Here is a 47,808-nt window from a genome sequence, read left to right on the forward strand (position 1 = left end):
CGAGGCCGAAGTGAAGAGTGCAATGCAGGATCCGGAAATTCAGCAGCGGCTGCGGTTGCTCGCCACCGACGCCAACAGCAGTTCGCCGACGCAATTTGCCGACCGGATCAGGGCCGATCTAAAGGCTTGGGCAGAGGTAGCCAAGGCAGCAAACGTGACCGTTGAGTAACGGCGGCCACTACGGCCAGGTCCGCTATCGGCACAAAGGAGACATACTGAGCATGTGCGGGGAATGTCTGCTCCTGACGGAACAGCGGAGGTCCTCCGCCCTGCGGCCTCCCGTAAGCAGGTTGAATTCCCTGATACCCCGGTATTTTGCGCCATAATACCGAGAAATTTTGTCGTGGAGGGACGTGGAGGATGCGGCGCACGCGTAGAGCGGCGGAACCGTTTTGATAAAACTCATAACCTCAAGGTCCAAATCCTACCCCTGCAACCAACTGAATTTGCGATAGGGATAGTTCACTTTCCTTCTGGGATTTGAACCTAAGACGTTTTTAGTCCGTACGATCGCAAGTCGCGCCGCGCGCAACTTTTCATACGACATGGCGACCGAAACTACGATCGGAGCATTGCGGACCTAGGCACCGGCGAAGCGCAGTTACTTTGCTTATGACTTTGATCGGCTTTCCAGTCGCTTGTTCGACGCTAACGGGATCGCTGTGGTGAGTCGTAGATGAGCGTCCAGCACCGCAGTGCTGCATGCCCTCAGCCGGTACAGCAATGTAGTACTGGATCGAGAAAACATTGACGAAGGCGAATTACATGAAAGTTGCCAGAACCATTTCAACCCGGTTGAAAAGAAAGGGAAATGCGCTAGTTCTATCGCACGGATCATTTGTCGTCCCAAAAATTGGTTGGACAGACTAAAACTACAAAGAAAAATGAAAACAAGATGTTAGATAGACGTTTTGCTGTGGCACCCATGATGGACTGGACCGACCGGCATTGCCGCGTCTTTCATCGCATGATGACGCGTCGCGCGAAGCTCTACACGGAGATGCTGACCACCGGCGCCATCCTTCACGGCGATCGGCAGCGACTGCTCGGATACGACGCCAGCGAACATCCGGTGGCGCTTCAGCTCGGCGGATCTGTCCCGCGCGATCTCGCGGGAGCAGCGAAAATCGGCGAGGATTTTGGCTACGACGAAATCAATCTCAATGTCGGCTGTCCGTCGGACCGGGTGAAGGATGGCCGGTTCGGCGCCTGCCTGATGGCCGAGCCGGAGCTTGTCGCGGAGGGCGTCCACGCCATGACGCGCGCGGTGCGCATCCCTGTTACGGTGAAATGCCGCATCGGCATCGACGATCAGGACCCCGAGATCGCACTCGACACACTGGCGCGGCGCGTCATCGCCGCAGGCTCAGATGCGCTGATCGTTCATGCCCGCAAGGCCTGGCTCAATGGATTGTCGCCGAGGGAAAATCGCGACATCCCGCCGCTCGATTACGACAGGGTGTACCGACTCAAGGCGGCCTTGCCCGACGTGCCCATCATCATCAACGGCGGCATCGCCGGCATTGCGGAGGCAAAGCGGCATCTTCAGCACGTCGATGGGGTGATGCTGGGGCGCGCGGCCTATCAGGAGCCGTGGCGGTTGCTGTCGGCCGATTTCGAGTTATTCGCCGAAACTGCACCGCACGCGACGATGAAGGACGTATTCGAAGCGATGATGCCTTACATTGAGGATCAACTCGTGCGGGGTGTGCGCTTGCATGCGATGACGCGGCATTTCGTCGGTGCGTTCCACGGCGTCCCCGGCGCGCGGGCGTTCCGCCGTCACCTTGCCGAGAACGCCGTGAAGCCTGGCGCCGGCGTCAACGTCTTGCGCGCTGCGCTTGCGCTGGTCGATGACCGCGCGCAGGCTTCGATGGCCGCGTGATCAGGGATAGCCGCGCAGCATCAAGCGGTCGGCGCGCACTTCCCAGCTTTCCAGCCGATCCAGGAAACTCATGCCCAGCAGATTGGTCTTCATCTGCCCGCGCGGCACCACCAGTGCGGGCACCGATCGCTCGACCAGCTTGCCGATCGCGAGACGATCCAGCGTCAGCCGCGCCGCGCGGGTGTGCCCGCCGGCGGTTTCGACGTCGACGTCGTAGTCGAGCAATTCCAGCGGCAGCCCCGCGGCCTTTGCGGTTTCGTAAGTGAGGACGACCGATGTCGCGCCGGTATCGATCACCATCGGCGCGTTGACGCCGTTGATCTGCGCGCGCAGGGCGAATTCGCCGGTTAGCCCGCGTGAAACCTGCACCGCGCGTGCCGGCTGCGCCGCGCGCTGGCGCAGCATGTCCGTAACGGTGGTGCTGGCCCGCGCGATCTGCTCGGGATCGCCATAGGCGACTACGGCGCCCGCGGTCGCCGCCAGCACGAGAACAACGAGCAGGATGCGGCTCACGGCACACCTCTTGGGAGTTGACCGGTCAGTCGCCTTTGGCCGCGGCCGGAGCCGGCAGTCCGGCGTCGGCCATCCGCGCCGGCAACAGCTCCATGATCGCCAACCGCTCCGCGCTGTCGATGCGATGCCAGCGCGCGATCTCCGGCAGCGTGCGTCCGCAGCCATAACAAAGGCCGGTCCTGGGATCGATCATGCAGACCGCGATGCACGGCGTCTCGATGCTCATCGAGCGATATTGACGGGTATTCGATCACTTGCGCAAGCGTCCCGATCACAGCCCTGTTCCCGCACTCATGATCGGCTTGCTACGGGCCCGGCGCTTCTCATCGGCAGCGACATTGTCGAACGATTGGGGCTGCAAGGGCGGCGCTTCCTCGGTCATCGGCGCCAGCGCCGACATCACGCGCTCCGGAGGGAATGTGATGATGACTTCGGTGCCGATGCGAAGCTTGGATTTCAAGGTGAAAGTGCCGCCGTGCATATCGATCAGGCTTTTCGCAATCGGCAATCCCAGCCCCGCACCCTGTTCGGCTGACTTGATCGAGTTGGAGCCCTGACCGAACGATGCCAGCACGATCGGAATTTCTTCTTCGGCAATGCCGGACCCGGTATCCTTGACGCTGAGATATTGTCCGCCCGAGGCGGTCCATCCGACTTTCAGCCAGATCTCTCCGCCCTGCGGCGTGAACTTGATCGAGTTCGACAGCAGGTTGAGCACGATCTGGCGTGAGGCGCGCTCGTCGGCCCAGATCCGCGGCATGCCCAGTTCGAACATTTCGTGGATGCCGATGCCGCGGCTCGACGCGCGCAGCTTCAGCAGATGATGGCAGTCGGCGACGACATGCACCAGCGAGACCGCCTCTTCATTGAGTTCGTACCGCCCCGCCTCGATCCGCGACAGGTCGAGAATTTCATTGATCAGATTGAGCAGATGCACGCCCGAATTGTGAATGTCGGCGGAATAATCCTTGTAGACCGCCACCGCGTGGCCGCCGAAGATTTCGCTCTTCATCACCTCGGAAAACCCCAGGATCGCATTGAGCGGTGTCCGCAGTTCGTGGCTCATCTGCGCCAGAAATCGCGATTTTGCGACATTCGCCGATTCGGCGCGATGCCGCGCCTCATCGGAGATCGCCTTGGCCTGCTCGAGCTCGCCGATCAGGGCGTCTTTTTCCGCGCGCGCTTCCAGAGTCGCCAGCGTCGTCGAGTGCAGCCGGTGCGCCAGCAGCGCGAAATAGCCTTCCGCCGCGACCGCGAGCAAGCCCAGAACGTAGCTGTCGAAAGTGCCGCCCAGCACGAAATTCAGTGCGATCGCACAAGTTACCGGCGTGGTCGCCGCAAGTGCTGCGACCGGCAGGCTCGCCGCCAGCATGCTTGATACGGCCACCACCAGCAGCATCAGGAACATCAGCAACGTATTGGAGATGATGTCGGCGCCGGTGGGATGGATCAGGATCGCGGTCCAGCACAGGCCATAGAGCAGATCGAGCAAGACAAATCGCGTCCGCCACTTGCGGGTTCCGGTGGGCGAGGGCGCTTCGTTCAGAAACCTGCCGCAGTTGCGGATGATGACGGCGTGAATGCAGAGCATCCCGCAGGTCCAGGCCAGCGCCGAGATCGGCTGCATCCAGAGGCCGAATAGCAAGCCCGTGGCGACCACAAGCAGCATCACGACATACGACGCCGACAGCCGGGTTTGGGCATATTGCCGAAGCAGCTCGCGATCGAACGCGGGGCGGGTTCCACTGGTGGACGTTAACCGGTCGCGCGCTTCGCGCACCCGCTGCGCGGCGGCACGGCGGTTGCGCGCCGGCGCTGCAATCGGCGCTTCGGCCGGAAGCTGGACGACTTCGGGCTTATCGGCGGGTTTACTCATCAAGCAACAAAAATCCTGCGTGCGGCCGCGCGCGCTTTTCACCTTTGCTATCTCTGGCGCGAAATCATTAAGAGCTGCCTTAAAGAGCTAAAGAATCGCGTTAATGAAAAGTTAAATTAACGGATCCTTCGGCAGCGTCGGTGCGCGGCCGATCCACCGATCGACCGCGTATTTGCGCGCGAAAATCAGCGCTCCAGGCGGGCGAGCAGGCTCGACGTATCCCAGCGCTTGCCACCCATTTTCTCCACCTCCGCATAGAATGCATCGCAGAGCGCGGTGACCGGAAGGCTGGCGCCATTGCGCCGCGCCTCGGCGAGGCAAATCGACAGGTCCTTGCGCATCCATTCGACGGCAAAACCGAAGTCGAATTTCCCATCGTTCATGGTCTTGTAGCGGTTTTCCATCTGCCACGACTGGGCGGCGCCCTTGGAGATGGTGTCGATCACGGCATGAACGTCGAGTCCCGCTTTTTTGGCGAAATGGATACCTTCGGAAAGGCCTTCCACGAGTCCGGCGATGCAGATCTGGTTGACCATCTTGGTCAACTGGCCGGAGCCTGTGGCCCCCAGCAGTTTGCACATTCTGGCGTAGGCTGCGATCACCGGCTCGGCTTTCGCATAGGCGTCCGCGCTGCCGCCGCACATCACGGTCAGCGCACCGTTTTCCGCGCCGGCCTGGCCGCCGGATACCGGCGCATCGATGAATTTGAAGCCGCGCTTGGTCGCCTCAGCGTCGAGTTCGCGGGCGACCTCGGCCGATGCGGTGGTATGATCGACGAAAACGGCTCCGGCCTTTACGCCCGCGAACGCGCCATCGGCGCCGATCGTCACCGCACGCAGGTCGTTGTCATTGCCGACGCAGCTCATGACAAAATCCTGGCCTTCGGCCGCGGCCTGCGGCGTCGGCGCGGTTTTGCCCCTGAATTTCTCGGCCCACGCCTGCGCCTTGGCCGGCGAGCGGTTGTAGACCGTCACCTCATGGCCGCCCTTGGCGATGAGATGCCCTGCCATGGGGAAACCCATGACGCCGAGACCGAGAAAAGCGACTTTGGCCATGTCTGAAACCTTGGGGTTTGCGTCGGCATTGCTATGAGGCTGCCGAACGGTGTTTTTGGGAAGGACTAAAGGCGAACCTGCAGCATAAACGGTGCGTTGCGAAGGGCAACGGCCCCGATTGGCGGGAATGCGCGGTTTTGTGCTAGCAAACCCCCGAAACGGTCAAGACTTCAAAACCAAGGGAGCGACATCCATGAGCGTAGGCTTGCTCGATCATTTCAACATCCGGACCCGAAATCTCGCCGATACCGTTCGGTTCTACGAGGAAGTCCTGGAGTTCGAGAGCGGCGATCGGCCGAACTTCACGTTCCCCGGCGCCTGGATGTACAGCGAGGGCAAGCCGGTGGTTCACATCGTCGATATTTCGAAGACGGACGAGCAACAGAAGCCTGATTCCGGCGTCGTTCATCATGTCGCCTTTGCGAGCAGTGGGTTTGCCGGCATGAAAGCGCGGCTCAAGTCCAAGAATTTGCCGTTCGACGTCCGGGAGGTGCCGGGCGTCGCCGTCTGGCAGATTTTCGTTACCGATCCCAACGGCGTGATGCTCGAACTCAACTATGAAATGGCCAACGAACAAGGCTGAGGGTTGAGATAACCCTCGTGCGGGCCCGATTGCAGCCCTGGACCGGTATCCTTATCTGCTAGATTCGTTCTATGTGTCCGGTCTGGAATCGATCGGGTGCGGGAGATATGGTTTGAGCGTTACGCAGCAGCAGGTTCTCGAACGTCTGGCCAAAGTGTCGTCGCCGCGCGGCGTTGCGCTGACCGATGCCAGCGTTCTGTCCGATATCGCCGTCAATGACGGAACAGTGTTTTTCTCGATCAATGTCGATGCCGCCGAGGCCCGCGCATGGGAAAACGTCCGCGCGGAGGCTGAAGCTGCGGTGCGCGCCATTCCCGGCGTCACGGCGGCGATGATCGCGCTGACCGCTGAACGCAAGGCGGGCGCCGCACCGGCTCCGGCGCCGCATCGGCACGCCCAGGGGGTGCCTCACGTCTCGGCGCATCGTCCGCCCGCGCAACCGGGGCCGGCGTCGCCGATGTCGAAGCAGTCGGAAATTCCCGGCATTTCCGCGGTCATAGCGGTGGCCTCCGGCAAGGGCGGTGTCGGAAAATCGACCACCGCGCTCAATCTGGCATTGGGCCTGCGCGACCTCGGATTGCGCGTCGGCCTGCTCGACGCCGATATCTACGGGCCGTCGGTGCCGCGGCTGACCGGCATTCGCGAGAAGCCGCAGCTCAACGACGACAAGAAAATGATTCCGATTGTGCGTTTCGGTCTTGCCATCATGTCGATCGGCTTTCTGGTCGAGGAGGAAACCGCGATGATCTGGCGCGGGCCGATGGTGATGTCGGCGATCACCCAGATGCTTCGGGACGTGGTGTGGGGCAGGCTCGATATTCTCGTGGTCGACATGCCGCCGGGCACCGGCGACGCGCAGCTGACGCTGGCGCAGAATGTGCCGCTCAAGGGTGCGATCATTATCTCGACGCCGCAGGACTTGTCGCTGATCGATGCGCGGCGCGGCCTCGCGATGTTCAAGAAAGTCAATGTTCCCGTGCTCGGCATCGTCGAGAACATGAGCTATTTCCAGTGCCCGCATTGCGGCACGCGTTCGGACATTTTCGGCCATGGCGGCGCGCGGCTTGAGGCGGAGCGGCTTGGGGTGCCGTTTCTGGGTGAAATCCCGTTGCACATGTCGATCCGCGCCACGTCGGATTCGGGAACGCCGGTGGTGGAAAGCGAGCCGGACGGGCCCTATGCGGCGATTTATCGGGCGATCGGCGCCGAGGTCCGCGATCAGCTTCAGGGTGTCATTGCCGCGGCTTAAGCCCCCTGCAAAGGGCTGTGATGCGTCGCATTCAACTTTCGTTTAATCGGCCTTGTCATGCGTTGGTCGCGTTTCCGCTTCCCGATATCCGTGTTAGAGACCCTGCACCGGAGCGCCGTCGGCTGAGGTGATTGACGTCGCCGCTGAGCGCGTTCCAGAAGATTCCAAGAAACGCCCCTTAAGGAGAGCCTGAATGAAGCGTCGTGATTTTTTGAAAGTTTCCGCAACCGGCGCCGCGGTGGCCGCGGTCGCCTCGCCGGCGATCGCGCAATCGTCGCCTGAGATCAAGTGGCGCCTGACCTCGAGCTTCCCGAAGTCGCTCGATACGATCTATGGCGGCGCCGAGCAGTTTTCGAAGTACGTCGCGGAAATGACCGACAACAAGTTTCAGATTCAGGTCTTTGCGGCCGGTGAGGTCGTCCCGGGTCTGCAGGCCCTAGATGCGACCGCCAACGGCACTGTCGAGATGAGCCACACCGTTTCTTATTACTACGTCGGCAAGGATCCGACCTTCGCGATCTATGCGTCGGTGCCGTTCGGTCTGAATGCGCGTCAGCAGAATTCGTGGTGGTACCAGGGCGGCGGCATGGAGCTTGGCAACGAGTTCTACGCCAAACACGGCGTGATCGGTTTCCCCTGCGGCAATACCGGCACCCAGATGGGCGGCTGGTTCCGCAAGGAGATCAAGACCGTTGCCGATCTTTCCGGGCTGAAATTTCGCATCGGCGGCATCGCCGGGCAGGTGTTGCAGAAGGTCGGCGTCGTGCCGCAGCAAATTGCCGGCGGCGACATTTACCCAGCTCTCGAGAAGGGGACGATCGACGCGGCCGAATGGGTCGGGCCGTATGACGACGAGAAGCTCGGCTTCCAGAAGGTTGCCAAATATTACTACTATCCCGGTTTCTGGGAAGGCGGCCCGATGGTCCACGCCTTCTGCAATCTGGAGAAGTGGAATTCGCTGCCGAAGAACTATCAGGCTGTCGTCGCCAACGCGACCGCCCATGCCAATACCTGGATGCAAGCGCGTTACGACATGCAGAACCCGACGGCATTGAAGCGCCTTGTGGCCGGCGGCACGCAGCTCCGGCCGTTTACCAACGAAGTGCTGGATGCCTGCCTGAAGGCGACCAATGAATTGTGGGCGGAAATCTCCGGCAAGAATGCCGACTTCAAGAAATCCATCGATGCGATGCAGGCCTACCGGTCCGACGAATATTTGTGGTGGCAGGTTGCCGAATACACCTTCGACAGCTTCATGATCCGCTCGCGCACCCGCGGCTGATTTAGCTTTTAGCAGCGAAACAAAAGCCCGGCCTTCGCAAGAGGGCCGGGCTTTTTGGTTGCGATACCAAAATTCACATGGAAATTGCCGCCGGGATGTTCCATGCTCGGAGCAGGCCTCAATAAGAAGGTGGATCAATCACAATCATTCCAGGGGAGAATCCTATGAAGCGCCGTGATTTTATCAAAGCGACGGGAATTGGCGTGGCGGGAGCTGCCGTGGCCGCGCCAGCGATTGCGCAGTCGATGCCGGAAATCAAATGGCGGATGACCTGCAGTTGGCCGAAATCGCTCGACACGCTTTACGGCGGCTGCGAGGTCATGGCCAAGGCGGTTGCCGACGCGACCGACAATAAATTCCAGATTCAGGTTTTCGCGGCGGGCGAAATCGTTCCTGGCCTGCAAGTCGTCGATGCCGTGCAGAACGGCACTGTCGAGATGGGCCACACCGCGTCGTATTATTATTTCGGCAAGGATCCGACGTTCGGCTTCGGCACCTCGGTTGCGTTCGGTCCGAACGCGCGGATCAACCAGGGCTGGTACACCCTTGGCGGCGGCAAGGAAGTCCTCAACGAGTTCTACAAGAAATACAACATCGTCTCCATGCTCGCGGGCAACACTACCTGCCAGATGGGCGGCTGGTTCCGCAAGGAGATCAACACCGTTGCCGATCTTTCCGGTCTGAAGTTTCGCATCGGCGGATTTCCGGGACGTGTGCTGCAGAAGCTCGGTGCGGTGCCACAGCAGATCGCCGGCGGCGACATCTATCCGGCCTTGGAGAAGGGCACCATCGATGCCGCCGAATGGGTCGGTCCCTATGACGACGAGAAGCTCGGATTCTATAAGGTGGCGCCCCACTACTACTATCCCGGCTGGTGGGAGGGCGGCTCGATGCTTCTTGCTTTCGTCAACCTCGACAAATGGAGTGCGCTTCCGAAGCCATATCAGGCGATCCTCGAGCAGGCCGGCCATTACGCCAATACGTGGATGATCGCCAAATACGATCAGCTAAATCCGATATCGCTCAAGCGCCTGCTCGCCGGCGGCACCAAGCTGCACGCGTTCTCGCCTGCGATCATGGAGGCTTGTTTCAAATCCGCAAAGGAACTTCACGACGAAATTTCGGCGACAAATCCGAATTTCAAGAAGACCTATGATTCGCTGAATACCTTCACGAATAATGCCTATCAGTGGTTCCAGGTCGCCGAACTCGGCTACGATTCATTCATGGCCCGCCATTTGCGCGGCTGATTGCAGCGCGCGAAAAAGCCCCGGAGCTTCGGCTCCGGGGCTTTTTTTGTTGGGCGCTGCTATTTGAATTTCGACGGCTCGTTGAAGTCGAGCGGTGGCAGCTCGACTTGCGGAATATCGATTCTGACCTTGTTGAGATCGGCATTCAATGGTTTGTCGAGCAGCGCCGTCACCGTGACCGGGAAGGCGATCACCAGCACGACCATGATCATCTGCAGCCCGATCCAGGGTACGGCGCCCCAGTAGATGTCTGAACTCTTGACCGATTTGGGCGCCACACCCCGCAGATAGAACAGAGCGAACCCGAAGGGAGGATGCAGGAACGATGTCTGCATGTTGACGCACAGCATGACGCCGAACCAGATCAGTGCGGCGTCTGCACCGACAACTGGCGTCAGGATCTTCTGCGCGATCGGCGCCACCATCGGCAGGATGATGAAGGCGATCTCGAAGAAATCCAGGAAGAACGCCAGGAAGAAGATGAACAGGTTGATGAAGATCAGGAATCCCCAGACACCGCCGGGCAGGGAGGTCAGCAGATGCTCCAGCCACACGCCCCCGGATACGCCGAGGAATACCACCGAGAAACAGGTCGAGCCGATCAGGATGAACACGACCATGCAAGTGAGGCGCATGGTCGACTCATAACCCTGCTTGATCAGGTCGCGCAGTTCCGGAATTCGGACGGCTTCAAGACAAACCCAGACCACCGCCGCGTAGGTGACGGCAAAGGCAATCTTGAAGATCAGATTCTGTGCCATGAAGATGCCTACCATCGTGCCGATGCCGCAGGCGATGATGCCCGCGTACAGAACGTTGCGGCCTTTGTTACTGAAGTCCTTGCTGTGTATGGCCGCCAGTACGATCGCGCCGACGGCACCCATGGCGCCGGCTTCGGTCGGCGTCGCCAGGCCCAACATCATGGTACCGAGCACGACGAAGATAAGTACCGCGGAGGGAATGATACCCATCAGGCACTTGCGCCAGAGCGGCCAGCCCCTCAGCGTAAGTTCGGTCACCGGTACGGGCGGCACGTGATCCGGCTTGATGAGGCCGAGCACAAACGTGTAGCCGGCGAACAGTATGATCTGGAATATTGAGGGTCCCCACGCCCCGAGATACATGTCTCCGACCGACTTGCCGAGCTGATCAGCCAACACGATCAGCACCAGCGACGGCGGCACCAGCTGGGTGATCGTGCCCGACGCCGCAAGCACGCCGGTGATGTAGCGGATGTTGTAGCCGTAACGGATCATCACCGGCATCGAGATCAGCGCCATCGCGATGACCTGCGCCGCCACCGTGCCGGTGATGGCACCCAGGATGAAACCGACGATGATGACCGAATAGCCGAGCCCGCCGCGGATCGGCCCGAACAGCTGCCCCATCGAATCCAGCATATCTTCGGCAAGGCCGCAGCGTTCGAGAATCGCGCCCATGAAGGTGAAGAAGGGAATCGCAAGCAGCAGCTCGTTCGAAAGCACGCTGCCGAAAATGCGGCCCGGAATCGCTTGCAGAAAATTCATGTCGAAAAAGCCGAGATGAATTGAAAGGAATCCGAACGAAAGCCCCACCGCTGCGAGCGTGAAAGCCACCGGGAAGCCGATTAGCATGGACAGAACCAGACCGCCGAACATCAGCGGTGGCATCATTTCCAGCGTAATCATTGCGTCGGCCTCTCGTATTTCGCATCGATCGTGACGTAGCCCTGAAGTGCCGCGATGCGCTTGATGACTTCCGATACGCCCTGCAGCGCAAGCATGACGAAGCCGGCCGGTACCACGAATTTGATCGGCCAGCGCACCAGGCCGCCGGCATTGCCCGACACTTCGCTGACGACATAGGCCTGATGGAAGAACGGCCACGACAGATAGCTGAGCAGCAGGCATGCCGGGATCAGAAAGAACAGCGTGCCGATCAGGTCGAGCCAGATCTGGCCACGCTCGCGCAGCATCAGATAGAAGATCTCGACCCGGACATGCTCATTGCGCTTGAAGGTATAGGAAGCGCCGAACATCACGAGGATGGCGAACATGTACCACTGCAGTTCAAGCCAGCCGTTCGAGCTATAGCCGAACGCATAACGGATCATGGCGTTGGCGGCGCTTACGATACAGGCGGCCAGCACCAGAAAATTGCAGACGTAACCTATTTTTTCGTTGAGCTGATCGATGGCCGTGCTCAACGCCAGCAGGGGACGCATCATGTTTCTCCCGGCAACCGCCACATACCGATTATTTCAACGGGCATCGCAAATGTTTCGTCGCGTGCAAACGCGTCGATTCTCCGGCTCATTTTCAGGAGCAATTGCAACGATAGCCCTCCCCAATTGCGCGTCTGCCGTCTTGACTGCGCCGATTGGGCGTAGCGGCTTTTCCAGCCGAGCTAGCATGAAGCAGCCGCACCATTTCAGCGCGCCGCGACGGCGTCAATTGGAAAATGGACAAATTGACGCGGGATCAAGCGGTTGCGCGGCCTGGCGACGCGCGGCCGGAAGCTTAGCCGCCGGTGACGCTCATGTGGCGGCTGACGCTCGGGCGGTTGTGTCGGCGGTCAATGATGAAGTCGTGGCCCTTGGGCTTCAGCCGGATGGCGCGGTCAATGGCGGCACCAAGGAGTTCGTTGTCGACCGAGGCGCGCAGCGGTTTGCGCAAATCGGAGGCATCTTCGTGGCCGAGGCAGGTGTGCAGCGTGCCGGTGCAGGTAATCCGCACGCGGTTGCAGGATTCGCAGAAATTATGAGTCATCGGCGTGATGAAGCCGAGCTTGCCCCCGGTCTCGCTGACGCGAACGTAACGCGCGGGTCCTCCGGTGTCGTCGTCGAGGTCGGTGAGCGTATATTGCTTGGCGAGGCGCGCGCGCAGCAGCGACAGCGGCACATATTGATCGATACGGCCCTCGCCGATGTCGCCCATCGGCATCACTTCGATCAGTGTCAGCGCCATGCCCTTGCCGTGCGCCCACTCCATCAGCGATGGAATCTCTTCCTCGTTCATGTTCTTCAAAGCGACGGCATTGATCTTGACCGCGAGACCGGCGGCACGTGCCGCCTCGACGCCGGCCAGAACCTTGTCGAGATCGCCCCAGCGGGTGATGGCGCGGAATTTCGCGGGATCGAGCGTATCCAGCGAGACGTTGATCCGTTTGACGCCGCAGTCGCGTAGCTCGCTCGCAAACCGCGCCAGTTGCGAGCCATTGGTCGTCAGGGTCAGTTCATTCAGCGCGCCGCTATCGAGATGGCGCGACAGCGAGCGGACCAGCGACATCAGGTTGCGGCGGACCAGCGGCTCGCCGCCGGTGAGCCGCAACTTGCGCACGCCCTTGGCGATGAACGCCGAACACAGCCGGTCGAGTTCCTCCAGGGTCAGCAAATCGGCCTTGGGCAGGAAGGTCATGTCTTCGGACATGCAATAGAAGCAGCGCAAATCGCAGCGATCGGTGACCGAGACCCGCAAATAGCTGATCGTCCGGCCAAACGGGTCGGTCATGGCCGCGGTGGGCGAAGCCGGATGGTTCAACGCATGTCCGATCATTTAGACGTGCCTATATCACTGCCGCGGCAGTCGTGACAGCAGGGCGGGTCCCCGCAGCCACAATCTAGGCATGATGCGATCCGCGCACAATCCGCGGCCAGCGCGTGCTGCACTGCGCCAGCACTTATCGAGTCGGCGCGGGAGCGGGTGCCGCTGGCGTCGGGAACGGCGATGCAGCGGGCGCGGCGGCAGCGGGCTTGGGTTTCGGCTTTTTCGGCCGCATCGGCTTGCGGGCTGCCTTCGGCGGCGGGCCGGCCGGCTGGAGTTCGCCCACCACCGGATTGGGATCGATCGATGTCGATGCAGGGGTGGAGAAATCGCCGGGAATATTGATCACCTGGACCGGCACCGTCAGCGGCTGGAATCGGTTCAGCGTGTAGGTCACGGTAAAATTCTCGGCGGGCACGGAAACCGAACAGGGCGTCCGGCAGCCCGGTCCGAGCGAGGTCTTGGCATCAGCCCCCGAAGGGATGGAATCGATCTGCACGGAAACGGTTGGAGGCGTCGGTTTGAACGAGAAAGAAGTTAAAGAATCAGTGGAGAACGACGAACAACCGGCCAAACCGAGCCCTGCAACGGCAATCACAATGACACGACGCATGATCCATCCGTCACTTGTTGCGGCCAACGGCCGCAGTCTCCGCCACGACCATAGGAGCGTCCGGATAGCCGCGCAATCGTACGGACCGGAATCGTTAATTGATGGTTAATGCCGCTGTCGGCGTTCGGATAATTGCCTATTTGAATCAATCGATTGGCTCAACGCGCCGCTCGGCAAGGAGGCTTTCCACGGCTGCCGGCAAATCCCTCATGTGACCGATTAGACGGTCGGGCTCGAAGCTCGCTATTGGAACATCGGTATAACCAAATTCAACGCCAATGACCGGGACGCAGGCGCGGCGGGCAACCCCGATGTCCGGCCCGGCATCGCCGACCATGATGGTCGAGGAGAGATATCCACCGGCCAGCGACACGGTTTGTTGCAGGATGGCCGGATCGGGTTTTGAGACGCCAAAGGTATCGGCTCCGCAAATCGCGGAAAACCGCGAACTCAGCCCTAGCTGGTCAAGCAGAAGTCTCGACAGCCACTCCAGCTTGTTGGTGCAAACGGCGAAGCGACATCCGCGCGCGCAGAGGTCGTCGAGGGCACTCTCCAAACCTTCGAAGGGACGCGACTCGTCGGCGATATGCGCCGCGTAATGGTCGATAAAATCATTGGTCAGCCGGGTGATATCGGCCAGGTCCGCCTGGCGGCCGTCCAGTTCCAGACCGCGCTCGATCAGTTTGCGGGCGCCGGCGCCGATCATATTGCGCGCGGATTTCATCGGCACCGCGGGCAGACCCTCGCGGCCGAGAACAAAATTGAGCGCGTTAATGAGATCGGGCGCGGTATCGACCAGCGTGCCGTCCAAATCGAATACGACCGTAGGATAAGGATTCATGGCGGATCGCTACCGGCCTCGGGGCGATTGCGCAAGTGGGGACACCGCGGTGGCTGGAATGCCTGCGACCGGGTGAAAGCCGGCGTATAAGCCTGTTCCTCGCCATGAAACGACGCTAGATATGCCCCGCGCCTGATATCGGCGGCGACCGGCAAGGGTTTTGGAGCATCGTCACGCGTGACCATGGATGAATTGAAAAGACAGGCGGCGGCACGCGCGATCGAGCATGTCCGCGACGGCATGAAGCTTGGCCTCGGCACGGGTTCGACCGCCAGGCATTTCGTCGAGCTACTGGGCGAGCGGGTCCGCACCGGACTTAACGTGACCGGCGTGCCGACCTCCGAGGCGACGCGTGCCGACGCCCAGCGCTGCGGCATCCCACTGACGACGCTGGATGACATCGACCGGCTCGATCTGACCGTCGATGGCGCGGATGAAATCGATCCCGTTCTGAACGTCATCAAGGGCGGTGGCGGCGCGCTGCTGCGCGAAAAGATCGTGGCGGCGGCGTCGGATCGCATGATCGTGATCGCCGACGATTCCAAGTGGGTTGAGACCCTCGGCCGCTTTCCCTTGCCGGTGGAGGTGATCCCGTTTGGCCTGTCAGCGACACGGCGTGCCATGGAACGGGCTTTTGCGAAAACCGGCGTTTCCGGGCAAATGGTGGTCCGGAAAGGCGGGGACGGCCATGCTTTTGTCACCGATGGCGGCCACTGGATCGTCGATGCCCATCTCAGGCAAATACCGGATGCTCCACGCCTGGCGGGTTTTTTGAACTCGATCCCGGGCGTCGTCGAGCACGGGCTATTCATTGGTCTGGCCAGCATAGCGATGCTGGCGGGCTCTCAGGGAATTCGCGTTGTTGAACGGTCTTAAGCGCCGCAATCAAGGAGAATTGGAATGACGTATCTTTTGAACATCGTGGCCGCGGCAGGGCTCGTGATGGGACTGGCTTTGGCTGGCGCTCCTGCTCACGCGCAACAACCTGCTGCCAAGCAGGCTGCACCTGCACCGGCGCCTGCCCTCAAGCCGGCCTCGCCGGCGGCCTTGGCAGCCGCGAAAGAAATTCTGACGATGAAGAATGCCAACGCGATGTACGCCAGCGCCGTCCCTAACGTCGTCGAGCAGACCAAAAATGCGCTGCTGCAGAGCAACCTCAACTATCAGAAGGACCTCAACGAAGTCGCGGTGATCGTTGCAAAAAATCTCGCCGGCAAAGAGCAGGAGATCGGCGACGGCATGGCGAAGATCTATGCCAACGAGTTTACCGAGCAGGAGTTGAAAGACCTGCTCGCCTTCTACAAGTCTCCGCTGGGTCAGAAGCTGCTGGCAACGGAGCCCCGGGCAATCCAGTTCAGCATGTCCTACATGAATCAGTGGGCGCAGGTTTTTGCCCAAACGGTCAACGAACAGTTCCGGGCCGAGATGAAAAAACGCGGCAAGGAAATCTGATCGAACCTGACCGCGCCCGGGAGAGCAGATGGCTGATTTCGACGTCGACCTGTTTGTCATCGGCGGCGGTTCGGGCGGCGTTCGCGCCGCGCGCATCGCCGCCGGCTACGGCGCGCGCGTCATGGTCGCCGAGGAATACCGGATGGGCGGCACCTGCGTGATCCGGGGCTGCGTGCCGAAAAAACTTCTCGTTCTTGCTTCGCACATCCATTTCGAGATCGAGGACGCCGCGGGCTTCGGATGGACAATTCCCCCGGTCACGTTCGACTGGCCGACCCTGATCGCCAACAAAGATAAGGAGATCGCGCGGCTCGAAAGCATCTACACCGCGAATGTCGAGAAATCCGGCGCGCGCATCGTCAAAACCCGCGCGGTGTTCGAAGATGCCCACACGCTTCGCCTCGGAACGGGCGAAGCCGTGACCGCAAAATACGTGCTGATTGCGACCGGTGGCGCGCCCAACCATGGCCAGACGATTCCCGGCATCGACCACGTGATTTCATCGAACGAGGTGTTTCATCTAGCCGCGTTGCCGAAGCGCATCTTGATTCAAGGCGGTGGTTATATCGCCCTGGAATTCGCCTGCATTTTCGCGGGCTTCGGCTCCGACGTGACGGTGGTTTATCGCGGCGACAACATCCTTCGTGGTTTCGATGAGGACGTCCGCACCCATGTGCGGGCCGAGATGGAAAAAGAAGGCATCACCATCCTCACCGGCTGCACCGTCCGCGGCATCGACAAGCACGCCAATGAATTCACCACGCATCTGACCAACGGTTCCAGCATTGCCTCGGAGCAGGTGATGTTCGCGATCGGCCGGCATCCGAACGTCGCCAATCTCGGGCTGGAGAAAACCGGCGTCGCCATCAATCCGGGCAATGGCGGGATCGCGGTCGACGGCTTCTCGCGCACGTCGGTGCCCAACATCTACGCGATCGGGGATGTCACCCATCGCACCAACCTGACGCCGGTCGCAATTCGCGAGGGGCACGCTTTTGCCGATACGGTGTTCGGCAAGCGCCCGGTTGAGGTCGATCACGCCGATATTCCGACCGCGGTGTTCTCGCAGCCGGAAGTCGGCACGGTGGGATTGACCGAGGCGCAGGCGAGGGCGCAGTTCAGCCATGTCGATATCTACAAGACCGATTTCAGACCGATCAAGTCGACGATGTCGGGCCGCGACACCCGCGTGCTGATGAAGCTTGTCGTCGATGGCACGACCGACCGCGTCGTCGGATGTCACGTGGTCGGAGACGGCGCTGCTGAAATCGTGCAGGTGCTCGGCATCGCCGTCAAAATGAAAGCGACCAAGGCTGATTTCGACGCGACCATGGCATTGCATCCCACCGCCGCGGAAGAACTCGTGACCATGCGCACGCCGACCGCGCGCTATGTGCGGCAGGCCGCGGAATAATCGTGCGTGAATCCAGAAGTTCAGATCAGTCGGCGGACGTCCGCTTTATTGCGCGTAACGGACCCAAGTCGGACAGGGCGCCATGTCCGAAAAGTGCCAATAGCAGATCCAAGCAGTCGCAGATACTCTAGCCCGGTAGCGCGGGAATGGCGGACGACGATGAAGGCGCGTTGATCGGTTGCGCTGGTTCGATGCGGAGAATTGCTGTCCTGCTTAGTTCGGGTTCGCGGGTGCCTGGGTGGCGCCCTCGGGAATACCGACCCAAGGCAGTTTTTCGGCGCACCAGATATGAAGGTTGGGTGCGAGCCACCTCGAGTCGTCGAGCGTGCCAGCCTTAATGAACACGATGGCGCCGTATGCCGCGCCGTGGCTGTAGACGTGGGAGCCGCAGTCGCCACAGAAGAACCGGTAGAACGCCTTGCCGCTCGCGCCGCTATGATCCTCGTAACGGCGCGGACTGCCGCTTTCGATGCGGAGCGTGTCCTGCGGCACGGCGACGTTCATCGAGAAGGCGGAGCCCGAGTTCTTGCGGCAGGTCTCGCAATGGCAGACCACTTGCATCAGCGGCTCAGCGTCAGAGCGGTAGCGTACGGCACCGCAGAGGCACCCTCCCTCGATCGTCGGCATCGCATCTGTCTCCCTGCCTGTTCATGGTGGTGGCCACCTGATTTAATCTTACCTCGCTCTAGCTGTCTACGACTGACGGGAGGCGTCCAAAGAGGGGCTCACGACTGAGCCGCTCGATCTCGTCGTCGGCCACCTGTGAGCCCCAAGACGTCCGCCAAGTGCCAAAAAGGAGACGTGCGGGACTAATCCAAATTCTGAACAGCAATCCGTAGTGCCGCTCCCAATGCTCCAATCACTCCGGCAACCCCGCTTTTCGCAGGCCCTCTACGTACCTGGCGACGTCCTTCGCCGCACGAAAAGGGACAATCTCGGCGAGGTTGCAAATTCGCAACTTCGGGTCGATCTGGCGCATACGGGTCAAGGCTTTCTGCGCCTGTACGAGTCGCCCAGAGAGCGCGTGGCTTGCCGCGGCCATGCGTATACCGGGAAGATAATTCGAATTCTGCTGTAGCGCTTTTTCCGCCCACGACGATGCCGCGTCATATCGACCAGCAAGGAAATGGGCAGCTGCGGTCCCGTTCTGCATTCCCAAAATGAGCGGATCGAGTGGGTTCAGGCGCATTGCGTGCGCCATGTGCTCAATCGCCATTTCCGGTTCGCCGAGGTAAATTTTCACCCAGCCACTGAGGTGCCATGCTGCTGCCAGATTCGGATCAAGCGCCAGAGCCCTATCGATCAGGGCGGCGCCAGCGTCAAGGTGGCCGAGGAGTCGAGCGAGCGCGAACCCGCCGGTGTACAGTGGGACCGCATCGTTCTTAGCCAAACGAGCCGCCTGCCGGGCAAGGCGCTCAACTTCGGCGATTGCCTGCGCATCGTCAGGCATCCAGCCATAGTTCTTGCGCAAGACGTGGCACCACGCGGCCATTCCATAAGCAGAAGCATAATTGGGGTCGAGTTCAATAGCCCGGTAGAACAATCGCAGCGCCTCGCTGACGGCGTCCTCAGTTCCCTCAAATACCGAGTGAGTTGCCGCTATCCCCAGCAGATAATGGTCGTAGGCATCGAGGCTCTGGGTCGGCTTGCGTTTGGCTCGTTCGATCTCGGCTTTTTCCATCGCTGGCGCGATCGCCCCCACAACGCTCGCGGTCACCTGATCCTGGAGATCAAAGATATCGTCCAGACCACCGTCGATCCGGTCTGCCCAAATATGTGCTCCGGTTGCCGTATCGATGAGCTGTCCCGTGATACGCACGCGGTTTGCGGCCTTGCGAACGCTACCCTCCAGTACATAACGTACCCCAAGATCGCGCCCAACCTGCTTCACGTCGACAGCGCGCCCCTTGTATGTGAAGCTGGAGTTGCGGGCGATGACAAACAGCGCCTTGAAACGGGATAACGCCGTGATGATGTCCTCGACTACTCCATCAGCAAAGTAATCCTGTTGCGGATCGCCGCTCATGTTGTTGAACGCCAGAACGGCAATCGACGGTTTGTCGGGGAGCGGGAGTGGCTTGTGAGTGTCCGGCGGCGCTGACGAGGAGCCCACTGGATACACCGCCGCTGCGCCCTTTGCAGTCACGGCAAAGGCTCGAACCGGCTCCTCGATGTTCTTGACGGACTGGGCACCTAGGTCAGCGAACACAAAGGGCAGAATTTTTCTGACCTGATCGTGCGCTACGCCGGAGATGCAGGTGCCGCCTGCGCTGGCGAGGGTCTGCAGCCGTGCAGCGATGTTGACGGCATCGCCGAAAAGGTCGCCACCCCTAATCATGACGTCGCCAACGTGGACGCCGATCCGAAAATTGATTTGCCGGTCGTGTGACAGTCCCGCGTTGGCTTCGGTAAGGGCTGCCTGCGCCTCGACGGCGCATTGAACAGCGTCTACGGCGCTGCCGAACTCTGCCAGCACGCTGTCCCCAGCGGTATTCGCTATCCGGCCGCGATGGGAGGCAATTATGCCGTCAAGGGTACGTCGCCGTTGGCTCAAATCTCGCAGGGTATTGACCTCGTCGGCCTCCATTAGGCGGCTGTATCCCTCGACGTCGGCTGCAAAAATCGCGACCAGCCTGCGCTCAGTATCGATCGATTTCGCCAAAATACGCCCCTTGATCCGGCTGGCAGCCTATCGCGGGACTAGGTGCGGCGACACCTCGAAAATGAGGGGTGAACCCAGCGGTAATGGGTAAGGCATCCATCCGTTCTGGGTCATTCGCGTCGATTTTGGTATGTCCGCAGCATGTCCGGTCAGGGGTTAATCTCGGAAATGCCGGAACGCCTTCGGCTAACCGCTCGCGGTTTATTCCGTCGCCTGAATCCATTCCGCCGCACCCCGCCATAGCGTGTCGCGGTGCTCCGCCTTGAAGAAGCCGAGATGCCCGATTTTGGCGGCGCCGGCGTCGGAGGGCGTGATGGTCAGGATGTCAGGCGTGATCGCGGTAAATCCCGAGCACAATAGTTCGACCCCCGGCCGTGTCGCCCACGGATCGTCGGAAATGCACAATGACCGCAACGCTCCACGATAATTCGGGAAGTTGGCGAGCGCCTTGAGGTCGGGATCGTCGAACAGATAACGGTCGCTCATGGCCCAGTTGGCCCATTGCAGGAACACGCCCTTCGGTAAATCCATGCCGAGCCCGGCGCGGCCCGGGGCGTAGCCGACCAGACGAGTGAGCGGCCGGCCTATGAAATTCAGCATTGCATAGACGCGATACCGCTCCGGCGCGGCCATCAGTTTCCAGGATCCGGCCTGGGCGGCAATAAACAGCGCCCGCGACACCTCGGTATTGTTGGGGAGCAGCCCCAGCGCCTGACCGCCGAAGGAATGTCCGACATAATTGAGCGGCAGGGTCTTGTAGCGCTCGCGCATCCAAGCCACCGCCGCGGTGACATCGAGCGCGGCCCAATCGGACATCGAGGCCTTGAAGCCGACCAGCGACCGCGGCTGACTATAATTGGTCAGCGATTTTTGCCGGGAGTCCCCGGTGCCGCGGTAGTCATAGGTCAGAACCGCGCAGCCGCGCCTTGCCAGATAGCTGGCAAATCCCTTGTAGAGCTTGCGCGGCACCGCCGCGGCCGAATTGATCAGGACGGCATGCCGCTTGGCCCCGCGCGGCAGATAGAGTGTCGCCCCGAGCGAATACCCGTCCATAGCCGGAAAAGTGATGTCGTCGATAAAAACGTCGTCCAGCCCCGCCTCTGGCACCGCGATACTTCCCGTAAACGTTCGCAACGGCCGCAGCAAAGGCGAATTCGGCTTTATCCGCAAGGGCTTGTGTCGAAAGGCGGAATTGCAACTGGCGGACCGCCGCCACCCTGTGTATAAACCGGCGCTTCTACCTCACATAAGTAGCGGTTTTTGCTCAGGAGTTGACGTCATGTCCGAGCGGTGGACACCCGACAGCTGGCGCGCCAAGCCGGTGTTGCAAGTACCCGACTACCCCGACGCCAAGGCGTTGGCCGATGTCGAGGCGCAGCTTGCGACGTTTCCGCCGCTGGTTTTTGCAGGTGAGGCGCGCAACCTGAAAAAGGCGCTGGCGCGCGTCGCCGCGGGTGAAGCGTTCCTGCTGCAGGGCGGCGACTGCGCCGAGAGCTTCGCCGAGCACGGCGCCAACAACATCCGCGACTTCTTCCGCGTCTTTCTGCAGATGGCAATCGTGCTGACCTATGCCGGTGCGCTGCCGGTGGTGAAGGTCGGCCGCATCGCCGGTCAGTTCGCGAAACCACGCTCGTCGCCGATGGAAAAGTTCAACGGCATAGAACTGCCGAGCTATCGGGGCGACATCGTCAACGACATCGCCTTCACGCCGGAGGCGCGCACACCCGATCCGCGGCGTCAGATCGAGGCCTACCGGCAGTCAGCGGCGACGCTGAACCTGCTGCGCGCCTTCGCGAAGGGCGGCTATGCCTCGGTCGACAATGTTCATCAGTGGATGCTGGAATCGGTGAAAGGCTCGCCACAGTCCAAGCGCTACATGGAGCTGGCCGATCGGATTTCGGAAGCGCTGGATTTCATGCGCGCTTGCGGGCTGAACTTCGCCGTGGACTCGAGTCTGGGCACCACCGATTTCTATACCAGCCATGAGGCGCTGCTGCTTGGCTATGAGCAAGCCTTCACCCGGGTCGATTCCACGAGTGGTGGTCACTACGCGACATCGGGCCACATGATCTGGATCGGCGACCGCACGCGGCAGCTTGATCATGGCCATGTGGAATATTTCCGCGGCATCAAGAACCCGATCGGACTGAAATGCGGTCCTTCGCTGAAGCCCGATGAATTGCTAAAACTGATCGACGTGCTCAATCCGGACAATGAACCGGGACGCCTGACGCTGATCAACCGCTTCGGGTCGGACAAGGTCGGCGATCACCTGCCGCAGTCGATCCGCGCGGTGAAGCGGGAAGGCAAGGCCGTGGTGTGGTCGTGCGATCCCATGCACGGCAACACCATCACCTCGACCTCGGGCTACAAGACCCGGCCGTTCGACCGCATCCTGTCGGAGGTAAAGTCGTTCTTCACCATTCATGCGGCAGAGGGCACCCACGCCGGCGGCGTGCATCTGGAGATGACCGGACAGGATGTCACCGAATGCATCGGCGGCGCGCGCGCCATCACGGATGAAGACCTCAACGACCGCTACCATACGGTTTGCGATCCGCGTCTCAACGCCGAGCAGTCGATCGACATGGCTTTCCTGATCGCGGAACTGCTGAAGCAGGAACGCGGCGGCAAGGTCCAGCCGATGCCGGTCGCGGCGGGATTGTGAGTTGCTGCGGTTCTGGCGGGCCACACTCAACTCGCGTAACGGCCTCGCCTTTGCGATCCGTTCCGAGCAGGCGTTTCGCGAGGAACTGATCGTGCTGGCGCTGGCTTTGCCGCTCGCCTGGCTGGTTGGCGCGACCGGGATGCGGCGGGTCGAACTGATCGCCGTCGTCGTTCTGGTGCTGGTGGTCGAGTTGCTCAACACCGCGATCGAAAAGCTCGCCGACCGCCTCACCACCGAGCACGATCCGCAGATCGGGCAGGTCAAGGACATGGGTTCGGCAGCCGTGGGTGTCGCCCTGGTCATGGCCGGCGCGTTCTGGATCTTTGCCATCGCCGAACGCATTGGCGTTATCTGAAGCCGGCGATTGCAGTTCCTTCGCCCGCAAGGCACCATCGATTCATGACCGGAACCGCTTCCCAACTCGCCATTACGCTGGCCCAATTGAACCCGACGGTGGGCGATGTCGCCGGCAATGCCGCCAAGGCGCGCGCCGCGCGTGCGCAGGCGCGGGCTGATAGCGCCGACCTCGTTGTCTTCCCCGAACTGTTCATTGCCGGCTATCCGCCGGAAGATCTGGTGCTGAAGCCGGCCTTTCAATCGGCATGCCGTTCGGCCATCGAGGAGTTGGCGCGCGAGACCGCGGACGGCGGTCCGGCGATGCTGATCGGCAGTCCGTGGGTCGACAATGGCAAGCTTTATAACGCCTGCGCGCTGCTCGACGGCGGGCGGATCGCGGCGATCCGCTTCAAGGTCAACCTGCCCAATTATGGGGTGTTCGACGAAAAGCGCGTTTTTGCACGCGGGCCTGTGGCCGGTCCGATGACCATCCGCGGCATCCGCGTCGGCGTGCCGATTTGCGAGGACACCTGGCTCGAGGAGTCCGAAGACTATGAAAACGTCGTCGAATGCCTCGCCGAGACCGGCGCCGAAATCCTGATCGTGCCGAACGGCTCGCCCTATGACCGCGACAAGAACGATTTGCGGCTGTCGATCGCGGTGGCGCGCGTCACCGAGAGCAATCTTCCGCTTGTCTACCTCAATCAGGTCGGCGGACAGGATGAGCTTGTGTTCGACGGCGCGTCGTTTGCGCTGAACGCCGACCGGTCGCTGGCGGCGCAATTGCCGGCTTTCGAAGAGAGCGTGACCACCTTGCGCTGGACCAAGGGCGATGCCGGCTGGCGCTGCGACGGACCTATTGCGCCGCTGGTCGAAGGCGACAAGGGCGACTATGCCGCCTGCGTGCTGGGCTTGCGCGACTACGTCGACAAGACCGGTTTTCCCGGCGTGCTGCTCGGCATATCCGGCGGCATCGACTCGGCGCTGTGCGCTGCGATCGCCGTCGATGCGCTGGGCGCAGAGCGCGTGCGCGGCGTGATGCTGCCGTTCCGGTTTACCGCGCAGGTGTCGCTCGATGACGCCGCAAAGCTGGCGAAAGCGCTCGGCATCCGCTACGAGGTGCTGCCGATCGCACCCGCCGTGAACGGCTTTGAAGAAATTCTGGCCGCCACCTTTGCGGGCCTGCCGCGCGACATCACCGAAGAGAATCTGCAGGCCCGCGCCCGCGGCACGCTGCTGATGGCGATCTCGAACAAGACCGGGGCGATGGTCGTCACCACCGGCAACAAGTCGGAAATGTCGGTGGGATACGCTACGCTCTATGGCGACATGAACGGCGGCTTCAATCCGATCAAGGATATCTACAAGACCGAGGTGTTCCGGCTTTCGAGCTTGCGCAACTCATGGAAGCCGGATGGCGCGCTGGGTCCGTCAGGCGAAGTCATCCCGGTCAATATCATCACCCGCCCGCCGACCGCGGAGCTGCGTGAAAACCAGACCGACCAGGATTCGCTGCCGCCTTACGACATGCTCGACGCCATCCTGGAGCGGCTGGTGGAGCGCGAGGAACCGCTGGCGTCAATCGTCGCGGAAGGATTCGACCGCGAGGTTGTGGCGCGGATCGATCGCCTGCTCAACATTGCCGAATACAAGCGGCGGCAGGCCGCGCCGGGCGTCAAGGTGACGCAGCGGAATTTCGGCCGCGACCGGCGCTATCCGATCACCAACAGGTTTCGCGACCTCGGCAAGGCGCTGCCCGAAGCCGACGAGACGCTGGTGTCGCGCGCGGGCAAGGGCTCGGCGGAAGCCTTCGAGGGGTAATCTTCACCTCTCCCCGAAGGGGAGAGGTCGAAGCCGGAGCGCAGCGCAGGCTTCGGGTGAGGGGTCTGTCCATGCACGCAGTACTCGCGGCGCCCCTCACCCGCCGCGCATCTGCGATGCGCGTCGACTCTCCCCTTCGGGGAGAGGTGAAGGAAGCGTTCCGCTTCAATCTGAATTCAGATTTCAGCGCGCGGGAATGAAGGTCGGTCCGACCGAACGGATCGGCCTGTCTTTTGCCGGCGCGGTGTCGGATGAGGGTGCTGCCGCTGCAGGTGCCGCTTCAGGCGCGGGTGCCGGCGTGCTGGCTGTCGTCGCGGGCGCGGCGCCCTTTTTCTTGGGCGCGGCGGGTGCCGTTTTCGACGGCGGCTGCGACATCTTCTTCGCGCTCTCCTCGGTGACGATGATATCGCCCTGCTGTTCGGCGGCGGCCTTGTCGTCGATCGATTTCAGCGCGTCCGACCAGGTTTGCCCCACCGCCTTGCAGGAGCAGGACGGCACGAACTCATTGCGGTAGCGGAACGCATTGGGCATCGACGAATAGGATTGCCCGGTGATCGATACGGCCTGGTTCATGTCTTCGCCGGGATTGCGGTAGGCGAACAGGGTGGCTTCCGATGCCGGGCACAGACTCTTGCAAGTCTTCTCATCGTCCGGAAACCGGCTCGGCACCGTGGCGAACGAGATCGGGAAATAGGCGCCGTCGCAGCTGCGGGCGCAGACGGTGCGGAAAGTCCCGGATTGCGGGCCGAGATCGGAAGGCGGCGCCGGATTATTGTTATTGCCGAACAGATTATCGAGAAAATTACCGCCGCCCCGCGCCGCGTTGGCGTATTGCGGCCCGCAATTGTTCTGTGCCAGCGCCAGCAGCACCGAGCGGCGCTGGTTGTCGCGCTCCGGATTGCCAAAACCGCTGCCGCCGCGCAGCCGCTCCAGGCTGGTGGTGATCTGGTCGAGGTTGCCGCGCATCTGCTGGATCTGGCTGTTGATCGGTCCGCACTGCGCGGACTGGCCGCTGAACAGCGAGAAGAACCCCGAACTGTCGCAGCCCTGGCGCTTGGCCTGCGAGGTGACGCGATCGAGTTCGCCCTGCTGCTTGGCCGCTGCTTCCTCATAGCGGCGGATTTGCTCGGTCTTCGCCGGATCGCCCCCTCCGCCGCGGTCGATCGTGGCAAGTTGGGCTTCCAGCCGCGGACACATCGGATTGACGGCAGCGCCCTGCTGCGCCGGTGCCGCCGGATTGACCTGCGCCACGGCGTCGACGCTCAGCGTACCGAGCAGGGCGGCGGCGGCCAAAATCCATCTGGAAAGAGAGTGCATCTGGGTTTTAGCCATATCCGGCATTCGAGCGATTCCGGGCGAAATAGAAAACGGCGCGGCACAGCCTGCGCGGGCATCCCATAGCCGCTTACCGGGGCAGCGTCACGTCGTTTCCGGGGCGCCGGTGTGACCCGTCGGCCCCTCCGGGAGCTACCGCTGGCAGGTGATGGCGACGTATTCGTGGCAGCCCACACCCATGCAGGTGTCGCCGGCCTTTTTGGGAACCGATCCCGTTATTTCATCGGGATCGACGCGCCGGTAGGACGTGGCCTGGGCAAAATCCCGCGACTGGCAATAGGACCGCGCGGCATGCGCCCCGCATTTCTCGCCCTTGGCGAGGCACTGGTCGATGCCGTAGCCGTCGGCCTGGTTGGCGATGATGAATACCCGGCTGTCGGCGGATGCCGCCGAGGCCGCCATCACGAATATGCAGGCCAAAAATGCATGGATGGAGCGCATGTCGCACCAAGGAATGAGGAATCACCCTCATTCGATAAACCCAAATGGTTAATAATGATTAACCATGGGCTGCGGCGGCTAAGCCGGATCGGGGTCGAAATCCGCGGTTTCGGGCCTTGACGCGGCGCCATGGGCTGCTCCATGGTGACCAAATGAACGGTTTCCTCGCCATCTGCAGCATTTGCCGCGAGATTATCCGCTAGCGTTTAGCTGGCTGAGGCCGTCTTTTCTCACACGAGATTACTGGACGCCCGGCCGCAAGGGACGGGATTTCCATGGAACTGCGCCTCTACGATACGTTGACCAGGGAGAAGCGGCCGTTCACGCCGCTCGATCCGAACAACGTGCGCATGTATGTCTGCGGGCCGACGGTCTACGATTTTGCACATATCGGCAACGCGCGCCCGGTGATCGTGTTCGACGTGCTGTTCCGGCTGCTGCGGCATCTCTATGGCGAGAGCCACGTCACCTACGTCCGCAACATCACCGACGTCGACGACAAGATCAACGACCGCGCGGCGCGGGATTTTCCGGGCCTGCCGTTGAATGCAGCGATCCGCAAGGTCACGGAGAAGACTGCCGCGCAATTTTACACCGATGCGGCGGCGCTCGGTACTCTGCCGCCGACGTTTGAGCCGCGCGCCACCGATTTTGTCCTGCCGCGTTCGGACGGCAAAGCGGACATGGTCACGCTGATCAAGCAATTGATCGCGCGCGGCCATGCTTACGAGGCGGGCGGCGAAGTCCTGTTCGACACTGCGTCTATGCCGGATTACGGGATGCTGTCGGGCCGCAAGCTCGACGAGCAAAAGGCCGGTGCGCGCGTCGCCGTCGAGGCTCACAAAAAAAATCCGGGCGACTTCGTGTTGTGGAAGCGGTCATCGGACGATGAGCCGGGGTGGGACAGCCCGTGGGGCAGGGGGCGTCCCGGCTGGCACATCGAATGCTCGGCCATGAGCGAGGCGTATCTCGGCGAGGTATTCGATATCCATGGCGGCGGTCTCGATCTGATCTTTCCGCACCATGAGAACGAGCTTGCCCAGTCGCGTTGCGCGCGCGGCACTTCAAAGATGGCGAACTATTGGATGCACAACGGTTTCCTGGAAGTAGAAGGCAGGAAGATGTCGAAGTCCGAGGGCAACTTCGTGACGATCACGGAACTGCTTGCGGATTGGCCGGGTGAAGTGCTGCGTCTGAACATGCTAAGGACGCATTATCGTTCGCCGATCGACTGGACGGTTGCCTCGCTTGAGGAAAGCAAGAAAACTCTCAATTCGTGGTACGAGATTGTCGGTGACAATACGAACTCGGCGGGAGAAGTCGACGAAAGCGTAGCGGCTTTTTTGAGCGACGACCTTAATACGGCAGGCGCAATCGCAAGCCTTCACGCAATAGCGGCTAGCCGTGTTGGAACGGTTGGGCGGTTGCAACTAGACGTCAAAGAAAAACTTAAGGCGTCTGCTATGATGCTCGGACTACTGGGCAAGACCAGGAAAGAGTATCTTGAGAGCTATCCCAAAGCTGTGGCGGTGAACAAGGAGCTTGTGAACGCATCTATCGCGGCACGCAACGCTGCGCGCGCGCGAAAGGATTTTAAAGAGTCCGACCGCATCCGCGATGAGCTGGTCGCGATGGGTGTCGTCATCAAAGATTCCAAAGAAGGAACCACATGGGAGATCGCGCGATGACCAAGCCCGACACGCCGTTCCCGAAGCACTGGCGCTATTACATCTTCATCAAGTGGGCGCTGATCATCGGCGCAATCATCCTCGCGCTGAAACTTGTATGGGGCGTTATGGCGTGATGGCCCAGACCTTGCCCAAACCGGCGCTACGGCCGTTCCTTGCGGGGGACGTGCCGATATTGGCTGCGATTTTTATCGCTGCGATCGAGGAATTGACGGTCGACGACTACAGCGAGGCGCAGCGGGAAGCGTGGACCAGCGCGGCCGATGACGAGGATCAATTCGGCAAGCGTCTGGCCTCAGAGCTGACGCTGGTCGCGACGCTGCAGAATTCGCCGGTCGGTTTTGCCGCGCTGAAGGGCGCCGATCATATCGACATGCTCTATGTCCACCCCGGCGCCGCAGGGCAGGGCGTCGCGTCGTTGCTGAGCGATGCGCTGGAAAAACTTGCCGGCGGCCGGGGTGCGAAAAGCCTGACCGTCGATGCCAGCGATAATGCGGAGCAGTTTTTCTTAAAGCGGGGCTATGTCGCAAAACAGCGCAATACGGTGACGGTCAACGGCGAATGGCTCGCCAACACCACGATGCAAAAGACGCTGGCAAGCGATGCGCCGAAGGGGGCGACCCAATGAGCCGCGAGCGCCTGTATCTGTTCGACACCACGCTGCGCGACGGCGCGCAGACCAACGGCGTCGATTTTACCCTGCATGACAAGCGGCTGATCGCGGAGATGCTGGACGATCTCGGCATCGACTATGTCGAGGGCGGCTATCCCGGCGCCAATCCGACCGATACCGAATTCTTTTCAAAGAAGCCGCAGCTCGACCACGCCATTTTCACTGCGTTCGGCATGACGCGCCGTCCCGGCCGCTCGGTCTCGAACGATCCCGGTGTCGCAGGGTTGCTGGAAGCCAAGGCCGACGCCATCTGCTTTGTCGCAAAATCCTCGGCGTATCAGGTACGGGTCGCGCTGGAGACGACCAACGAGGAAAACCTTGCTTCGATCCGCGACAGCGTCCGGGTCGCCAAAGCCGCGGGCCGTGAGGTCATGCTGGATTGCGAGCATTTCTTCGACGGCTACAAGGAGGATGCACAGTTCGCGCTGGCCTGCGCCAAGACGGCGTATGACTCCGGCGCGCGCTGGGTGGTGCTGTGCGACACCAATGGCGGCACCATGCCGAACGAGGTCGAAGCAATCGTCGGCGAGGTGGCAAAACATATTCCGGGCGATCACCTCGGCATCCACGCCCATAATGACACCGAGCAGGCCGTCGCCAATTCGCTCGCCGCGGTTCGCGCAGGCGTGCGGCAGATCCAGGGCACGCTGAACGGTCTCGGCGAGCGCTGCGGCAACGCCAATTTGTGTTCGCTGATACCGACCCTGCGATTGAAGAGCGAATACGCCGACGCGTTCGACATCGGCGTCTCGCAGGACAAGCTCGCAACGCTGATGCGGGTATCGCGGACCCTGGACGACATGCTCAACCGCGCCCCGAACCGCCATGCGCCCTATGTCGGCGAAAGCGCGTTCGTGACCAAGGCTGGAATTCATGCCTCGGCCATGCTGAAGGATCCGCAGAGCTACGAGCATGTATCGCCCGAGGCGATCGGCAATCATCGCAAGGTGCTGGTATCCGACCAGGCCGGGCGCTCGAACGTCATTGCCGAACTGGAGCGCGCCGGCATTCCTTATGACAAGAACGACCCAAAGCTGGTTCGGCTGGTCGACGAGATGAAGGAGCGCGAGGCCGCGGGCTACGCCTATGAAAATGCCAGCGCTTCGTTCGATCTGCTGGCGCGGCGCACGCTGGGGCGGGTGCCGGAATATTTCCGGGTCGAGCAATTCGATGTCAATGTCGAGCAGCGCTACAATGCCAACGGCCGGCGCATCACCGTGGCGATGGCGGTGGTGAAGGTGGATGTCGCGGGCGAGACGCTCATCTCTGCGGCGGAAGGCAACGGCCCGGTCAATGCGCTCGACGTCGCGCTGCGCAAGGACCTCGGCAAATACCAGACATACATCGAAGGCCTGAAGCTGATCGACTATCGCGTGCGTATCCTCAATGGCGGCACGGAAGCTGTGACGCGGGTGCTGATCGAGAGCGAGGACGAGACCGGCGAGCGCTGGACCACCATCGGCGTCTCGCCCAATATCATCGATGCCTCGTTTCAGGCGCTGATGGATTCGGTGGTCTACAAGCTGGTGAAATCAAACGCGCCGGCGTGACGGAGCGCTTCCATGATCGATCATGTCTCCGTCGGCGTCAGCGATCTGCAACGCGCGGCGCGATTTTATGAACGGACGCTTACGCCGCTCGGCCTGTCGCGGCTGGTAACGCGGCTCGCGACGGTCGGTTTCGGTAGGAGCTATCCCGAATTCTGGATCAACCTTCGTGCCGATTTGACGCCGGTGCAACGCGATAGCGGGGTCCATATCTGTCTTCGGGCGAAATCCAGCGGCGAGGTTGATGCCTTTCACGCCGCAGCGCTGAATGCGGGCGGCCGGTCCGACGGTGCGCCGGGCCTGCGCCCGCACGATCGGGTGCGCTATTACGCGGCGTTTATCATCGATCACGATGGCAACCGGATCGAAGCGGTGACGTTCCCGAGCGACGATTCAAACGTGATGGGAACTAGAGCTAAAGCATGATGGTTTTAAGTCGAATCGCCACGATGCTCAGGTTCACCTCTCCCCGCAGGGGAGAGGTCGGATCGCGTCGTCAGATGCGATCCGGGTGAGGGGCTTGTCCGCAAGTACGAACGTGCGGAGAGACCCCTCACCCGAAGCCTGCGCTACGCTCCGGCTTCGACCTCTCCCCTGCGGGGAGAGGTGAGATGAGCGTCGCGGCGATTCGACTTAAAACCATCGTGCTCTACAGCCGGCGTGCCACTTCGGGCACCATCTCTTTGCTGTCTTCCGGAGCGCGTGCTGCTGCGGCGCGGAGCCGCGGCAGGATATCCTCGACCCGCTCTGCCCTGAGAATATCGACGTTCAAGCTCGGCCGGATGAACTGCGTCGCGCGCATATGCGTGAGCAGCGCTAATAGCGGTTCCCAAAAACCGTCGATGTCGGCGATCAGGATAGGCTTGCTATGACGGCCGAGTTGCTGCCATGTCAACTGCTCGACCAGTTCCTCGAGCGTGCCGATGCCGCCGGGCAGCGCGACAAACGCATCCGAGCGTTCGAACATCAGCCGCTTGCGCTCATGCATGTCGTTCGTGACGATCAGTTCCTGCGCGCCGCCGAGCGCATTCTCGCGTTTGGTGAGAAAATCCGGAATGATACCGGTGACGGTTCCGCCGTGATCGAGCGTCGATTTGGCCACGGCGCCCATCAGGCCGATCGAGCCGCCGCCATAGACGAGGCCGACGCCGTTTTCGGCGAGCGCCTTGCCGAAGGCCGTTGCAGCTTCGATGAAACGGGGATTTGTGCCGGGGCCGGAGCCGCAATAGACACAGACGGTTTTGATGGTGTTCATAAGGGCGATGTCGCACTGCGAAATGAAGGCGTCAAGCCTTTCGGGGCTCGCACCGTACGCGCGATTCTATCCCGGAAACGTCCGCAAATGAAAAAAGAATCGGTGCGGAAGGGTGCATGCGGCGTCCAAACGCTCTATATGACGGCAAGAATATGGACATGATCAAGAAACAATTGCCAGCGCAGGTCGGCGCGTGGTTTGGGCAGGCTTGATGGCTGATACCGCTTCGTCCCCGGACGCCGACGCCCGGGTTCCGGACAATTCCGCACAACGGGCGACGCTGATCGGGACGCTTGTTCATCTGTGGCCCTATATCTGGCCGGGCGATCGCGTCGATCTCAAGATGCGCGTCGTATGGTCGATGGTGCTGCTGCTGGTCGCCAAGCTGGCGACGCTGTCGGTGCCGTTCACCTTCAAATGGGCGATCGACGCACTGACCGGCGCCGACACCGCTCCAGTGCAATCGTCGAATTGGGCGCTGTGGCTGATCGCCTCGCCGCTGATCATGACCTCAAGCTACGGCGCGGTGCGCGTGCTGATGGCGGTGCTGACGCAATGGCGCGACGGCATCTTCGCCAAGGTCGCCATGCATGCGGTGCGAAAACTCGCATATCTTACCTTCGTTCACATGCACGAACTGTCGCTGCGCTTTCACTTGGAGCGCAAGACCGGCGGCCTGACGCGCGTGCTGGAGCGCGGCCGCCTCGGCATCGAGGTCATCGTGCGGATGGTGATCCTGCAACTGGTGCCGACCATCGTGGAGGTCACGCTGATCATGGGCGTGCTGCTGTGGCAGTTCGACTGGCGCTATGTGCTGGCGACCGCGATCACCGTGGTCGTGTACATGTACTACACCTATGTCGCGACCGAATGGCGGATCGAGATTCGCCGCAAGATGAACGATTCCGATACCGAGGCGAATACCAAGGCGATCGATTCGCTGCTGAACTACGAAACCGTCAAATATTTCAGCGCCGAGCAGCGCGAGGCCACCCGCTACGACCGCTCGATGGAGCGCTATGAGCGTGCCAGCGTGAAGACCTATACCTCGCTGGCGCTGCTCAATACCGGACAGGCGATCATCTTTACGGCGGGGCTTACCGCGACCATGCTGATGTGCGCCATCGGCGTCCGCAGCGGCAAGAATACCGTCGGCGATTTCGTCATGGTCAATGCCATGATGATCCAGCTGTACCAGCCGCTGAATTTCATGGGCATGGTCTACCGCGAGATCAAGCAGGCCATCATCGACATCGAGAAAATGTTCGCCGTTCTGTCACGTAATCCGGAAGTGAAGGACATTGCCGGCGCCAAGCCGCTGATCGTGACCACAGGCAATATTCGGTTCGACGATGTGCGGTTCTCCTACGATCCGGAACGCCAGATCCTGAAAGGTCTCAGCTTCGAGGTACCCGCCGGCAAGACCGTCGCCATTGTCGGCCCGTCCGGCGCCGGCAAGTCGACCATCTCGCGGCTGCTGTTCCGGCTTTATGACGTCTCCGGCGGCCAGATACTGATCGACGGCCAGGACATCCGCACCGTCACTCAGGCGTCCTTGCGCGCGTCGATCGGCATGGTGCCGCAGGACACCGTGCTGTTCAACGACACCATCCGTTACAACATCCGCTATGGCCGCTGGGACGCCACCGATGCCGAGGTCGAAGCGGCGGCGCAGATGGCGCAGATCGACGATTTTATCAAAATGTCACCGAAGGGTTACGAGACCGAGGTGGGCGAGCGCGGCCTGAAATTATCCGGCGGCGAGAAGCAGCGCGTCGCGATCGCGCGCACGGTTCTGAAAGGCCCGCCGATCCTGCTATTGGACGAGGCGACCTCGGCGCTCGACAGCCACACCGAGCAGGAAATCCAGGATGCGCTGGAAAAGGTGTCGCGCAACCGCACCTCGCTGGTGATCGCGCACCGGCTGTCGACCATCGTGGGCGCGGACGAAATTATCGTGCTGGATCAGGGCCGCATCGCCGAGCGTGGCAACCATGGTCAGCTTTTGGCGGCAGGCGGACTTTATGCCAGTATGTGGAACCGGCAGCGTGAGGCGCAGGAAGCACGGGAGAGGCTGGCGCTGATGGCAGACGAGAACGAAGCGCCGAACCGAGTGCCGCCGCCGGTCGATGATCCGCTGGTGACCCCGGCCGCGGCGGAATGATTGAGGGCTAGAGCATGAGGGGTTTAAGTCGAGTCGCCGCGACGCTCAACTCACCTCTCCCCGCAGGGGAGAGGTGACGCGAGCCGCTTCGACCTAAAAGCGTCACGGGCTACCCCTTCTTCCGCAGGGGGAGAGGGAAGGAAAGATCAGTGAATTTCATGTCCATCACCAACTCCATCCGCGCGCAAATTCCGCCGATTCATCCGGAGGGCTATCCGTTCATCGGCGGCTTTGCGCTGGCGAGCCTGATTTTGTTCTGGATCTGGACGCCGCTCGGCTGGATCGGCACGCTGCTGACGGTGTGGTGCGCGCTGTTTTTCCGCGATCCGGTGCGGATGACGCCGGTGCGCGATGGCTTGGTGGTAGCGCCCGCCGACGGACGAGTGTCGATGGTGTCCGAGGTGATGCCTCCGGCCGAACTCGGCCTCGGCGACAAGCCACTGCCGCGCATTTCGATATTCATGAGCGTGTTCAATTGCCACGTGAACCGCAGTCCGGTGACGGGACGGATCGACCGTATCGCGTATCGGCCGGGCACCTTCATCAACGCCGATCTGGACAAGGCAAGCGAGGACAACGAGCGCAACTCGCTGGTGATCTCGACGCCGAACGGACTTATCGGCGTCATCCAGATCGCCGGCCTGGTGGCGCGGCGCATCGTGTCGTTCGTGCGGGAAGGGCAGACCATCGGCGCGGGCGAGCGGTTCGGATTGATCCGCTTCGGCTCACGCCTCGACGTGTTCCTTCCCGAAGGCACCAAATCGCTGGTTTCCGCGGGCCAGACCGCGGTGGCCGGGGAAACCGTATTGGCTGATTTCAAGCTTGGTGACGGCGGCCGCACCTGGCGCGCCGATTAACCATTTCGGCTGCGAAACCCTGACGCGGACGGCCGCAATGGCGGAGTGAGCCGCCCCTTGCTATATGAGGGACATGCAGATGCCCGTCGATCCCAATTTTCCGGAAATGCGCCGGCGCCGGTTTCGCCCGATCCCGGTGCGAATGCTGGTACCGAACGTCATTACGCTGCTTGCGATCTGCGCGGGGCTGACGGCGATCCGTTTATCCACGGAAGGACGGATGGAACTGGCGGTGGCCGCCATCGTATTCGCCGCGGTGCTTGACGGCCTCGACGGCCGCGTGGCGCGCATGATCAAGGGGCAGTCGAAATTCGGGGCCGAACTCGACAGCCTCGCGGACTTCGTCAATTTCGGCGTGGCGCCGGGGCTGATCCTGTACTTCTGGCAATTGCACGATCTCAGCAATGTCGGCTGGATCGCCTCGATGATTTTCGCCATCAGCGGCGGCCTGCGGCTGGCGCGCTTCAACGCGACCATGGATGACCCGAACAAGCCGGCATTTGCCGCCAATTTCTTCACCGGTGTTCCCGCGCCCGCCGGCGCGATCACCGTGCTGTTGCCGATCTATCTGGCGTTCCTGGGCATGCCGGCGCCGCCGGCCGCGCTGACCCTGCTCTATACGCTTCTCATCGCGATTCTCATGGTTTCGCGGCTGCCGGTGTTTTCCGGCAAGACGGTCCGCATGCGGGTGCCCCCGGAGATGGTGCTGCCGGTGTTCGTCGCGGTGGTTTTCTTCATCGCGCTGCTGATCGGCTATCCCTGGCATATCCTTTCCGCCTGCACCGTGCTGTATCTGCTAAGTCTGCCCGCCGGATGGCGGTCCTATCGCAACCATGAACGTGCGGCCGCGGCCCAGGCTTCAACTGCAGTGGACGCTGCCGATGCGGATCCGGCGCCGCCGTTTGCGCAAGCCACGCCTGAAACGGAACAGGACGACCGTCCGACCCGGTTGAATTGATCGACTTTCGCCGGGCTGCCTCGAAATATCTGCGATGAGGTGACCATCGAGTTGGGTTTGATCCCAATGTCGGGTATAGGGCAGATAATGCACTTCTAAAAAAAATCAGGAGAGAACGCCGTGACCAATCCCGCGACCGCGCCGCTGCCCGCATCCGTGCTCGACGCGCTGGCGCGTTACGACACGCCGACCATCTGCAATGCGATGGAAATCGTGGCGCCCCACCGCCGCCTGATCGGCTATACCACGAGGCCGCTGGTGTGCCCGTTCCCCGATTTGCCGCCGATCGTCGGCTATGCGCGCACGGTGACGATTCGCGCCACGGCGGCGTCCAGTCTGCCGGTGGCCGAGCAGCAGGCGCGTCGGATCGCCTACTACGAATATGTCGGCACAGGGCCCGGTCCGCGCATCAGCGTGATTCAGGATATCGACGGCGCCGATGCCGGATTCGGCGCGTTCTGGGGCGAGGTCCAAAGCAACGTCCATAAAGCGCTGGGATGCCTTGGCGTCATCACCGACGGCTCGATCCGCGACATCCCGCAGTGGGCCCCTGGCTTCCAGGCGCTGGCCGGCGTGATCGGGCCCTCCCACGCCTATGTTCACGCCGACAGCTTTGGCGGCGAAGTTCGCGTGGCGGGGATGACGGTAAAATCAGGTGATCTCATTCATGCCGACCGCCACGGCGCCATCGTCATTCCGCTCGACGTGGCCGCGAAACTGCCAGACGCCGCTGAACTCTGCGGCCGCCGCGAGACGCCGATTCTGGAGATCGCCCGCAGCAAATCGTTTTCGCTGGAGAAGCTGAAGGAAGCATTAGCCCGCTCGGCGGAAATTCACTGACGATTTGGGGATAGTCATGAGAAAATTACTGGTTGCTTTGGCGCTGACATTTTTGGCCAGCATCGTCGGCGTGCAAGCGCAGACCTATCCGTCGCGTTCCATCACGCTGGTGGTTCCGTTCCCGCCGGGCGGATCGACCGACACCGCCGCGCGCATCATGGCGGAGCGTATGCGCGTCTCGCTCGGGCAACCTATCGTGATCGAAAACGTCGGCGGCGCCGGCGGCAGCATCGCGGTCGGGCGCGTCGCGCGCTCGGCGCCGGACGGCTACACGTTCGACATCGGCCAATGGGATACCCATGTCGGCAGCATCATCTACAAGCTCGATTACGATCTCGAAAAGGACTTCGAGCCGATCGGCCTGATTTCCAACAATCCCCAGCTGCTGGTTGCTAGGAAAGACCTTCCCGCCGGCAATCTTGCCGAACTTGTGAGCTGGATGAAGGCGAATCCGGGCAAGATCAATTTCGTCAACCAGAACGCCGCGGCGAATGTCAGCGGCGTGCTGTTCGAGAATCTTACCGGGCAAAAGGTGCAGTTCATTCCCTATCGCGGCGCGGGCCCGGCCATGACGGACCTCATCTCCGGCACGGTGGACTTGCTCGTCGTGCAGGGCGCGGTCGCGCTGCCGCAAGTCCGCGCCGGCAAAATCAAGGCGCTCGCCAACCTGTCGCCGCAGCGCTCGGCCTCGATGCCGGACATTCCCACGGCCGACGAAACCGGGGTGCCCGGACTTTATATGTCGGGCTGGTTCGGCTTCTGGGCACCGAAGGGGACGCCGAAGGACGTCATCGCCAAGCTCAATGCCGCCACCGTCGAAGCGTTGGCCGATCCGGCATTGCAGAAACGGTTTGAGGAATTGGGACTCGACGTCGCGCCACGCGCGCAACAGACGCCGGAAGGGTTGGCCGCGTTCCAGAAAACTGAGATCGACAAATGGTGGCCGATCATCAAGGCCGCCGGCATCGGCGCCCAGGCGCAGTAACGTGGAGGTGAACGGCAAAACCGTTCTGGTCACCGGCTCGACCGACGGCGTCGGCCGCTATGTCGCCGCGCAACTTGCATCAGCCGGTGCCAAGGTGCTGATCCACGGCCGTGACCGCGAGCGGGCCAAATCCCTCGCCGATGATATCCGGCGGCGAGGGCATGGCGAAGCGATCTTCTATCAGGCGGATTTGTCGTCGCTGGCCGGCGCGCGGCAGCTTGCCGACGCCGTGCTGGCCGACCACAACCGGCTCGATATCTTCATCAGCAATGCCGGGATTGGGTCACGAACGCAGGGCACCGAGCGGCGGGAGAGTGCGGATGGTTACGAACTGCGATTCGCCGTCAATTATCTTTCCGGCTTCCTGCTCGCGCATCTGCTGCTTCCATTGTTAAAGGCGAGCGCGCCGTCGCGCATCGTCAACGTCGCCTCACTCGGACAACATCCCATTGATTTCGACGATGTGATGCTGACCAAAGGCTATTCCGGCTCCCGCGCCTACGCGCAGAGCAAGCTTGCTCAGATCATGTTTACCATCGATCTCGCCGGCGAACTGAACGGATCGGGCGTGACGGTGAATTCGCTGCATCCGGCTACCTACATGAACACGACCATGGTGCGCGAAAGCGGCATTACGCCGATCAGTACCGTCGAGCAGGGCGGCGATGCGATTCTGCATCTGGCTGTTGGTGACGACGTGGCCGACAAGACCGGGCTGTTCTTCAATGGCATGCGAGAGGCGCAAGCCAATCCCCAGGCTTACGATGATGCCGCCCGCCAGGAATTGCGCGCGCTCAGCCTTGAATTGACCGGCTTACCCAATGCATGATCGGAAACACGCGGCTGCGGAGCAGGCCCGCATGCCCCGCCGCCGGAAATGCCGCGGTTCATTGGCTGCTTACGTTGACAATTTATCCGAGTTACTCGATTATCAGCCGCATTGTGGTTGAATTCACCTGGTGAATCGGAGGTTGTCATGGCTCGCAAATCGAAGTCAGTTACCAAGCCTTCCAGATCGAAAGTTACTTTTGAATTCTCTGTGCTCGACGACGACACGAAAAAACGAATTGCGAGCTGCATCGAACGCCGCGGAAAAGTCACGATATCCATGATCTCATTGGGCAAAACCAATGCTAAACCTGATGGGTTCGCTCAGAAGATCGACTGAACTTCCCGAGCGCGTCTTTGGTGCAAGAACGGCGATTGGCCTGTCCTACAGCGCCTTTGCGGAAAAGGTGGTCGCGGAGGGGACCGAACGGATAGATTTCGTCGAGATTCCGTTCGAGCAATTGATACACACTCCTGAAGCCATCAAGTTGCGGGACAAGGTGCCGCTGCTGCTGCATTGCGCCAGTCTGTCCATCGCCGGAAACCTGCCGCCGCCGCCAGCGCTGGTCGAGCGTCTTCTCGAGTGCATCGATCAAACCGGCACACCGTGGCTCGGCGAACACCTTGCCTATGTGCGGGCCGACGGCATCTGGCGTGAGGTCGCGGAACATCCCGCTCTGCTCGCCGGTACCGATGCGGACGGCCCTTCCGCAATGCCGTTCAATGTCGGATACACGGTAAGTCCTCAATTGAGCGATCCGATTCTCGAGCGCGTGCTTGGCAACACGCTCGATTGGCGGCAACAACTGGGCCTCCCGGTGCTTCTGGAAAACGGTCCGATGTATTTCCAGATGCCCGGCAGCACGATGTCGCAGTCCGAATTCATTCAGGAGCTTTGCGCCAGATCCGACTCGGTGTTGCTGCTGCTCGATCTCTCGCATTTGGCAATCACAAGCGCCAATATTCAACTCGATCCGCACGCTCTGCTGGACAGTCTGCCGCTCGACCGTGTGGTGGAGGTGCACCTTTCAGGGATGTCCGTGCAATCCGGAGTGACCTGGGACGACCACAGCGGCGGCGCCCCGCCTGCCGTGTTTGCGCTGCTCGAACGATTATTGCGGGAGGCAAAACCCAGGGCAATTACCCTCGAATACAATTGGGATCACGATTTTCCGCTCGATATACTCCACCGCGACCTTGAACGCGTTCGCGACCTCACGGAAGTGCACTCGTGCTGAACATGACGTCGGCCCCGGACCGCGTTCAGGCGTTTGTAGCGCGGTGTCTGGTCGATCCGAGTTTCTTGTCAACAGCCCTGGATGATCCTGCCGGCCTCGATCACGCCACCCCGCGATTGTTCGACGAATCCGATCTGGGGCGGATCGCGTTGTTCCAGGCGTTTATCGTCAAGGTCAAGCACAACGGCGTGCGCAATATTCTTCCACTGGTGTTCCGGATGCTTCCCGCGGTCGGCCAGGAACTCGCTTTCTACCGGTCATACGCCGCGTCCTATCTGGCAATTCGCGCCGACGGGCCGCTACCGGTGGCCCGGCAAGTGCAGGTCATGACAGAGCACCTGCGTCGGTATCTCGAGCAATGTACAAATCCTGCAAGCGCGGCCGTAGCCGACCTGCTGACGCACGAGCTGACGATATGGCGCATGCATTCCGGCGGACCGGTGCCGCAGCCGGAGCCGGCCGATGGCGCCATTGTATGGCGTGGCCGCATGGAGCTGAAATTCTACGACACCGACCTGTCCAGAGCCTGCGCCGCGCTAATGGCCAAGACGTTTGATCCGGGTCAAGATCTCGCGGAACGCGAACAAACCCTGGCCTATTGGCGTCCGGAACACGGCGAGACGGTGGAGTTCTTCGAGATCGACGAGTTGACTGCGATGCTGTTTTCCATGGTCGATGGGCGCAGCACGCTGGAAGGCATCGCGGAGCAACTCGCTGGGCGCGGGCTGGACCAGATCGGCTTGGGTGACCTTAAGCAGTTCTTCGGCGAACTGGCCGAGCGGGACTTCATTGGGTTTCATGCTGCCGCCGCTAAATCTGCGCTTTGCGAATTCGTAAACGGAAAACGTATCGATGCGTCTCACCCTCGTCGATAATCTGCTCTACGAGAGTTCGTACAGCGTTCGAAAGGACGATCTGCAGCCGCATCTGGGGTTGATGTCGCTCGCCGCCATGGTGGGCGAAGGCGGCCATCAACCGACCATTTACGATCCAAAGTGGGAAGTGTTCCAGGGCCGGGTGACGCTGGACGGCTCACTCTACGAGAACGTTGCGCACAATATCCTTCGAACGACGCCGCAGGCCGTCGGATTTACGGCACTCGGCTGCAATTTTCACTGCGTCGTCAAGATCGCCCGTCATCTCAAGCATCTTGAGCCGGAGCTGCCGATCCTGCTCGGCGGTCCTCATGCCACGATCCTGCACGAGGAGATACTCACGCGCTTTGCCGAGTTCGACATTGTGGTCCGCAACGAGGCTGAGCATACCATCACCCCACTGCTTGCCGGCATCGATACCGGCGATCTCGCGGGCGTGGCGGGCATTTCATATCGAGACCTGCGCGGCGACATCGTGTGCAACGGCGGTAGTCCGCTTATCGATGATCTCGACTGCCTTCCGGTCCCTGCCTACGATTGCTACCCGCTGAAACAGCTCGGGTTGAAGACAATTCGCGTGGAGGCTGGCCGCGGCTGTCCGTTCAGCTGCACGTTCTGCTCTACGGCCTCGTTCTTCGGCCGGTCGTACAGGTTGAAATCGACGCCCCGGCTGCTTGCCGAACTGGATTTCCTGCACCAGAACTATGGCTATACCGATTTCAAGCTCAACCACGACCTGTTCACCGTAAACCGCAAGAAGGTCGCCGAATTCTGCGAAGCGCTCAAGGCGCGAAACTACACCTGGAGCTGCTCGGCGCGTGTGGACTGCGTCGACGAGCAGCTGCTGACGCTGATGCGCGATGCCGGATGCCGCAACATCTATTTCGGCATCGAGACGGCAAGTGCCCGCATGCAGGAGATATCCCGCAAGCGTCTGTCCGTCGGGCTGGTGGAGCCAACGCTTGACGTGACGAGCGCGCTCGGCATTGAGACGACGACGTCCTTCATCACCGGCTATCCGGAGGAGACGCTGGAGGACCAGGATGAGACGCTCGATATGGCTGGCCGCCTGTTCTGCCGCCCGGACGGAAGGAACATATCCCAGATTCACCTGCTCACGCCGGAGCCGGGGACCGACCTGCTTGCGCGGTATGGCGACAGGCTTCTATTCGACGCGCATGTGTCCGAGTTCAACTTTCCCATGCTGCAGGGCGACGACCGCTCCTTGATATCCGACCATCCGATCCTGTTCGGGAATCACCATTACTTTCCTTCGGTCGTAACGCGAGAGCGCCACGTTTTCATCACCTCCGCTTGGACCGTCGTCTGGGAGCTGGGCCGCGAAATCACCGCTTACATGCTGCGCGCCTTCGAAGGCCGGTTGAGCCGGTTTATGGCAGAAGCCTGGACCTGGCATGCGCAATCGTCACCGCAGCGTTCGAACGCCGGCGCGGACGAGATCCAGGCGTTTCTGGAGGCGCGTTTCGGCCGAGGCCATCATTTGACGTCGCTGTTTCGCTACGTCCGGGCGATGAATGCAGTCGCAACAAAGCGAGCCGCCGGATCTCGGCTTCAGGGTCCGGTCTCCGGCGATCCGCGCGACAATTCCCTTCGTATCGGGCCCGGGACAATCATTCTGCGCGACATCCATCATGTTGTGCAGTTGCTCGAGACGATTTCCGGGACGACCGGCAACCGGCTGCTCGAAGGTTCCGCGGTTGGCCCGCAAGGACATTTGCTCGTGGTATCGCAACCAGCCGATCAGGAGCAAGACAGTTCCGTTTCATCGTACTGGATCGACGAGGTCACGGCCGACCTGCTTGCCCGGTTCGAAAATCCCAAGAGCTATTGGGAATGCTGCAAGGAAATTGCGGACAGTGACGACCGCGCCCAGTTCCCCAAATGGGACGATCTGGCTTCTCTGTGCCAGATGGGCGTCCTGGAGCGGACGAGCAGGAGGGCGTCGGCCCGGCGCGAAACCGCGTCGCATCCGTGACGCAGCGACCTGATCTGATCGACGCCATCGAAGGCTTCTACGTCACCCTCATTCTCGACCAACTGCATCGCACGGGCGTCCTGCGAGCGCTGGGCGAGGGGCGCGGGGTCGGCGCGATTGCGCGAAAACGCGGTTTTGACCAAGCTGTCCTGACCGGGCTGCTGGACTATGTCTCGCTGCGCTCCAACATCATACGTTCGACCGCCCGCGGCAAAAACCGGCGATTTGCATTGGCCGGCAAGGCCGATGGCTTTTCCATGCACCTGCTCGATCAATATGTCGGCGCCTTCGGTCCCTGTCTTTTGAGCCTTCCGCAAATACTGAAAAACCCCGCGGCCGGGCAAGACCTGGTCGACCGGGTGCGGCACGCCGCCGCGTTCGCGGATGGTGGTCCGGCGCCGGAGCTGGTCGGCTTCCTCGAAGCCCTGAGGCTGGATTTCGTCCTCGATATTGGCTGCGGTGGGGGGCAATTGCTGACCACGCTCGCGCAGCGCCGCCCGGCACTGTGCGGCATCGGAATCGATGCGAACCCCAGCATGATCGCGGTGGCCCGAAAGAGGGCTTTGCATCTCCGCCTCGGGCGGCAGCTCAAGTTTCGGTATGGCGATGCGGAAAACCTGACCCGCGCGATTACCAGGCGCGAGCGGGAGCGCATCCAGGGAATTTGCGCAGTCAGCGTCGCCAATGCGCTTTTTGGATCCGACGGCCGTATCGACGGCTTCTTCAGCGCGCTGAAGGCGCTATTCCCGGGCCGCATCCTGCTGCTTGGCGACTACTACAGCAGGCTCGGCCCTGCATTGCGGCAAAGCGCGAACTTCAAGCGCACCCTGTTCCACGATACGGCCCAGCTCCTCTCATCCCAGGGCCTTCCACCCCGGGATTTGAAGGCCTGGCGCCGCATCTATTCGCGCAATGCCGTCAAGTTGCTCCATGCGTACAAGGCAACGAATGAGGGCGTGTGCTGGTTCATTCACATGATCGAACTTTAGATCCGGGTCCAGATTCCTGCCTTGCCATGGTCGAGATCGGAAGTTGACTACCGGCTTCCGCGTTGCCGGCCCGGCGTCCGCCGGCTTTCGAATGAGCAGGCGCGGGGGCCGACGCGATCGCCGCGCGCGCTTCGGCGTATGAAAGCGGCATAAACCCGAGCTGCGCGACCACGTCGTCAGGCATGCTGGCGTGAAGCCAGTTCTGGATTCCGGTGATCAGCCGCATCAGGTCGCGGCAATAGACCGACGGATTGTCAAAACCGTCCTTGGCCCGGTAGCGATGCGGCAAATATCCGCCGGCGCAAACCTGCCTGATCCTGCACTGCCGGCACGTATCGCAAAGCCGATCGTTGCTGTGGTAATAGAGTTGCACCATCGGGTGCTCGAGCGCGTCATCGAGACTGTCGCGGTGCACATTGTATGGCGTCGAGGTCATCCCGTCGCCGCATACTTTCAGCACGTCGACCGGTTCGATGCCCCCGTCGCTCTCCACCACCAGCACTTCGTTCTTGCCCGGCCCGAGCGCATCGAGCTTGCCCTCGATGCCGAGGATACCGTTGATGATGCGTTCGAACAGCCGGATGCGAAAAGACGCGCGCTCGTCAGCGATCCAGACATGAAAGATTTCCAGCAGCCAGTCTGCGTATGGCGTCGCCGCTTCGTCGCTGGAATACTGCAGCGGAGGTCTGTCATGCGTCGCATCCGGGAACAGGAAATCCACCATGCGCGGACGCAGCTCGTTGAGATGGTCAAACACATCCCGGGGACTGGCACTGACGTCGATGACTGTCAGCAATCCCGGCTCCAGGCCGGTTGATGCTGCGAGGTCCCAGCCTCTGCGGATTCGGTTATAGGAGCCTCTTGCCGAATGATCGATCCGGACACGGTCATTGACTTCCTTCGGCCCGTCCAGGCTGATCCCGACCTTGATATTCAATTCTCGCAGCAGCGAGCACCATTCGGCGTTCAGCAAGACTCCGTTGGTCTGCATGAAATACGCGATGCTGGTTTGAGCCGGCACGGTTTCAGCCACGCGATTGACGAAGTAACGAAAATACGAGGAGCGGGCGAGCAATGGCTCCCCGCCATGAAATGCGAAAGCGAATTCCGCCAGGCGATGCCGCGCACAGTGCTCGGCGACGCGCATCACCAGGGCATCGATCGTCGGCCGCGTCATGATGGCGGGCTGGGCGAGATACGACGTATCGCCGAGATTATAGACATAACAATAGGAGCAATTCAGGTTGCATCGGCTGGCGGCTTTGACGACGACGAGCCGGCATTTCGGCGCCAATCCCTTGCCGCGCGCGGCCAGGCGGGAGGCAGGGACCTTATTGGTACTGGGACGCGAATGCGATGCCGCCATGGGTTCACGCTATCATATCTGCCCGGGCGTTCGACGAAAAATCCGCGTTCGCCTGTAAGCCCGCGGCGTCGTTGCGCGAGGATGGAACGACAGGCCAACTTTTTTGCCGTTGATTTCTGATCATGCTGGCAGCGGCGGTGCCGGATAATTTGCGCCCATTGATGCTCGAAAGCCCGGCAAATTCAGCCCGGTACTCGGCGATGTTTTCGCTTAACGCTTTCGTAATAATTACTTTTTCGGTAACGGGTCTTTAATGGCGCGGACGTAGGGTCCGGGTGCGGCTCAGAACGGGTCGTCCAGCCGTGCTGCGCGGCCGGTGTTCGCGGTTGTGTCGGAGTACCCCATGGATATCATGACGGGCGTTGGGCTCGTGTCCGGCATTATTGTCGTGGCGATTATGGTGTTCATGGGCGGCGATCTGCACATGTTCATCTCAGAGCATGCGATGATCATCATCTTCGGCGGTTCGATCGCTGCCACCATGATCCGCTTTCCGCTCAGCGCGATCCTGCACGGTCTGCCGCTCGGTGCCAAATTCGCTTTCACGATGAGCCGGCTGTCCGCGCGCGACCTCGTGGACGAACTTGCCCGCATCGCGGAAATCGCGCGCAAGCAGGGACCGGTCGGCCTCGAGAAGGTCGAAACCGACGAGCCGTTTCTGGCCAAGGGAATTCGCTACGTCGCCGACGGCTACGATCTCGAATTCATCCGCGACAACATGGAGCGCGACCGCGACAATTTTCTGATGCACCTTGACGAGGGCGGAAAAATCTACCGCGCGATCGGAGACTGCGCGCCGGCGTTCGGCATGATCGGTACCTTGATCGGAATGGTGCAGATGTTCGCCAACATGACCGATCCGTCGAAGCTCGGGCCGTTCATGGCGACGGCCTTGCTGGCGACATTGTACGGCGCGCTGGTCGCCAATCTGTTCTGCCTGCCGATTGCCGACAAGCTTCACGGCAAGCTGCTCGACGAGGAAACCAACCGCACGCTGATCATCGACGGCATTCTGATGATCCGGGACTCCAAGAGCCCGACGCTGGTGCGCGAGATGTTGCTGGCGTATCTGCCCGAAAAACATCGCCAGGAAGAAGGCGAGCCGCTAGCGGCCTGAACGGCCGAGGCGATCCGGGAAACCAGCAATGGCCAAGAAGAAACGGGGCGATGGGCACGGCGGGGGGCATGGCTGGTTCGTGACCTTCGCCGATCTGATGGGCCTGATGATGAGCTTCTTCGTGATGCTCGTTGCCTTCTCCACAATGGATAACAACAAGCTGAAAATTGTCGCCGGCTCGATGCGCGATGCTTTCGGCACGACGACCGAAGTGCGCTATTCCGGAATTATCGAGTCCGATGGTCTGCCGACCCGGCCGAAGCTCAAAAATACCGCGAACATTGCTCCGGAGGAATCATCCAATACGCCAACTCCGGACCAGCAGGAGCGAAGCCGCACCGCAGGGGCGCGCCTGAAGATCGATCGTGAATTCGCACTGGCCTCCGCCTCGCTGCGCCAGGCGTTGCAGGACATGCCGGAGCTGACGGAAGTCTCCAAGCACATCATGTTCGAGGAAACCAGTCAGGGCCTCAATCTGGAGATTGTCGATCAGGACGGCCGCTCGATGTTCGCCGATGGTTCGAAGGTGCCCTACGAGCGCACGCGTTTGCTGATTCGAAAACTTGCCACGCCGCTCAAGGCAACGCCGCTGCGGGTCTCGATCGTCGGCCACACCGCCGCTGGTTTTGTGCCATCGCGCAGCGAGTACGGCGCCTTCGACCTGTCCGCCGACCGCGCCAATGCGGTGCGGCAGATCCTGGAGCGCGAGGGCCTGCCGCCCAGCCACGTCTTTGCGGTGTCCGGCAAGGCCGACACGTCGCCGCTGTTTCCCGACGATCCGTCACTGGCCGCGAACCGCAGGGTGACGATTACCTTGATGCGTGAGGATCCGCCGCTGCCGCCCAACCTGAAGCCGTAACGCCGTTTCGCTTACCATTTTACCGTTTTTATCGCCAGCTGCATGTTTCTCGGCAACCCAGCCCTGCCGGCGGTGCTATAGTCGACTGGTTGACAGGCCCTCGCTAAGCGACGATAGCCCGGATCGAAACAACCGACAGAGCGTTCTCTAGCTACCATGGCTATCAGCGACACAACAACCGAAGCGCCGGTCGAGGCGCCGGTCACGACCGGTTTTTGGGCGCTGACGCTCGGAAGCATCGGTGTGGTGTTCGGCGACATCGGAACGTCGCCGCTGTATGCGTTTCGCGAGGCCGTCGCGGGCGCCGCCGGGCACGAGCCGGTGACACGGATCATCGTGCTCGGCGTCCTCTCGCTGATCCTGTGGGCGCTTTTCATCGTCGTGACCGCCAAATATGTGCTGCTGCTGCTGCGCGCGGACAACAATGGCGAGGGCGGAACGCTTTCACTGATGGCGCTGGGGCAACGCGCATTGGGACGGCGAAGCTGGCCGCTGCTTGCGCTCGGCGTGATCGGCGCCTCGATGTTCATCGGCGACTCGATGATCACGCCGGCGATTTCGGTGCTTTCGGCCGTCGAGGGTCTCAAAATCGCCGCTCCGGCGCTTGACCATTATGTGGTGCCGCTGACGGTGTTCATCCTGGTCGTGCTGTTCTCGGTGCAGAGCAGCGGCACCGCCTGGATCGCAACGGCGTTCGGGCCGGTGATGGTTATATGGTTCAGCGTTCTTGCCGTGATGGGACTTGTCCACATCAGCGATGACCCTTCCGTCCTCGC

The 47,808-nt window shown here is 61.3% G+C and carries 45 protein-coding genes; 29 read left to right on the forward strand and 16 right to left on the reverse strand.

The window, feature by feature from the left end:
* The first annotated feature begins 853 nt into the window (after window positions 1-853).
* Entirely contained in the window at window positions 854-1,885 is a 1,032-nt protein-coding gene (gene dusA / locus VGP39_RS11565) for a tRNA dihydrouridine(20/20a) synthase DusA (protein ID WP_327568283.1), read from the forward strand.
* On the opposite strand, the gene VGP39_RS11570 is transcribed toward dusA, so the two are convergent.
* The 4 genes from VGP39_RS11570 to VGP39_RS11585 all read right to left on the reverse strand — a co-directional run bounded on the left by VGP39_RS11570 (window position 1,886) and on the right by VGP39_RS11585 (window position 5,329).
* Window positions 1,886-2,398: a TIGR02281 family clan AA aspartic protease gene (locus tag VGP39_RS11570; protein ID WP_327568241.1), complete on the reverse strand. Its 513-nt coding sequence runs from the start codon at window positions 2,396-2,398 to the stop codon at window positions 1,886-1,888.
* 25 nt (window positions 2,399-2,423) lie between these two features.
* Window positions 2,424-2,624 carry a DUF1289 domain-containing protein gene (locus VGP39_RS11575; RefSeq protein ID WP_327568242.1) on the reverse strand — a complete coding sequence of 67 codons (201 nt, stop codon included), beginning with the start codon at window positions 2,622-2,624 and terminating at the stop codon, window positions 2,424-2,426.
* A gap of 45 nt (window positions 2,625-2,669) precedes the next feature.
* Window positions 2,670-4,274 carry a HAMP domain-containing sensor histidine kinase gene (locus VGP39_RS11580; RefSeq protein WP_327568243.1) on the reverse strand — a complete coding sequence of 535 codons (1,605 nt, stop codon included), beginning with the start codon at window positions 4,272-4,274 and terminating at the stop codon, window positions 2,670-2,672.
* A 185-nt stretch (window positions 4,275-4,459) separates the two neighbouring features.
* Entirely contained in the window at window positions 4,460-5,329 is an 870-nt protein-coding gene (locus VGP39_RS11585) for an NAD(P)-dependent oxidoreductase (RefSeq protein WP_327568244.1), read from the reverse strand.
* Window positions 5,330-5,522: 193 nt separating this feature from the next.
* On the opposite strand from VGP39_RS11585, the gene VGP39_RS11590 reads away from it, so the two are divergent.
* From VGP39_RS11590 to VGP39_RS11605, 4 genes are all read left to right on the forward strand, one after another.
* On the forward strand, window positions 5,523-5,912 hold the full coding sequence (locus tag VGP39_RS11590; RefSeq protein ID WP_327568245.1) for a VOC family protein: 390 nt from the start codon (window positions 5,523-5,525) through the stop codon (window positions 5,910-5,912).
* 112 nt (window positions 5,913-6,024) lie between these two features.
* Window positions 6,025-7,161, forward strand: a complete 1,137-nt coding sequence (locus VGP39_RS11595) for an Mrp/NBP35 family ATP-binding protein (protein ID WP_327568246.1) — start codon at window positions 6,025-6,027, stop codon at window positions 7,159-7,161.
* 193 nt (window positions 7,162-7,354) lie between these two features.
* Window positions 7,355-8,443, forward strand: coding sequence for a TRAP transporter substrate-binding protein (locus VGP39_RS11600; protein ID WP_327568247.1), 1,089 nt, complete (start codon window positions 7,355-7,357; stop codon window positions 8,441-8,443).
* Window positions 8,444-8,607: 164 nt separating this feature from the next.
* On the forward strand, window positions 8,608-9,693 hold the full coding sequence (locus tag VGP39_RS11605; protein ID WP_327568248.1) for a TRAP transporter substrate-binding protein: 1,086 nt from the start codon (window positions 8,608-8,610) through the stop codon (window positions 9,691-9,693).
* A gap of 59 nt (window positions 9,694-9,752) precedes the next feature.
* On the opposite strand, the gene VGP39_RS11610 is transcribed toward VGP39_RS11605, so the two are convergent.
* The 5 genes from VGP39_RS11610 to VGP39_RS11630 all read right to left on the reverse strand — a co-directional run bounded on the left by VGP39_RS11610 (window position 9,753) and on the right by VGP39_RS11630 (window position 14,668).
* Window positions 9,753-11,360, reverse strand: a complete 1,608-nt coding sequence (locus VGP39_RS11610) for a TRAP transporter large permease (RefSeq protein ID WP_327568249.1) — start codon at window positions 11,358-11,360, stop codon at window positions 9,753-9,755.
* Window positions 11,357-11,896 (reverse strand): TRAP transporter small permease subunit, encoded by a 540-nt coding sequence (locus VGP39_RS11615; protein ID WP_327568284.1) that lies wholly within the window; start codon window positions 11,894-11,896, stop codon window positions 11,357-11,359. Before VGP39_RS11615 ends, VGP39_RS11610 begins: the two co-directional genes overlap by 4 nt.
* Window positions 11,897-12,191: 295 nt before the next feature.
* On the reverse strand, window positions 12,192-13,226 hold the full coding sequence (gene moaA / locus VGP39_RS11620; protein WP_327568250.1) for a GTP 3',8-cyclase MoaA: 1,035 nt from the start codon (window positions 13,224-13,226) through the stop codon (window positions 12,192-12,194).
* Between the two features lie 124 nt (window positions 13,227-13,350).
* Window positions 13,351-13,713, reverse strand: coding sequence for a hypothetical protein (locus VGP39_RS11625; RefSeq protein ID WP_414644644.1), 363 nt, complete (start codon window positions 13,711-13,713; stop codon window positions 13,351-13,353).
* Window positions 13,714-13,972: 259 nt separating this feature from the next.
* Window positions 13,973-14,668, reverse strand: a complete 696-nt coding sequence (locus VGP39_RS11630) for an HAD-IA family hydrolase (RefSeq protein ID WP_327568252.1) — start codon at window positions 14,666-14,668, stop codon at window positions 13,973-13,975.
* Window positions 14,669-14,845: 177 nt separating this feature from the next.
* On the opposite strand from VGP39_RS11630, the gene rpiA reads away from it, so the two are divergent.
* From rpiA to gor, 3 genes are read left to right on the forward strand one after another with little or no spacing between them, the layout of a single operon-like run.
* On the forward strand, window positions 14,846-15,544 hold the full coding sequence (gene rpiA, locus VGP39_RS11635; protein WP_327568253.1) for a ribose-5-phosphate isomerase RpiA: 699 nt from the start codon (window positions 14,846-14,848) through the stop codon (window positions 15,542-15,544).
* 24 nt (window positions 15,545-15,568) lie between these two features.
* Entirely contained in the window at window positions 15,569-16,120 is a 552-nt protein-coding gene (locus VGP39_RS11640) for a DUF2059 domain-containing protein (protein WP_327568254.1), read from the forward strand.
* 28 nt (window positions 16,121-16,148) lie between these two features.
* Window positions 16,149-17,534, forward strand: a complete 1,386-nt coding sequence (gor, locus tag VGP39_RS11645) for a glutathione-disulfide reductase (protein ID WP_327568255.1) — start codon at window positions 16,149-16,151, stop codon at window positions 17,532-17,534.
* 213 nt (window positions 17,535-17,747) lie between these two features.
* Here the strand turns inward: gor and VGP39_RS11650 are convergent, their stop codons facing one another.
* The 3 genes from VGP39_RS11650 to VGP39_RS11660 all read right to left on the reverse strand — a co-directional run bounded on the left by VGP39_RS11650 (window position 17,748) and on the right by VGP39_RS11660 (window position 21,303).
* Window positions 17,748-18,161 carry a GFA family protein gene (locus VGP39_RS11650; protein WP_327568256.1) on the reverse strand — a complete coding sequence of 138 codons (414 nt, stop codon included), beginning with the start codon at window positions 18,159-18,161 and terminating at the stop codon, window positions 17,748-17,750.
* 232 nt (window positions 18,162-18,393) lie between these two features.
* Window positions 18,394-20,196, reverse strand: a complete 1,803-nt coding sequence (locus VGP39_RS11655; RefSeq protein ID WP_327568257.1) for an adenylate/guanylate cyclase domain-containing protein — start codon at window positions 20,194-20,196, stop codon at window positions 18,394-18,396.
* Between the two features lie 201 nt (window positions 20,197-20,397).
* A complete protein-coding gene (locus VGP39_RS11660; protein WP_327568258.1) occupies window positions 20,398-21,303 on the reverse strand; it encodes an alpha/beta fold hydrolase in 906 nt (301 codons plus the stop codon).
* A 172-nt stretch (window positions 21,304-21,475) separates the two neighbouring features.
* On the opposite strand from VGP39_RS11660, the gene VGP39_RS11665 reads away from it, so the two are divergent.
* Genes VGP39_RS11665 through VGP39_RS11675 form a run of 3 tightly spaced genes read left to right on the forward strand, consistent with a single transcriptional unit; the run spans window position 21,476 to window position 25,021 of the window.
* Window positions 21,476-22,864 (forward strand): class II 3-deoxy-7-phosphoheptulonate synthase, encoded by a 1,389-nt coding sequence (locus VGP39_RS11665; protein ID WP_327568259.1) that lies wholly within the window; start codon window positions 21,476-21,478, stop codon window positions 22,862-22,864.
* A gap of 1 nt (window position 22,865) precedes the next feature.
* Window positions 22,866-23,219 (forward strand): diacylglycerol kinase, encoded by a 354-nt coding sequence (locus VGP39_RS11670; protein WP_327568260.1) that lies wholly within the window; start codon window positions 22,866-22,868, stop codon window positions 23,217-23,219.
* A gap of 44 nt (window positions 23,220-23,263) precedes the next feature.
* Window positions 23,264-25,021 carry an NAD+ synthase gene (locus tag VGP39_RS11675; RefSeq protein ID WP_327568261.1) on the forward strand — a complete coding sequence of 586 codons (1,758 nt, stop codon included), beginning with the start codon at window positions 23,264-23,266 and terminating at the stop codon, window positions 25,019-25,021.
* 183 nt (window positions 25,022-25,204) lie between these two features.
* Here the strand turns inward: VGP39_RS11675 and VGP39_RS11680 are convergent, their stop codons facing one another.
* Together VGP39_RS11680 and VGP39_RS11685 are read right to left on the reverse strand one after the other, a co-directional pair.
* Window positions 25,205-26,362, reverse strand: coding sequence for a DUF2865 domain-containing protein (locus VGP39_RS11680; protein ID WP_327568262.1), 1,158 nt, complete (start codon window positions 26,360-26,362; stop codon window positions 25,205-25,207).
* Between the two features lie 126 nt (window positions 26,363-26,488).
* Entirely contained in the window at window positions 26,489-26,797 is a 309-nt protein-coding gene (locus VGP39_RS11685; protein ID WP_327568263.1) for a hypothetical protein, read from the reverse strand.
* A gap of 275 nt (window positions 26,798-27,072) precedes the next feature.
* Between VGP39_RS11685 and cysS the strand changes: the two genes are divergently transcribed.
* The 4 genes from cysS (at window position 27,073) to VGP39_RS11705 (ending at window position 31,131) form a co-directional block, all read left to right on the forward strand.
* Window positions 27,073-28,485, forward strand: coding sequence for a cysteine--tRNA ligase (gene cysS, locus VGP39_RS11690; RefSeq protein WP_327568264.1), 1,413 nt, complete (start codon window positions 27,073-27,075; stop codon window positions 28,483-28,485).
* Between the two features lie 115 nt (window positions 28,486-28,600).
* A complete protein-coding gene (locus VGP39_RS11695; RefSeq protein WP_327568285.1) occupies window positions 28,601-29,113 on the forward strand; it encodes a GNAT family N-acetyltransferase in 513 nt (170 codons plus the stop codon).
* Window positions 29,110-30,708: a citramalate synthase gene (gene cimA, locus VGP39_RS11700; protein WP_327568265.1), complete on the forward strand. Its 1,599-nt coding sequence runs from the start codon at window positions 29,110-29,112 to the stop codon at window positions 30,706-30,708. The genes VGP39_RS11695 and cimA overlap by 4 nt, the downstream gene beginning before the upstream one ends.
* 12 nt (window positions 30,709-30,720) lie before the next feature.
* A complete protein-coding gene (locus VGP39_RS11705; protein ID WP_327568266.1) occupies window positions 30,721-31,131 on the forward strand; it encodes a VOC family protein in 411 nt (136 codons plus the stop codon).
* Between the two features lie 223 nt (window positions 31,132-31,354).
* Here the strand turns inward: VGP39_RS11705 and VGP39_RS11710 are convergent, their stop codons facing one another.
* A complete protein-coding gene (locus tag VGP39_RS11710; RefSeq protein ID WP_327568267.1) occupies window positions 31,355-31,960 on the reverse strand; it encodes a TIGR00730 family Rossman fold protein in 606 nt (201 codons plus the stop codon).
* Window positions 31,961-32,171: 211 nt separating this feature from the next.
* On the opposite strand from VGP39_RS11710, the gene VGP39_RS11715 reads away from it, so the two are divergent.
* The 11 genes from VGP39_RS11715 (at window position 32,172) to VGP39_RS11765 (ending at window position 43,690) form a co-directional block, all read left to right on the forward strand.
* On the forward strand, window positions 32,172-34,124 hold the full coding sequence (locus VGP39_RS11715; protein WP_327568268.1) for an ABC transporter ATP-binding protein/permease: 1,953 nt from the start codon (window positions 32,172-32,174) through the stop codon (window positions 34,122-34,124).
* Window positions 34,125-34,273: 149 nt separating this feature from the next.
* On the forward strand, window positions 34,274-34,981 hold the full coding sequence (locus VGP39_RS11720; protein ID WP_327568269.1) for a phosphatidylserine decarboxylase: 708 nt from the start codon (window positions 34,274-34,276) through the stop codon (window positions 34,979-34,981).
* 79 nt (window positions 34,982-35,060) lie between these two features.
* Entirely contained in the window at window positions 35,061-35,939 is an 879-nt protein-coding gene (pssA, locus tag VGP39_RS11725) for a CDP-diacylglycerol--serine O-phosphatidyltransferase (RefSeq protein ID WP_327568270.1), read from the forward strand.
* A gap of 120 nt (window positions 35,940-36,059) precedes the next feature.
* On the forward strand, window positions 36,060-36,779 hold the full coding sequence (locus VGP39_RS11730) for an RraA family protein (protein WP_327568271.1): 720 nt from the start codon (window positions 36,060-36,062) through the stop codon (window positions 36,777-36,779).
* A 16-nt stretch (window positions 36,780-36,795) separates the two neighbouring features.
* On the forward strand, window positions 36,796-37,764 hold the full coding sequence (locus VGP39_RS11735; RefSeq protein ID WP_327568272.1) for a Bug family tripartite tricarboxylate transporter substrate binding protein: 969 nt from the start codon (window positions 36,796-36,798) through the stop codon (window positions 37,762-37,764).
* Between the two features lies 1 nt (window position 37,765).
* Complete coding sequence (locus VGP39_RS11740) at window positions 37,766-38,593, forward strand: SDR family NAD(P)-dependent oxidoreductase (protein ID WP_327568273.1); 828 nt, start codon at window positions 37,766-37,768, stop codon at window positions 38,591-38,593.
* A gap of 147 nt (window positions 38,594-38,740) precedes the next feature.
* The gene (locus tag VGP39_RS11745) at window positions 38,741-38,932 is read left to right on the forward strand and encodes a hypothetical protein (RefSeq protein ID WP_327568274.1); all 192 of its coding nucleotides are present in this window, start codon (window positions 38,741-38,743) and stop codon (window positions 38,930-38,932) included.
* Window positions 38,907-39,830 carry a DUF692 family multinuclear iron-containing protein gene (locus VGP39_RS11750; RefSeq protein WP_327568275.1) on the forward strand — a complete coding sequence of 308 codons (924 nt, stop codon included), beginning with the start codon at window positions 38,907-38,909 and terminating at the stop codon, window positions 39,828-39,830. Before VGP39_RS11745 ends, VGP39_RS11750 begins: the two co-directional genes overlap by 26 nt.
* Window positions 39,824-40,705 (forward strand): hypothetical protein, encoded by an 882-nt coding sequence (locus VGP39_RS11755; RefSeq protein ID WP_327568276.1) that lies wholly within the window; start codon window positions 39,824-39,826, stop codon window positions 40,703-40,705. The genes VGP39_RS11750 and VGP39_RS11755 overlap by 7 nt, the downstream gene beginning before the upstream one ends.
* Window positions 40,683-42,701: a B12-binding domain-containing radical SAM protein gene (locus VGP39_RS11760; protein WP_327568277.1), complete on the forward strand. Its 2,019-nt coding sequence runs from the start codon at window positions 40,683-40,685 to the stop codon at window positions 42,699-42,701. Before VGP39_RS11755 ends, VGP39_RS11760 begins: the two co-directional genes overlap by 23 nt.
* On the forward strand, window positions 42,608-43,690 hold the full coding sequence (locus tag VGP39_RS11765) for a class I SAM-dependent methyltransferase (RefSeq protein WP_327568278.1): 1,083 nt from the start codon (window positions 42,608-42,610) through the stop codon (window positions 43,688-43,690). Before VGP39_RS11760 ends, VGP39_RS11765 begins: the two co-directional genes overlap by 94 nt.
* Here VGP39_RS11765 and VGP39_RS11770 read toward each other — a convergent pair.
* Window positions 43,668-45,056, reverse strand: a complete 1,389-nt coding sequence (locus VGP39_RS11770) for a radical SAM protein (RefSeq protein WP_327568279.1) — start codon at window positions 45,054-45,056, stop codon at window positions 43,668-43,670. The two genes, VGP39_RS11765 and VGP39_RS11770, sit on opposite strands and share 23 nt — an antisense overlap.
* Before the next feature lie 343 nt (window positions 45,057-45,399).
* Between VGP39_RS11770 and VGP39_RS11775 the strand changes: the two genes are divergently transcribed.
* From VGP39_RS11775 to VGP39_RS11785, 3 genes are all read left to right on the forward strand, one after another.
* Window positions 45,400-46,173 carry a motility protein A gene (locus VGP39_RS11775; protein WP_327568280.1) on the forward strand — a complete coding sequence of 258 codons (774 nt, stop codon included), beginning with the start codon at window positions 45,400-45,402 and terminating at the stop codon, window positions 46,171-46,173.
* 28 nt (window positions 46,174-46,201) lie between these two features.
* Window positions 46,202-47,032, forward strand: a complete 831-nt coding sequence (locus tag VGP39_RS11780; RefSeq protein ID WP_327568281.1) for a flagellar motor protein MotB — start codon at window positions 46,202-46,204, stop codon at window positions 47,030-47,032.
* A 156-nt stretch (window positions 47,033-47,188) separates the two neighbouring features.
* Window positions 47,189-47,808 (forward strand): KUP/HAK/KT family potassium transporter (locus tag VGP39_RS11785; protein WP_327568282.1); only part of this gene is annotated, 620 nt, incomplete at its 3' end.

Origin of the sequence: Bradyrhizobium sp., from assembly GCF_036009065.1 — a bacterium.
Taxonomy (GTDB): domain Bacteria; phylum Pseudomonadota; class Alphaproteobacteria; order Rhizobiales; family Xanthobacteraceae; genus Bradyrhizobium.

Bases quoted from the DNA above. Each gene is read 5' to 3' on its own strand.
- VGP39_RS11630 (WP_327568252.1), bottom strand. From the start codon at position 14,668: ATGAATCCTTATCCTACGGTCGTATTCGATTTGGACGGCACGCTGGTC.
- VGP39_RS11585 (WP_327568244.1), bottom strand. From the start codon at position 5,329: ATGGCCAAAGTCGCTTTTCTCGGTCTCGGCGTCATGGGTTTCCCCATG.
- cimA (WP_327568265.1), top strand. From the start codon at position 29,110: ATGAGCCGCGAGCGCCTGTATCTGTTCGACACCACGCTGCGCGACGGC.
- VGP39_RS11590 (WP_327568245.1), top strand. From the start codon at position 5,523: ATGAGCGTAGGCTTGCTCGATCATTTCAACATCCGGACCCGAAATCTC.
- VGP39_RS11575 (WP_327568242.1), bottom strand. From the start codon at position 2,624: ATGAGCATCGAGACGCCGTGCATCGCGGTCTGCATGATCGATCCCAGG.
- VGP39_RS11580 (WP_327568243.1), bottom strand. From the start codon at position 4,274: ATGAGTAAACCCGCCGATAAGCCCGAAGTCGTCCAGCTTCCGGCCGAA.
- moaA (WP_327568250.1), bottom strand. From the start codon at position 13,226: ATGATCGGACATGCGTTGAACCATCCGGCTTCGCCCACCGCGGCCATG.
- VGP39_RS11685 (WP_327568263.1), bottom strand. From the start codon at position 26,797: ATGCGCTCCATCCATGCATTTTTGGCCTGCATATTCGTGATGGCGGCC.
- VGP39_RS11735 (WP_327568272.1), top strand. From the start codon at position 36,796: ATGAGAAAATTACTGGTTGCTTTGGCGCTGACATTTTTGGCCAGCATC.
- VGP39_RS11675 (WP_327568261.1), top strand. From the start codon at position 23,264: ATGACCGGAACCGCTTCCCAACTCGCCATTACGCTGGCCCAATTGAAC.
- VGP39_RS11745 (WP_327568274.1), top strand. From the start codon at position 38,741: ATGGCTCGCAAATCGAAGTCAGTTACCAAGCCTTCCAGATCGAAAGTT.
- VGP39_RS11650 (WP_327568256.1), bottom strand. From the start codon at position 18,161: ATGCCGACGATCGAGGGAGGGTGCCTCTGCGGTGCCGTACGCTACCGC.
- VGP39_RS11780 (WP_327568281.1), top strand. From the start codon at position 46,202: ATGGCCAAGAAGAAACGGGGCGATGGGCACGGCGGGGGGCATGGCTGG.
- cysS (WP_327568264.1), top strand. From the start codon at position 27,073: ATGGAACTGCGCCTCTACGATACGTTGACCAGGGAGAAGCGGCCGTTC.
- VGP39_RS11775 (WP_327568280.1), top strand. From the start codon at position 45,400: ATGGATATCATGACGGGCGTTGGGCTCGTGTCCGGCATTATTGTCGTG.
- VGP39_RS11705 (WP_327568266.1), top strand. From the start codon at position 30,721: ATGATCGATCATGTCTCCGTCGGCGTCAGCGATCTGCAACGCGCGGCG.
- VGP39_RS11610 (WP_327568249.1), bottom strand. From the start codon at position 11,360: ATGATTACGCTGGAAATGATGCCACCGCTGATGTTCGGCGGTCTGGTT.
- VGP39_RS11640 (WP_327568254.1), top strand. From the start codon at position 15,569: ATGACGTATCTTTTGAACATCGTGGCCGCGGCAGGGCTCGTGATGGGA.
- VGP39_RS11750 (WP_327568275.1), top strand. From the start codon at position 38,907: ATGGGTTCGCTCAGAAGATCGACTGAACTTCCCGAGCGCGTCTTTGGT.
- VGP39_RS11715 (WP_327568268.1), top strand. From the start codon at position 32,172: ATGGCTGATACCGCTTCGTCCCCGGACGCCGACGCCCGGGTTCCGGAC.
- VGP39_RS11765 (WP_327568278.1), top strand. From the start codon at position 42,608: ATGGGACGATCTGGCTTCTCTGTGCCAGATGGGCGTCCTGGAGCGGAC.
- VGP39_RS11770 (WP_327568279.1), bottom strand. From the start codon at position 45,056: ATGGCGGCATCGCATTCGCGTCCCAGTACCAATAAGGTCCCTGCCTCC.
- VGP39_RS11600 (WP_327568247.1), top strand. From the start codon at position 7,355: ATGAAGCGTCGTGATTTTTTGAAAGTTTCCGCAACCGGCGCCGCGGTG.
- VGP39_RS11710 (WP_327568267.1), bottom strand. From the start codon at position 31,960: ATGAACACCATCAAAACCGTCTGTGTCTATTGCGGCTCCGGCCCCGGC.
- gor (WP_327568255.1), top strand. From the start codon at position 16,149: ATGGCTGATTTCGACGTCGACCTGTTTGTCATCGGCGGCGGTTCGGGC.
- pssA (WP_327568270.1), top strand. From the start codon at position 35,061: ATGCCCGTCGATCCCAATTTTCCGGAAATGCGCCGGCGCCGGTTTCGC.
- VGP39_RS11665 (WP_327568259.1), top strand. From the start codon at position 21,476: ATGTCCGAGCGGTGGACACCCGACAGCTGGCGCGCCAAGCCGGTGTTG.
- VGP39_RS11760 (WP_327568277.1), top strand. From the start codon at position 40,683: ATGCGTCTCACCCTCGTCGATAATCTGCTCTACGAGAGTTCGTACAGC.
- VGP39_RS11695 (WP_327568285.1), top strand. From the start codon at position 28,601: ATGGCCCAGACCTTGCCCAAACCGGCGCTACGGCCGTTCCTTGCGGGG.
- VGP39_RS11615 (WP_327568284.1), bottom strand. From the start codon at position 11,896: ATGCGTCCCCTGCTGGCGTTGAGCACGGCCATCGATCAGCTCAACGAA.
- VGP39_RS11605 (WP_327568248.1), top strand. From the start codon at position 8,608: ATGAAGCGCCGTGATTTTATCAAAGCGACGGGAATTGGCGTGGCGGGA.
- VGP39_RS11680 (WP_327568262.1), bottom strand. From the start codon at position 26,362: ATGCCGGATATGGCTAAAACCCAGATGCACTCTCTTTCCAGATGGATT.